General features: G+C 46.1%; 48 protein-coding genes, 4 tRNA genes, 3 rRNA genes and 1 pseudogene (1 of these 56 running past the window's edge). 10 read left to right on the top strand and 46 right to left on the bottom strand.

The window, feature by feature from the left end; all coding sequences use genetic code 11:
* Window positions 1-222 precede the first annotated feature (222 nt).
* The 19 genes from VEJY3_RS02875 to trmJ all read right to left on the bottom strand — a co-directional run bounded on the left by VEJY3_RS02875 (window position 223) and on the right by trmJ (window position 18,431).
* Window positions 223-1,104 (bottom strand): metal-dependent hydrolase, encoded by an 882-nt coding sequence (locus VEJY3_RS02875; protein WP_014230945.1) that lies wholly within the window; start codon window positions 1,102-1,104, stop codon window positions 223-225.
* Window positions 1,105-1,170: 66 nt separating this feature from the next.
* The gene (gene der, locus VEJY3_RS02870; RefSeq protein ID WP_014230944.1) at window positions 1,171-2,667 is read right to left on the bottom strand and encodes a ribosome biogenesis GTPase Der; all 1,497 of its coding nucleotides are present in this window, start codon (window positions 2,665-2,667) and stop codon (window positions 1,171-1,173) included.
* Between the two features lie 184 nt (window positions 2,668-2,851).
* Window positions 2,852-4,012: an outer membrane protein assembly factor BamB gene (bamB, locus tag VEJY3_RS02865; RefSeq protein ID WP_014230943.1), complete on the bottom strand. Its 1,161-nt coding sequence runs from the start codon at window positions 4,010-4,012 to the stop codon at window positions 2,852-2,854.
* A 12-nt stretch (window positions 4,013-4,024) separates the two neighbouring features.
* Window positions 4,025-4,639 carry a YfgM family protein gene (locus VEJY3_RS02860; RefSeq protein WP_014230942.1) on the bottom strand — a complete coding sequence of 205 codons (615 nt, stop codon included), beginning with the start codon at window positions 4,637-4,639 and terminating at the stop codon, window positions 4,025-4,027.
* Window positions 4,640-4,763: 124 nt separating this feature from the next.
* Window positions 4,764-6,032, bottom strand: a complete 1,269-nt coding sequence (gene hisS, locus VEJY3_RS02855) for a histidine--tRNA ligase (RefSeq protein WP_014230941.1) — start codon at window positions 6,030-6,032, stop codon at window positions 4,764-4,766.
* A gap of 26 nt (window positions 6,033-6,058) precedes the next feature.
* Complete coding sequence (gene ispG / locus VEJY3_RS02850; protein ID WP_014230940.1) at window positions 6,059-7,177, bottom strand: flavodoxin-dependent (E)-4-hydroxy-3-methylbut-2-enyl-diphosphate synthase; 1,119 nt, start codon at window positions 7,175-7,177, stop codon at window positions 6,059-6,061.
* Window positions 7,178-7,183: 6 nt separating this feature from the next.
* On the bottom strand, window positions 7,184-8,134 hold the full coding sequence (gene rodZ, locus VEJY3_RS02845) for a cytoskeleton protein RodZ (protein WP_014230939.1): 951 nt from the start codon (window positions 8,132-8,134) through the stop codon (window positions 7,184-7,186).
* A gap of 516 nt (window positions 8,135-8,650) precedes the next feature.
* On the bottom strand, window positions 8,651-9,778 hold the full coding sequence (locus VEJY3_RS02840) for a bifunctional tRNA (adenosine(37)-C2)-methyltransferase TrmG/ribosomal RNA large subunit methyltransferase RlmN (RefSeq protein WP_014230938.1): 1,128 nt from the start codon (window positions 9,776-9,778) through the stop codon (window positions 8,651-8,653).
* Between the two features lie 219 nt (window positions 9,779-9,997).
* Complete coding sequence (gene ndk / locus VEJY3_RS02835; protein WP_014230937.1) at window positions 9,998-10,423, bottom strand: nucleoside-diphosphate kinase; 426 nt, start codon at window positions 10,421-10,423, stop codon at window positions 9,998-10,000.
* 88 nt (window positions 10,424-10,511) lie between these two features.
* On the bottom strand, window positions 10,512-11,810 hold the full coding sequence (gene pepB, locus VEJY3_RS02830) for an aminopeptidase PepB (RefSeq protein ID WP_014230936.1): 1,299 nt from the start codon (window positions 11,808-11,810) through the stop codon (window positions 10,512-10,514).
* A 172-nt stretch (window positions 11,811-11,982) separates the two neighbouring features.
* A complete protein-coding gene (iscX, locus tag VEJY3_RS02825) occupies window positions 11,983-12,177 on the bottom strand; it encodes a Fe-S cluster assembly protein IscX (protein WP_005391546.1) in 195 nt (64 codons plus the stop codon).
* A gap of 43 nt (window positions 12,178-12,220) precedes the next feature.
* The gene (gene fdx, locus VEJY3_RS02820; RefSeq protein ID WP_014230934.1) at window positions 12,221-12,559 is read right to left on the bottom strand and encodes an ISC system 2Fe-2S type ferredoxin; all 339 of its coding nucleotides are present in this window, start codon (window positions 12,557-12,559) and stop codon (window positions 12,221-12,223) included.
* Between the two features lie 13 nt (window positions 12,560-12,572).
* Window positions 12,573-14,426 (bottom strand): Fe-S protein assembly chaperone HscA, encoded by a 1,854-nt coding sequence (gene hscA, locus VEJY3_RS02815; RefSeq protein ID WP_014230933.1) that lies wholly within the window; start codon window positions 14,424-14,426, stop codon window positions 12,573-12,575.
* A gap of 21 nt (window positions 14,427-14,447) precedes the next feature.
* Window positions 14,448-14,963 (bottom strand): co-chaperone HscB, encoded by a 516-nt coding sequence (gene hscB, locus VEJY3_RS02810; RefSeq protein ID WP_014230932.1) that lies wholly within the window; start codon window positions 14,961-14,963, stop codon window positions 14,448-14,450.
* Window positions 14,964-15,018: 55 nt separating this feature from the next.
* Window positions 15,019-15,345, bottom strand: a complete 327-nt coding sequence (iscA, locus tag VEJY3_RS02805) for an iron-sulfur cluster assembly protein IscA (protein ID WP_014230931.1) — start codon at window positions 15,343-15,345, stop codon at window positions 15,019-15,021.
* A 71-nt stretch (window positions 15,346-15,416) separates the two neighbouring features.
* Window positions 15,417-15,800, bottom strand: a complete 384-nt coding sequence (iscU, locus tag VEJY3_RS02800) for a Fe-S cluster assembly scaffold IscU (protein ID WP_014230930.1) — start codon at window positions 15,798-15,800, stop codon at window positions 15,417-15,419.
* 36 nt (window positions 15,801-15,836) lie between these two features.
* Window positions 15,837-17,051, bottom strand: coding sequence for an IscS subfamily cysteine desulfurase (locus VEJY3_RS02795; RefSeq protein ID WP_014230929.1), 1,215 nt, complete (start codon window positions 17,049-17,051; stop codon window positions 15,837-15,839).
* A gap of 28 nt (window positions 17,052-17,079) precedes the next feature.
* Window positions 17,080-17,586 (bottom strand): Fe-S cluster assembly transcriptional regulator IscR, encoded by a 507-nt coding sequence (iscR, locus tag VEJY3_RS02790; protein WP_014230928.1) that lies wholly within the window; start codon window positions 17,584-17,586, stop codon window positions 17,080-17,082.
* Between the two features lie 125 nt (window positions 17,587-17,711).
* Window positions 17,712-18,431, bottom strand: coding sequence for a tRNA (cytosine(32)/uridine(32)-2'-O)-methyltransferase TrmJ (gene trmJ / locus VEJY3_RS02785; RefSeq protein WP_014230927.1), 720 nt, complete (start codon window positions 18,429-18,431; stop codon window positions 17,712-17,714).
* Window positions 18,432-18,662: 231 nt separating this feature from the next.
* Here trmJ and suhB point away from each other — a divergent pair, with 231 nt between their 5' ends.
* The gene (suhB, locus tag VEJY3_RS02780) at window positions 18,663-19,466 is read left to right on the top strand and encodes an inositol-1-monophosphatase (RefSeq protein WP_014230926.1); all 804 of its coding nucleotides are present in this window, start codon (window positions 18,663-18,665) and stop codon (window positions 19,464-19,466) included.
* Window positions 19,467-19,658: 192 nt separating this feature from the next.
* Here suhB and secF read toward each other — a convergent pair whose 3' ends face one another.
* The 6 genes from secF to VEJY3_RS02750 all read right to left on the bottom strand — a co-directional run bounded on the left by secF (window position 19,659) and on the right by VEJY3_RS02750 (window position 26,707).
* The gene (secF, locus tag VEJY3_RS02775) at window positions 19,659-20,606 is read right to left on the bottom strand and encodes a protein translocase subunit SecF (protein WP_014230925.1); all 948 of its coding nucleotides are present in this window, start codon (window positions 20,604-20,606) and stop codon (window positions 19,659-19,661) included.
* Window positions 20,607-20,620: 14 nt separating this feature from the next.
* The gene (secD, locus tag VEJY3_RS02770; RefSeq protein WP_014230924.1) at window positions 20,621-22,477 is read right to left on the bottom strand and encodes a protein translocase subunit SecD; all 1,857 of its coding nucleotides are present in this window, start codon (window positions 22,475-22,477) and stop codon (window positions 20,621-20,623) included.
* Between the two features lie 21 nt (window positions 22,478-22,498).
* Window positions 22,499-22,828, bottom strand: a complete 330-nt coding sequence (yajC, locus tag VEJY3_RS02765; RefSeq protein WP_005424903.1) for a preprotein translocase subunit YajC — start codon at window positions 22,826-22,828, stop codon at window positions 22,499-22,501.
* 165 nt (window positions 22,829-22,993) lie between these two features.
* The gene (gene tgt / locus VEJY3_RS02760) at window positions 22,994-24,127 is read right to left on the bottom strand and encodes a tRNA guanosine(34) transglycosylase Tgt (RefSeq protein ID WP_014230923.1); all 1,134 of its coding nucleotides are present in this window, start codon (window positions 24,125-24,127) and stop codon (window positions 22,994-22,996) included.
* Between the two features lie 146 nt (window positions 24,128-24,273).
* The gene (queA, locus tag VEJY3_RS02755; RefSeq protein ID WP_014230922.1) at window positions 24,274-25,326 is read right to left on the bottom strand and encodes a tRNA preQ1(34) S-adenosylmethionine ribosyltransferase-isomerase QueA; all 1,053 of its coding nucleotides are present in this window, start codon (window positions 25,324-25,326) and stop codon (window positions 24,274-24,276) included.
* Between the two features lie 232 nt (window positions 25,327-25,558).
* Window positions 25,559-26,707 carry a trypsin-like serine protease gene (locus VEJY3_RS02750; RefSeq protein ID WP_014230921.1) on the bottom strand — a complete coding sequence of 383 codons (1,149 nt, stop codon included), beginning with the start codon at window positions 26,705-26,707 and terminating at the stop codon, window positions 25,559-25,561.
* 316 nt (window positions 26,708-27,023) lie between these two features.
* Here VEJY3_RS02750 and VEJY3_RS02745 point away from each other — a divergent pair, with 316 nt between their 5' ends.
* Window positions 27,024-27,482, top strand: coding sequence for a CBS domain-containing protein (locus VEJY3_RS02745; protein ID WP_014230920.1), 459 nt, complete (start codon window positions 27,024-27,026; stop codon window positions 27,480-27,482).
* Window positions 27,483-27,636: 154 nt separating this feature from the next.
* Here the strand turns inward: VEJY3_RS02745 and aceA are convergent, their stop codons facing one another.
* From aceA to VEJY3_RS02730, 3 genes are all read right to left on the bottom strand, one after another.
* A complete protein-coding gene (aceA, locus tag VEJY3_RS02740) occupies window positions 27,637-28,947 on the bottom strand; it encodes an isocitrate lyase (protein WP_014230919.1) in 1,311 nt (436 codons plus the stop codon).
* Window positions 28,948-29,078: 131 nt separating this feature from the next.
* Entirely contained in the window at window positions 29,079-30,707 is a 1,629-nt protein-coding gene (gene aceB / locus VEJY3_RS02735; protein ID WP_014230918.1) for a malate synthase A, read from the bottom strand.
* A gap of 606 nt (window positions 30,708-31,313) precedes the next feature.
* Window positions 31,314-32,219 (bottom strand): hydrogen peroxide-inducible genes activator, encoded by a 906-nt coding sequence (locus VEJY3_RS02730; protein WP_014230917.1) that lies wholly within the window; start codon window positions 32,217-32,219, stop codon window positions 31,314-31,316.
* 199 nt (window positions 32,220-32,418) lie between these two features.
* Here VEJY3_RS02730 and VEJY3_RS02725 point away from each other — a divergent pair, with 199 nt between their 5' ends.
* From VEJY3_RS02725 to ppk2, 3 genes are all read left to right on the top strand, one after another.
* Complete coding sequence (locus VEJY3_RS02725; RefSeq protein WP_014230916.1) at window positions 32,419-33,024, top strand: peroxiredoxin C; 606 nt, start codon at window positions 32,419-32,421, stop codon at window positions 33,022-33,024.
* Between the two features lie 269 nt (window positions 33,025-33,293).
* Complete coding sequence (locus tag VEJY3_RS02720; protein ID WP_014230915.1) at window positions 33,294-34,037, top strand: copper homeostasis protein CutC; 744 nt, start codon at window positions 33,294-33,296, stop codon at window positions 34,035-34,037.
* Window positions 34,038-34,106: 69 nt separating this feature from the next.
* Window positions 34,107-34,883: a polyphosphate kinase 2 gene (ppk2, locus tag VEJY3_RS02715; protein WP_014230914.1), complete on the top strand. Its 777-nt coding sequence runs from the start codon at window positions 34,107-34,109 to the stop codon at window positions 34,881-34,883.
* A gap of 61 nt (window positions 34,884-34,944) precedes the next feature.
* Here ppk2 and phoU read toward each other — a convergent pair whose 3' ends face one another.
* The 5 genes and pseudogenes from phoU to VEJY3_RS02695 all read right to left on the bottom strand — a co-directional run bounded on the left by phoU (window position 34,945) and on the right by VEJY3_RS02695 (window position 40,408).
* Window positions 34,945-35,643, bottom strand: coding sequence for a phosphate signaling complex protein PhoU (gene phoU, locus VEJY3_RS02710; RefSeq protein ID WP_014230913.1), 699 nt, complete (start codon window positions 35,641-35,643; stop codon window positions 34,945-34,947).
* 32 nt (window positions 35,644-35,675) lie between these two features.
* Window positions 35,676-36,494 (bottom strand): phosphate ABC transporter ATP-binding protein PstB, encoded by an 819-nt coding sequence (pstB, locus tag VEJY3_RS02705; RefSeq protein ID WP_014230912.1) that lies wholly within the window; start codon window positions 36,492-36,494, stop codon window positions 35,676-35,678.
* A 2-nt stretch (window positions 36,495-36,496) separates the two neighbouring features.
* On the bottom strand, window positions 36,497-37,351 hold the full coding sequence (gene pstA, locus VEJY3_RS26165; protein ID WP_372378656.1) for a phosphate ABC transporter permease PstA: 855 nt from the start codon (window positions 37,349-37,351) through the stop codon (window positions 36,497-36,499).
* 374 nt (window positions 37,352-37,725) lie between these two features.
* Window positions 37,726-38,170 (bottom strand): annotated as a pseudogene (locus VEJY3_RS26160) (phosphate ABC transporter, permease protein PstA); the annotation flags it as partial.
* A gap of 30 nt (window positions 38,171-38,200) precedes the next feature.
* The gene (locus tag VEJY3_RS02695; RefSeq protein ID WP_014230910.1) at window positions 38,201-40,408 is read right to left on the bottom strand and encodes an ABC transporter permease subunit; all 2,208 of its coding nucleotides are present in this window, start codon (window positions 40,406-40,408) and stop codon (window positions 38,201-38,203) included.
* 210 nt (window positions 40,409-40,618) lie between these two features.
* Here VEJY3_RS02695 and ppk1 point away from each other — a divergent pair, with 210 nt between their 5' ends.
* A complete protein-coding gene (gene ppk1, locus VEJY3_RS02690; protein WP_014230909.1) occupies window positions 40,619-42,709 on the top strand; it encodes a polyphosphate kinase 1 in 2,091 nt (696 codons plus the stop codon).
* Window positions 42,693-44,198 carry an exopolyphosphatase gene (ppx, locus tag VEJY3_RS02685; RefSeq protein WP_014230908.1) on the top strand — a complete coding sequence of 502 codons (1,506 nt, stop codon included), beginning with the start codon at window positions 42,693-42,695 and terminating at the stop codon, window positions 44,196-44,198. The genes ppk1 and ppx overlap by 17 nt, the downstream gene beginning before the upstream one ends.
* A gap of 30 nt (window positions 44,199-44,228) precedes the next feature.
* Here ppx and VEJY3_RS02680 read toward each other — a convergent pair whose 3' ends face one another.
* From VEJY3_RS02680 to phoB, 3 genes are read right to left on the bottom strand one after another with little or no spacing between them, the layout of a single operon-like run.
* Window positions 44,229-45,194: a PstS family phosphate ABC transporter substrate-binding protein gene (locus tag VEJY3_RS02680; RefSeq protein ID WP_014230907.1), complete on the bottom strand. Its 966-nt coding sequence runs from the start codon at window positions 45,192-45,194 to the stop codon at window positions 44,229-44,231.
* Window positions 45,194-46,492 carry a phosphate regulon sensor histidine kinase PhoR gene (gene phoR / locus VEJY3_RS02675; RefSeq protein WP_014230906.1) on the bottom strand — a complete coding sequence of 433 codons (1,299 nt, stop codon included), beginning with the start codon at window positions 46,490-46,492 and terminating at the stop codon, window positions 45,194-45,196. The genes VEJY3_RS02680 and phoR overlap by 1 nt, the downstream gene beginning before the upstream one ends.
* A 40-nt stretch (window positions 46,493-46,532) precedes the next feature.
* The gene (gene phoB / locus VEJY3_RS02670) at window positions 46,533-47,222 is read right to left on the bottom strand and encodes a phosphate regulon transcriptional regulator PhoB (RefSeq protein ID WP_014230905.1); all 690 of its coding nucleotides are present in this window, start codon (window positions 47,220-47,222) and stop codon (window positions 46,533-46,535) included.
* Between the two features lie 225 nt (window positions 47,223-47,447).
* Here phoB and rdgC point away from each other — a divergent pair, with 225 nt between their 5' ends.
* The 3 genes from rdgC to VEJY3_RS02650 all read left to right on the top strand — a co-directional run bounded on the left by rdgC (window position 47,448) and on the right by VEJY3_RS02650 (window position 50,185).
* Complete coding sequence (gene rdgC, locus VEJY3_RS02660) at window positions 47,448-48,362, top strand: recombination-associated protein RdgC (RefSeq protein WP_014230903.1); 915 nt, start codon at window positions 47,448-47,450, stop codon at window positions 48,360-48,362.
* Between the two features lie 165 nt (window positions 48,363-48,527).
* A complete protein-coding gene (gene yegQ, locus VEJY3_RS02655; protein WP_014230902.1) occupies window positions 48,528-49,928 on the top strand; it encodes a tRNA 5-hydroxyuridine modification protein YegQ in 1,401 nt (466 codons plus the stop codon).
* A 2-nt stretch (window positions 49,929-49,930) separates the two neighbouring features.
* Window positions 49,931-50,185, top strand: a complete 255-nt coding sequence (locus VEJY3_RS02650; protein WP_014230901.1) for a YfhL family 4Fe-4S dicluster ferredoxin — start codon at window positions 49,931-49,933, stop codon at window positions 50,183-50,185.
* Window positions 50,186-50,227: 42 nt separating this feature from the next.
* On the opposite strand, the gene VEJY3_RS02645 is transcribed toward VEJY3_RS02650, so the two are convergent.
* The 10 genes from VEJY3_RS02645 to VEJY3_RS02600 form a co-directional block, all read right to left on the bottom strand.
* Window positions 50,228-50,536 (bottom strand): hypothetical protein, encoded by a 309-nt coding sequence (locus VEJY3_RS02645; protein ID WP_014230900.1) that lies wholly within the window; start codon window positions 50,534-50,536, stop codon window positions 50,228-50,230.
* Window positions 50,537-50,854: 318 nt separating this feature from the next.
* Window positions 50,855-51,691 (bottom strand): penicillin-insensitive murein endopeptidase, encoded by an 837-nt coding sequence (mepA, locus tag VEJY3_RS02640; RefSeq protein WP_014230899.1) that lies wholly within the window; start codon window positions 51,689-51,691, stop codon window positions 50,855-50,857.
* A gap of 12 nt (window positions 51,692-51,703) precedes the next feature.
* Window positions 51,704-52,036 carry a DUF1904 domain-containing protein gene (locus VEJY3_RS02635; protein WP_014230898.1) on the bottom strand — a complete coding sequence of 111 codons (333 nt, stop codon included), beginning with the start codon at window positions 52,034-52,036 and terminating at the stop codon, window positions 51,704-51,706.
* A 709-nt stretch (window positions 52,037-52,745) separates the two neighbouring features.
* Window positions 52,746-52,822, bottom strand: a tRNA-Trp gene (locus VEJY3_RS02630).
* Window positions 52,823-52,857: 35 nt separating this feature from the next.
* Window positions 52,858-52,934: transfer RNA gene (locus VEJY3_RS02625), tRNA-Asp, on the bottom strand.
* A gap of 41 nt (window positions 52,935-52,975) precedes the next feature.
* Window positions 52,976-53,091, bottom strand: a 5S ribosomal RNA gene (gene rrf, locus VEJY3_RS02620).
* 92 nt (window positions 53,092-53,183) lie between these two features.
* Window positions 53,184-56,074 (bottom strand): 23S ribosomal RNA (locus VEJY3_RS02615).
* 302 nt (window positions 56,075-56,376) lie between these two features.
* A tRNA-Glu gene (locus tag VEJY3_RS02610) sits at window positions 56,377-56,452 on the bottom strand.
* A 12-nt stretch (window positions 56,453-56,464) separates the two neighbouring features.
* Window positions 56,465-56,540, bottom strand: a tRNA-Ala gene (locus tag VEJY3_RS02605).
* Between the two features lie 97 nt (window positions 56,541-56,637).
* Window positions 56,638-57,671, bottom strand: a 16S ribosomal RNA gene (locus VEJY3_RS02600); it runs 519 nt beyond the window's last position.
* The 16S, 23S and 5S rRNA genes sit together here with 4 tRNA genes alongside, the layout of an rRNA operon.

Here is a 57,671-nt window from a genome sequence, read left to right as displayed (position 1 = left end):
GCTTTTGAGATCTCGGATTGATGCGTCATTCGTTCGGGCATATAAAGATCTTATTCTGATCGTCGGATATTACCCACTTGATCAGCGATCACCCCCTAAAAGAATATTTATATAACCACACACCGAAAGCATAAGTTACATATTCTGCATTTCAATTTAAATCAGATAAAAACCCCAAACATAAGGTAAAAAGATAAAGTAGGCAGAATTTAATAAAAAGATCTAATTGTCTGAAAACGCTTTTACTTCGGTGTGCATTTCAATAGTTTGTGGGTCACATTCTATTAAGGTTACTTGTATTGAGGCAAACTCATTTAAGTGTCCGGCATGCGTTCCACCACAAGGGATCACAGCGATTTCCCCTTCTCCCAGATCGCACTTCCAATAGCGAGAATCGGTAAGATTATCACCATGACACTCTATAATGATCGTCTCTTTACGCTGAAGCCATTCTGACAACTGAGCATTGACCTTATGTTCTATGTCACTGAGGTCCGACAGCATATCTGCGCTGTTTAGCCCTCTTTTTCGGAGTGTTTTACCTAAACGATACGTATCCACGCACTTGTCCGGCGTAACGAAGCTTGTCTCCTGAGCATAGCTGTTAAAATCATAATAACCATGAGGGTCTTTACGGTCGGCGTCTTTACGCCAATAACCATCGGCCAGTACTTTATTTAATGCTAAGTAAGCAAGATGTCCGGCACTGTGACCACGACTCAGAGAAAGCTGATAGGGTTTATCCACTTGCAAAGCAATCATCATATCTGGCTCAAGTGACTCGACTCTCGGTAGCACATGCACGACAACAAACGTCCAGCCTGCTGTATCTCGTTTTACAGGAATTGCAGTTCCAACATACAGTGTGTTTGTGGCTTGCTCTACCGCACCAACCTGACAGTCGAGAACCGTGAATAGCGTTCCGTCTATCTCAATCGAGCCTTTATCAGCGGGGTGATCGGGCCAAATGTGGCTTACGGGATGAAAAGGAGTGGTCTCAGTCACCAGATAGCTTACATCATCGTTATGCTCGATGAGTTGAATTGGGGATTCTAGCTGCCATGTCTGATGACAGAAGCGAATTTTAGTCGCAGTAATCGTCATAGTTGTTGTTCTGTATTTTGAAGATAAAAAAATACCCAAGCAAAACTTGGGTATTTTTGAACTCGATTATTTATTACGGTTTTTAACCGCAGACATCATACGCTTGCGCTTACGTTCCTGAGAAAGCGTAAGTTTGTTGGTACGGTTCTCAAATGGGTTCTCACTGTTCTGGAAGTTAATACGGATTGGTGTACCCATGATTTCTAAAGACTTGCGGAAATAGTTCATCAGATAGCGCTTGTACGAATCTGGTAACTCACGAACCATATTACCGTGAATGACCACGATTGGTGGGTTATAACCACCAGCGTGCGCGTATTTCAATTTAATACGGCGACCGCGAATCATAGGTGGTTGGTGATCATCAACGGCCATTTTCATGATACGAGTCAGCACTGAAGTACCGACACGTGTCGTTGCCGATTTATAGGCTTCTTGAATTGACTCAAACAAGTGACCAACACCAGTACCGTGCAACGCTGAGATGAAGTGAATACGAGCGAAGTCTACAAAGCCCAGACGACGGTCTAGCTCTTTCTTCACGTTCTCTTTCACATCGTTATCCAGACCATCCCACTTGTTTACAGCAAGTACGATAGAACGACCCGCGTTCAGAGCAAAACCAAGCAGGCTCAAGTCTTGATCCGAAATGTTTTCACGCGCGTCGATAACCAGCAGAACCACGTTGGCATCTTCTACAGCTTTCAACGTTTTAACTACTGAGAATTTCTCAACCGTTTCATTGATACGACCACGACGACGTACGCCCGCTGTATCAATAAGTACGTATTCGCGACCATCACGTTCCATTGGAATGTAGATAGAGTCACGTGTAGTACCTGGCATGTCGTAAACAACAACACGCTCTTCACCCAAAATACGGTTGGTCAACGTTGATTTACCAACGTTTGGACGGCCAATGATTGCAAGCTTGATTGGCTGATCTTGCAAACGTTGAAACTCTTGTTCCGCTTCTTCTTCGCTGTACTCTTCTTCGAGGATTTCCGCATCTTCAAATTCAGTCAGATCTTCAATCTCGCCTTCTTCTGACTCGCTGCCCAGCAAGTCATCAAAGAACGGCGCAAGAGCACGCTCAAGAAGAGCAGTCACACCACGGCCATGAGCAGCAGCGATCTGGTACATGTCGTCGACACCCAACTGCCAGAAATCGGCACAAGCAGCATCGGCATCAATACCGTCAATTTTGTTTACTACCAGCATGGCTGGCTTTTCAATTTTACGCAGGTGCGCCGCAATCGCTTCATCAGAAGGCGTAAGACCAGCACGACCGTCAACTAGGAATAGCACAACGTCTGCTTCATCAATAGCCGCTAAAGACTGCTCGGCCATCTTTGTTTCAACGCCTTCTTCCGTACCATCAATACCACCGGTATCAATGACGATAAATTCGTGCTCTTCACCAAGTTTAGCTTGGCCATATTTACGGTCTCGCGTCAGGCCAGGAAAGTCCGCAACCAAAGCGTCACGAGTGCGTGTCAATCGGTTAAATAGTGTAGATTTACCTACATTCGGACGCCCGACTAGGGCCACAACAGGTACCATAACAACCTCTACAATAATCTTTCTTCTGTAGTTATAGGTAACGACTTGCCCAATGCCAAATCAAACCAGGTTTTACCTATAACCACGTCAGGAATAACTTTTAATAAATAAACAATAATTTCAAACAACAAAACGGCTCCTAACTGTCACCAGCCAGGAGCCGAATGTGAATTATATCACGATATTATTCGTTAATGGTTAGTTTCTTTACATCGCCGTTGCGAGTAGTAAGGACATAACCATCAGACAGCAACGTTGGACCAACAGCAAAACCACTGTCATCAATATATTGCTGTGCTACGAATTCACCAGTTGAGCGATCCATCCAGTGCAGGTAACCCAATGTGTCACCAACAACCAGATAGTTACCTATCACAACCGGCGCCGTCAGTTGACGGTGCTCTAGCAAGCTGTTTTCCCACAACTCAGTGCCACTTCGCGCATCAACGGCGACAACATGATCTTTTTCAGTAATGACAAACAGACGGCTACCATCCGTTGCCATGTCATTCGCCGATGAGTAATTACGCTTCCAAATCGGGTTTGCAGAGCGTAAGTCAACCGCAACTAGCTGGCCATTAAAACCGATGGTGAAAAGAGTGCCGCCAAGTACGATTGGTGAAGCGTCAACGTCAACCAAACGATCGATTTCCGTTGCACCTTTTGGCGTACCGATTGGTTGTTGCCAAATAAGCTGACCACGTTCCACAATCGCTGCTGCCAATCGGCCATTTGCCGTGCCCCAGAAAACACCACCACCAATCGCCACAGGTGTACTGTCACCACGTAGAGTCAGGTTAGGAACTTCAGTGCTCAATGCCCAGCGTTGCTCACCAGTGCTTTCGTTAAGAGCAACAAGTGTGCCTCGGCTGGTATTAATGATGATCAAACCAGAGTCAGCAACCGGTTTTGCGAGTACTTCTCCGCCGACCTTAACACGCCAGTTCACTTCACCAGTCTCTTGGGAAAGTGCAATAACATCACCGTTGTCAGAACCTATGTATAGGCTTCCGTAAGCGGCTGTTATACCTCCAGATAGACGAGCAACAACGCTCTCTTCTAGATCAACTTCCCAAAGCGGCTTGCCGTTTTCTGGATCCAGCGCTTTGACAACACCGTCACGACTTGCAACAAATAAAGTACCGTTGGCATAAACTGGAGACAGTTTAGAGAAGTAATGACCAACGCCATCACCCACCGACGTGCTCCATTCTGTATGAGTCGTAAACTCACTATCGACTTGAGGTAGCGGCGCCATAACAATGGTATCTTCTTCACTAGCACAACCTGCGAGGATGCCCATCGTTAACGCCCCTAACAAGGCTTTTTTAAAGACTCTTTTCATCCAATGCGGTCCTTATTTCGCCAGATCGTCCAATTTCATTTGCAGTGTCGGGCTTGCATCTGTCGCTTGCTGCGCTTCAGTATAAGCGGCATAAGCGGCATCTTCGTCACCTTGACGAAGCGCGATATCACCACGAAGCTCCGCAATACGACCATTCCATGCGGCATCGGTTACTTTGTTTAGTTCAGACGTTGCTGCATCAAAGTTACCCAGTTCCGCTTCAATACGAGCAATGCGGTAACTGATAAGTGGTGACAATGCTGCATCTTTAGTGCTGCTTTGTGCCCACTTTAGTTGCTCAAGCGCAGCAGAAAGATCCTGTGCTTCAACTTGTGATTTCGCGAGTTGCAGAGCGGCCAATACTGAATATTCTTTTACTTCGCTTGAATCGATGAATGCCTGAACTTCAGCCTGTGCATCAACACCTTTTTCTTGCAATGCACTAATCGCTGTTGTGTAGCTCTGTGAAGCTGCTTCACTCGCCTGAATCACTGAATCCTGGTAGTAACGCCAACCAAATAGACCACCTAAACCAACAACAGCACCGATGATGACGGCTTTACCGTTCTCTTTCCACCAGTCTTTAATGGCTTCAACTTGTTGTTCTTCAGTATCGTAAAGTTCCACTTCCTGTCCTCTTAAAACATGTAAATGGCAGCAAAGCTGCCATTGTTCCCATCTCGTTTAAAGGCTCCACATGTGGGAGCCTCAAATAACGAACCAGGATAAAATTACTAGCTTACTAAAAGACTTAAATCAGTGCTGCGATCTTTTCAGCAACTTCTGCTTGGTTGTAAGTGTGTTGCTCACCACCAGCCAAGTCTTTCAATACTACGGTGTTATCCGCAACTTCATTCTCACCCAGAACCAATGCTACTACAGCACCAACTTTATCTGCGCGTTTAAACTGTTTCTTGAAGTTACCGCCACCAAAGTGATTCATCACACGTACGCCAGGTACTTCTTCACGAAGCTGCTCGGCAAGTTTCATCCCTGCCATCATGGTACCTTCGCCCGCGGTCACAACGTATACGTCAACGCTACGACGTACTTCCGTCAACTCTAGTGTTTCCAGCATAAGCACTAGGCGCTCAAGGCCCATAGCAAAACCAACTGCTGGCGTTGCTTTACCACCTAGCTGTTCAACCAGACCGTCATAACGACCACCACCACATACTGTACCTTGTGCACCTAAGCTTTCAGTGATCCACTCGAAAACAGTACGGTTGTAGTAGTCCAGACCACGAACAAGACGTTCGTTAACAGTGTATTCGATGCCTGCAGCATCAAGAAGTTCACACAGACCTGCAAAATGTTGCTTAGATTCTTCGTCTAAGTGCTCAGAAAGACGAGGAGCGTCACCTAAAATAGCCTGAACATCAGGGTTTTTAGAATCAAGAACACGAAGAGGGTTAGTGTGCATACGACGTTTGCAATCGTCATCCAGTACATCGATATGTTGTTCCAGAAACGCCACTAAAGCTTCATTGTAGTTTGCACGAGCTTCAGGCGAACCAATAGAGTTCAGCTCAAGACGAACGTGCTTGTCGATGCTAAGTTCACGCCACAGACGAGCGGTCATCATAATAAGTTCAGCATCTACATCAGGACCATTCAGGCCAAATACTTCCACGCCACACTGGTGGAACTGACGGTAACGGCCTTTCTGAGGACGCTCGTGACGGAACATCGGGCCCATGTACCAAACGCGTTGTTCTTGGTTGTACAGTAGACCGTTTTCGATCCCAGCACGTACACAACCTGCAGTACCTTCCGGACGAAGCGTCAGGCTATCGCCATTGCGATCTTCGAACGTGTACATCTCTTTCGAAACCACGTCTGTCTCTTCGCCAACAGCGCGGCTGAATAGATGGGTCATCTCAACGATTGGCATGCGCATTTCGTTGTAACCGTACGCGCTAATTACATTTTTCACTGTGTTTTCTAGCTTTTGCCACAGCGGTGATTGAGTTGGGAGGCAGTCGTTCATGCCTCGAATTGCTTGAATTGTTTTTGCCACAATACTTACCGTAATTCTCGTTGAGATTAATCTTGTACTTTTACTTCGATGCGACTTTCGCTGTCCATCATAGACGCTTTCGCACGGATTTTAGCTTCTAGCTGATCCACAAGGTCGTTGTTATCAAAGCGCTCTTTCTGACGTTTACCATCTTCATAAAAAGCACTCTTCTTGTTACTACCCGCCAAGCCTAAATGAGAAACTTCCGCTTCACCTGGGCCATTGACGACACAACCGATAATCGAAACATCCATTGGGGTGATGATATCTTCTAAACGCTCTTCAAGTGCGTTCACAGTCCCGATAACATCAAATTCCTGACGAGAACAACTCGGACACGCAATGAAGTTGATTCCACGTGAGCGAATGCGTAGGGACTTCAGAATATCGAAACCAACTTTGATTTCTTCGACGGGATCTGCTGCAAGAGAGATACGCAAAGTATCGCCAATACCTTCAGCCAGCAGCATGCCCAAGCCTACAGAAGACTTCACGGCACCTGCTCGCGCACCACCGGCTTCGGTAATGCCTAAGTGCAGCGGCTGGTCAATTTTCTTAGCTAACAGACGGTATGAGTCTACCGCAAGGAAAACATCGGATGCTTTCACGCTCACTTTGAATTGATCAAAGTTTAGACGATCTAGGTGATCCACATGACGCATTGCCGACTCAACCAACGCTTCTGGGGTTGGTTCACCGTACTTCATCTGCAGATCTTTTTCTAAAGAACCACCGTTGACACCAATACGGATTGGAATGTTTTTGTCACGTGCACAATCAACTACAGAACGAATACGCTCTTCATTGCCAATGTTACCTGGGTTGATACGCAGACAGTCAACACCGTACTCTGCTACTTTAAGCGCAATACGATAATCGAAATGAATATCAGCAACCAACGGAACAGACACTTGCTGTTTGATCAGTTTGAAAGCTTCAGCTGCATCCATTGTAGGTACAGAAACACGGACGATGTCTGCGCCCACTTTTTCTAGTGCTCGGATTTGTGCGACTGTCGCTTCCACGTCAGTCGTGCGAGTGTTGGTCATTGACTGTACAGCAATTGGAGCACCATCACCAATTGGCACATCACCCACATAAATACGCGTCGATTTACGACGAATAATAGGAGATTCGTGTTGCATAATTTTTTATAACGGTAAAGTGAATCTAGCGACTTTGCCTGAAGTATACCCAGAAAGGTCGACAGGTTCACTCGCAAATGTCATTGTAACCCCTTCCGGTGCGCCCAAAATCACTTTAAATGGTGCTTTTCCGGTAAGTTCTACATCCTGACCTGGTTTATGGGTGCCGCTCACCAGCGTTTTGCCATTGGTATCTTTCACCTGAATCCAGCAGTCTGCTTTAAATGTCATAGTGAGAAGGCTCATTCCCTCCGGCACGATGATAGCTGGCTCTTCAACGACCTCAGCCTCTTCAATCACTGCTACAGGCTCTTCAATATCTGTACTTGCCAGTTGATCACTAGGCAATAAGTCCGTTTCTTCAGCAGAACTTAACTCTTCATCTGCTGCTACAGGCTGTTCAGCGGAAACTGTAATATCAGCGGGAGCGCTTGCGATTAATTCATCGGCACTCATCTGATCTATGTCCGCCAACTCTTGTGCGCTAGGCTCTGGCCCTTCTACACTGGAATCCGTCACAACCTGAGTCAGGCTATTATCTTGTTGGTTCTGCCACCACCAGGCAGCAGAGATCCCGGTAATCACGATGGCGATAACCCAGGTCAGGAACATAATGCGGCTGTTGTGCTTTTCATGCTTAGTTTTGCGAGAAAAGCTCTGCATTTCGATTTCTTGATCTTTCGGCTGGATATCGGCGGTTTGCTCTAGTGCTGTTAACACTACTTTTTCATCAAGACCAACCACTTTGGCATACGAGCGCAAGTAACCACGAGTAAAGGTCGCTACTTGTTGTGATTCAAATCGATTGTTTTCAATATCTTCAATAACAGAAACGCGAAGTCTCAGGCGATCAGCAACTTGCTTTTGTGTCATTCCTAAAGATTCGCGTTTGTTTTTCAATAGTGTGCCCGCTTCAATGGAAAGCGGTACTTCATTCGTGTTTTCGTGTTCTGTCATAATGATGGTTTTTAGTCTGTTTTAGTGGCTAACACTGTTATTTATTTTCGTTATTTTTCTTAAGACTCACTTAAAGATAGCCAGCCTAATCGTGTTAACCAAAGTAATAATTTTAAGAAATTCTCTGAGCTTTGAATGTGAATACTCGCCCTGCCGATATCTGCAAAACGTATGAGAGAATAAGCCGAGATTTCCCGATGCTGTCGTAAATGCTATACAACATGATAAGACAATGTATAACAAAGACAAAAACTCTTTCCACTCAAACTAACAGATTGCTCAAGCTTTTGTCCAAACTTTGACACTGTAATTGGAAATTATACGCAATTCCACTCTAAGCACAGGGTTATGATGCGAAACAACCTTCAGTAACCGCCTCAGCATCGTTATTTTCCCACTATTAATGTAGTTGAAAAAACTATGCATCACCTATCATGACAGCTATTTGCTTATCGCAATCTCTCTAAACAAAATAGCCAGAGCAAAAGGCTCTGGCTATTTTAAAATTCACACAACTTATACTGCTTTGACTTCAATGGTATCCGCGCCACGTGCCGCTTTTAACGCAGCGGTACGCTTGGTACGGTCAATAACGTCACCAACAAGCTGACCACATGCCGCATCGATATCGTCACCACGAGTCTTACGAATGGTAACAGTATGCTCGTACTGCATCAGAGTCTTTTGGAAGCGGTCAATACGAGAGTTGCTTGGCTTCTTATATGGTGAACCTGGGTACGGGTTAAACGGAATCAAGTTGATCTTACATGGAGTGTCTTTCATCAGTTCAGCAAGCTCACGCGCGTGGTCCATGTCGTCATTGACATGATCAAGCAATACGTATTCTACCGTCACTTTGCCACGGTTTGCGTTAGACGAAGCGATGTAACGACGCACAGAGGCTAAGAAATCTTGAATATCCCAACGATCGTTGATTGGCATGATTTCACTGCGCAACTTATCGTTCGGCGCGTGAAGAGAGATTGCCAATGCAACATCAATTTTACCTGTCATCTGATCAAGACCAGATACAACACCAGATGTCGATACCGTCACACGGCGCTTAGATAAACCGAAGCCTAAGTCATCCAACATGATTTCCAGCGCAGGGATCAAGTTCTTCATGTTCAGAAGAGGCTCGCCCATGCCCATCATTACCACGTTGGTAATTGGACGACGTCCTGTTTCCTTCTCAAGGCCAACTTCACGTGCAGCACGCCACACCTGACCAATGATTTCAGACACTTTAAGGTTACGGTTAAAGCCTTGTTGAGCCGTTGAACAGAACTTACATTCCAGTGCACAACCAACCTGAGAAGACACACACAATGTAGCGCGATCATCTTCAGGGATGTAAACCGTTTCTACGTCTTGATCGCCAACCTTCATCGCCCATTTAATAGTGCCATCAGAAGAGTGTTGCGCTTCAGCTACAGTCGGTGCTTTGATTTCACACTTGTGCTGCAGTTTTTCACGTAGTTTCTTGTTGATGTTCGTCATGTTGTCGAAGTCATCAACACCGAAATGGTAGATCCACTTCATAACCTGATCAGCACGAAACGCTTTCTCGCCTAGTTCTTCCGCGAAAAATTGACGCATGCCTTTGCGATCAAAGTCGAGTAGATTAATTTTTTCAGTAGTCATGTTGCCTCTCAATGACTGAAACAAGAATAAGGGCGCGAATTGTACAGCCTTTATGCAGCTACAACAAGGGGTCTAAAACCCTGAGTTTGCTAAGGCATTAAAATTATTCTGATTAAAATTTAAACAATTTTACTGTTAGAGCGAGTCTTCCTTCATAAACTAAAAAGCCCCGGAATTATCCGAGGCTTACTATCTTTACGAGCACAGGTTAATCCAAGATTAACGTGGGCAAATCTCCGATTCAGGGAAGAAGAACTCAATCTCACGAGCCGCCGACTCAGGGCTATCAGAGCCATGTACTGAGTTGTGGCGCATGCTTAGCGCGTAATCACAACGAAGTGTGCCAGCAGCCGCTTCTTCAGGGTTAGTTTTACCCATCAGTTCACGGTAACGTGCAATTGCATTTTCACCTTCTAGAACCTGAACCATAATAGGGCCAGAGGTCATAAACTCTTTTAGAGGAGGGAAAAATTCTTTGCCTTCATGTTCTGCGTAAAAACCGCTCGCCTGCTCTTCAGTCAGATGAACCATCTTTGCAGCCACAATACGCAGACCCGCTTTTTCAATACGATTGTAGATTTCACCGATTAGATTTCGTTCCACAGCGTCAGGCTTAACAATTGAAAACGTTCTTTCTAGAGCCATAAAGTTTCCTTTTTTGTACTTGTAATAATAGTTTTATATAAAAGTGACTGATTAATGCGGCACCGGTAAGCCCAATGCCGCACATTAATTACTTGTCAGCTTGCTCGTTAAGAAGGCGAGCCAGAGTGCGAACACCCATACCAGTTGCACCAGCAGCCCATTTTTCAGACGCTGATTTGCGGTACGTACCCGCACAGTCAAAGTGCAGCCAGCCTTTCTTGTAATCTTCAACAAAGTAAGACAGGAATGCCGCAGCGGTACTTGCGCCAGGTGAGTAATCACCAGAGCTAATGTTTGATAAATCCGCGAAGTTTGATGGCAGCATGCCACGGTGGAAATCAGCCAGAGGCAGTGGCCATAAGCCTTCTTTCTCTTGATTTGCCGCCGTCAGAGCTTGATGAGACAGCTCGTCATCGAAACTCATTAGCGCGTGGTAATCATTACCCAGTGCGTTTTTCGCCGCGCCAGTCAATGTTGCGCAGTCAATAATGAGTTCAGGGTTCTGCTCGCTTGCGTAGATGAGACCATCTGCCAATACCAAACGACCTTCCGCATCGGTATTCATGATCTCAACGGTTTTACCATTTTTGTAGGTAATGATGTCACCCAGTTTAAGGGCACGACCTGATACCATGTTTTCCGCACAGCAAAGGATCAGTTTCACACGTTTATTCAAACCACGCAGAATCGCGAGGCCTAAACCACCGGTGATGGTACCGGAGCCGCCCATATCCGCTTTCATTGCGCTCATAAAGTTAGATGGCTTCAGGCTGTAGCCGCCCGAATCAAAAGTGATGCCTTTACCAACTAAACATGCGAATACTGGTGCGTTTTCATCGCCAGTTGGGTTGTAGTCCAACTGTAGCATTGCAGAAGTGCGCTCAGAGCCACGGCCAACGGCATAAATACCTTCCCAACCTTCTGCTAGAAGATCTTTGTCTTTAACGATACGTGCCGTAACGGTGCCTTCTGGCGCGACAGATTTAATAAATTCCGCCGCCATGGTCGCAAGTTGACGAGGTGCAACCTCTTCGGCTGTTTTGTTGATGATATCGCGAGTGAAATCAGTAGCGGTAATACGCCCCTGAAGCTCAGCTTGATCGTCTTCAGATAAAGCAACCCACTCTAGAGAGCCGTGTTTTTTCGGGTTACGGTAGCCTTGATGGAAAGCCCAGATACTCTCCAGATCCCAGTTGTCACCAGAAAGTAGAATCGAATGAATTCCCTGACCATCGAGCTGACGAGCTGCGCGTTGAATTGCACCAAGATCATGGCCTTCACCTAAATGAATAGTCGCGCCAGTCTCGGCGAACGAAAGCAGGGCCTTTTCACCCCAATGTGGAGCTGCAGAATCTTGGCTTAAAAATACAGACATCTGTGTAGACATGGTTTCTCCTTGTCTTATAACGGCGTTGCCTACGCCGCTTGTTTTTTAGTAACTCACGGATGTTAGCATTATGTAGGGCAAAAATGTCAAAATGATAAAAAAACGGACCGAAGGGTCCGCTTTTTTTAGTAAAAATTGTTAACTCGGCTGCGTTTTACCGCCGAATTGAGCATCAGTCAGCTTCATCCATCCAGCACATAATAACGGCTTCCAGAATCTTTTCGTTGCAATGGTTTGGGTCATCCTCAAACTCATCCAGCTCCATGATCCATTGATGAAGGTCGGTAAAACGTACGGTTTGTGGGTCCACATCTGGAAACTTGTCACAAAGCTCAATCGCGATATCGCGAGAATCTGTCCATTTCATGCTCATCTTCCTTTTCTTTCCCTTATAACTTAAGGGATAGTTTTTAGTGATCTTCTGACGCGTGGTTTAGCGTGTATTTAGGAATCTCTACAACTAAGTCTTCATCCGCAATTCTCGCCTGGCAACCAAGACGAGATTCAGGCTCAAGACCCCATGCTTTATCTAGCATGTCATCTTCTAGCTCTTCACTCTCTTCAAGAGAATCAAAACCTTCACGAATGATCACGTGGCAAGTGGTACAAGCACAGGATTTTTCACACGCGTGTTCAATACCGATACCATTCTTTAACGCTACGTCTAGAACCGTTTCACCAGTATTAGCTTCCAGCACAGCACCCTCTGGGCACAAATCTTCGTGTGGTAATACAATAATCTTAGGCATAACTACTTATCTCTTATATATCGTCTACTGATTGACCTGACAACGCAGCTCGAATCGATTTATCCATACGACGCGATGCAAAGTCTTGGCTCGCTTTATCGGTATCTTTAATGCCCTGCTCTATCGCATCAGCACTATCACCATTGCGCAGCTCAATCAGTGCTTCAATGGCTTTTATTAGATCTTGTTTCTCTTGCTCTGATAGTAGTTCATCACCATCAGCTTGCATTGCAGCGATCAGACCTTCAATAACGCGGTCAGCTTCGACGCGCTGCTCTGCTAACGCACGTGCTTGCATGTCTTCTTTCGCATGACTCATTGAGTCTCGCAACATGTTAGCCACTTCTGTGTCGCTCAAGCCGTATGAAGGCTTCACTTGAATTTCAGATTGCACACCAGTGCTCTTTTCCATTGCCGTAACAGAAAGAAGGCCATCGGCGTCGACTTGGTAGGTTACACGAATGTGCGCCGCACCTGCCGCCATTGGTGGAATCCCTTTAAGCGAGAAACGAGCCAGTGAACGACAATCATCAACCATTTCACGCTCACCTTGCACAACATGCACACTCATTGCCGTTTGACCGTCTTTGAATGTGGTAAATTCTTGTGCGCGTGCAACAGGAATCGTGGTGTTGCGAGGAATGATTTTTTCAACCAAACCGCCCATGGTTTCAATGCCCAATGACAATGGAATCACGTCCAGCAGCAGCATTTCAGAATCTGGCTTGTTACCTGCCAAAATATCCGCTTGGATACCTGCGCCAATTGCGACTACTTCATCCGGGTTAATGCTTGTCAGAGGTGTACGGCCAAAGAATTCGCCAACCATATCGCGAACCAATAGGGTACGAGTTGAACCACCAACCATGACTACTTCAAGTACTTCGTCGGCATCAACGTCAGCATCTTTCAGTGCACGGCGGCAAGACATCAGTGTCTTCTTCACTAGCGGACGGATCAGCTCTTCGAACTGCTCACGAGTCACTGTGCCTTTCCAGCCAAATACATCAACTTCTACGCTGTCTTGCTCGGAAAATGCAATTTTAGTTGCGGTTGCGATGTTCAGCAGTGTGCGGTTTTTCTCTGCAGAAAGAGGCGCTTCAAGACCAGCTTGCTCCATTAGGAAGTCAGCAAACAGATGGTCAAAGTCATCACCGCCTAGCGCTGAATCACCACCAGTTGCCAATACTTCAAAGACACCTTTAGACAGACGCAGGATAGAGATATCAAAGGTACCACCACCCAAATCGTAAACCGCAATCACGCCTTCCTGACCCGAGTCGAGACCGTAGGCGATTGCCGCTGCGGTTGGTTCGTTAAGAAGACGAAGAACGTGCAGACCAGCCAATTTAGCGGCATCTTTGGTACCCGCGCGCTGCGCATCATCAAAGTATGCTGGCACTGTGATCACCACACCAGCAAGCTCACCGCCTAATGATTCTTCAGCACGTTTACCAAGAACTTTTAGGATATCAGCAGAGACTTCAATCGGGTTTTTATCACCTTGAGGCGTTTGTAGAACTGGTAGACCGTTATCGCTCTCTTTAAACTGGTAAGGTAACGACGGGTAACGAGATTGAATGTCTTTCAATGAACGGCCGATTAAACGTTTTACCGAGATAATGGTATTTTCTGGTTCAAACTCTGCCTTCGATTTTGCGTCATCACCTACGATGGTCGCTTCTGCTGAGTAGTTCACCACGGACGGCAGAATGCTGCGGCCCTGCTCATCCTGTAAAGTCGTTGCATCGCCACTGCGCACGGAAGCAACCAATGAGTTGGTCGTGCCTAAGTCGATACCTGCAGCTAACTTATGCTCATGAGGTGCCGAGCTTTGGCCCGGTTCTGCGATTTGAAGTAGTGCCATGATTGGTCCTTGTCACACTAACTAGCCGAGGAGTCTCTCTTCAGCCAGCTCAATTTCGTTCTTTAGTTTGGCAATGAATTTCAGCTTACGGACGCGGTCTGCGGCTTCTGCCCAAAGACCGTCATTGAGCTCTTGCTCGACGCTTGCCAAATGCTGTTTGTACATTTTGCTGACCTTAGAATCGAAGTCAAAGAGCGCTGATTCAGGATCAGAGCCGCCAGCAATATCTTCCAGTTCTTCACGCAGTTCCATTTGCTCCATTAAGAACATAGGATCTTGCATGGTTTGTTGTTCGCCACGAATTTCCGTACCCTGCTCAGCCAAGATGTACTCCGCTCGAGAGATTGGGTTTTTCAGGACTTGGTACGCATCGTTAATCTGCGCCGCTTTTTGCACGGCCATCAAGCGATCACGCTCAGACGCAGTAGCAAAGTTATCCGGGTGGAAACGTTTTTGTAGTTCTCGGAACTGAGAAGAAAGAAGGCTACCATCCAGCTTAAACTGACTTGGTAGCCCAAATAATTCAAAGTGATTCATTAAGTTCGGGTCCTAGTAAAGCCTTCCGGACTCGTTTGCCCAGAAGGACAATCAATTAGACGTTGAAGCTTTCACCACAACCACATTCACTTTTCGCGTTAGGGTTGTTGAACTCAAAACCTTCATTCAACCCTTCTTTCACGTAATCCAATTCGGTACCGTCTAGGTACACTAAGCTCTTTTTGTCGATGATGATCTTTACCCCTGAGAGGTCAAATACTTCATCTTCTTCAGCATTAAGCTCGTCAACAAACTCAAGCACATACGCCATACCGGAACAACCAGTCGTCTTCACTCCAAGACGTAAACCGATACCCTTACCTCGGTTATCCAGGAATGCTTTTACGCGACTTGCCGCTGTTTCTGTCATTGTGATGGCCATACTGCACCTTAGTCTGTCTAAATTTCGATTGGAATGGGAGCGTTAAAGGCTCCCATTATATTACGGAATAATTATTGTTGGTGTTTTTTCTTGTAGTCTGCAACCGCTGCTTTGATTGCATCTTCAGCAAGAATTGAACAGTGAACTTTCACAGGTGGAAGTTCTAGCTCTTCTGCAATTTCAGAGTTTTTGATTGCAGCTGCTTCATCAACAGACTTACCTTTAACCCATTCAGTTACTAGTGAGCTTGATGCGATTGCACTACCACAACCGTATGTTTTGAACTTCGCATCTTCAATGATACCTTCTGGTGTCACTTTGATTTGCAGTTTCATCACGTCACCACAAGCTGGAGCGCCAACCATGCCGCTACCTACTGATGGGTCTTCTTTGTCAAATGAACCAACGTTACGTGGGTTCTCGTAGTGATCAATTACTTTTTCGCTGTATGCCATGATAAATTACCTCGAATCCTCTATCTATCCCTGAGATTAATGGTGAGCCCATTCAACTGTGCTCAAATCAACCCCTTCCTTGTACATATCCCATAGAGGAGACATGTCGCGTAGCTTAGTCACTGCAACGCGGATCTGTTCAATTGCGTAATCAATTTCTTCTTCCGTCGTGAAACGACCGAATGAGAAACGAACCGAGCTGTGAGCCAATTCGTCGTCCATGCCCAGGGCACGTAGAACGTAAGATGGCTCTAGACTCGCAGAAGTACAAGCACTACCAGAAGATACCGCTAGATCTTTTAGCGACATAAGCAGTGATTCACCTTCTACGAAAGCAAAACTGATGTTCAGGTTTTGTGGTACGCGTTGCTCTAGGTCGCCGTTCACTGTCACAGCTTCTAGATCTTTCACACCATTCAGAAGACGGTTGCGAAGTGCAAGTGCGTGATCGTAGTCTTTCTGCATTTCTTCTTTTGCAATGCGGAAAGCTTCACCCATACCAACAATTTGGTGAGTCGCAAGTGTACCAGAGCGGAAACCACGCTCGTGACCACCACCGTGCATTTGCGCTTCAAGGCGAATACGTGGCTTACGACGTACGTAAAGCGCACCAATACCTTTAGGGCCGTAAATCTTGTGAGCTGATAGTGAAATCAAATCAACTTTCATTTCTTGAACGTCGATTGGCAATTTACCAGCAGATTGAGCCGCATCGACGTGGAATACGATTTTACGCTCACGACATAGCTCACCAATAGTTGTGATGTCTTGAATAACGCCGATTTCGTTGTTCACGTGCATGATAGAAACCAGTACGGTGTCATCACGCATTGCTGCTTTAAGTTTTTCTAGATCGATTAGGCCGTTTGATTCTGGCTCTAGGTAAGTCACTTCAAAACCTTCGCGCTCTAGTTGACGACATGGGTCAAGAACGGCTTTGTGTTCTGTTTTACAAGTGATTACGTGCTTACCCTTTTTAGAGTAAAAGTGAGCTGCACCTTTGATTGCAAGGTTGTCAGACTCAGTCGCACCAGATGTGAATACGATTTCGCGTGGATCTGCATTTAGAAGGTCAGCAATTTGCTCACGAGCAGTATCCACTGCTTCTTCTGCCTGCCAGCCGTAACGGTGCGAACGAGACGCTGGGTTGCCAAATGTGCCATCCATTGTCATGTACTGAACCATTTTTTCAGCAACACGTGGATCAACTGGACATGTAGCGGAATAATCAAGATAAATCGGCAGTTTCATTCTCTACTCCAATGTAAAATGCTGACCGCTAAGAGCGGACGTTGATACCGATGGGCGCGGTAGTTGTATTTTTGTTGGAAAGCCCATTAGTCACCGCCAGATCAATATCCTGACGATCAGAAATTTCTAGTACTTCGTTGTCTTTCATCAACTCGCCGAGCGTGATGTTATTCAAGAAGTCACTGATACGAGAGCTTAAGTCACGCCAAAGTGTATGAGTAAGGCAACGAGTACCGCCTTGGCAGTCTCCTTTACCTTGGCATTTAGTTGCATCGACTGACTCATCTACAGCTGCAATCACAGTACCAATTGCGATGTCGTTTGCGTCAGTACCAAGTCGATAACCACCACCAGGACCGCGAACACTGGCAACAAGGCCCGCTTTACGCAATTTCGAAAACAGCTGCTCTAAGTAAGAGAGCGAGATCCCCTGACGTTCTGAAATATCAGCAAGAGGTACAGGGTTTTGTTGCGAATGCAGTGCCACATCCAGCATGGCTGTCACCGCATATCTTCCTTTAGATGTAAGTTTCATACCACACCGTATCCACATGGTTTGTAATGATTATGATTTTTCCATACCTGAGTGTTTTAGTCAAGTATTTATCTGACCATTTTACTCAGGTATTTACCCTTACACTAAAGGTGGCTATTTTTTACTCAGCGCTTCTTCTCTATTGAGGTCAAGATGCCTCGAAGAATATTAAGCTCTTGAGCTTCAGGTCGAGCTCGATTGAACAAGCGACGCAGTTTATTCATCACCTGCCCCGGCTGTTCTTTACTAATAAACTGGGTTTCCACGATCACCTTTTCAAGGTGTTCAAAGAACATTTCTAGTTCTTTATGGCGTGGGTACTCTTCTTGCTCAACCGGAGAAAACTGACTTTTTTCCAGATTAAGATGAGCAACGCGAACTTCATAGCTGAGGGTTTGCACCGCCATAGCTAAGTTCAAGGAACTGTATTCCGGATTAGCTGGAATGCAAACATGATAGTGACATTTCTGTAACTCTTCGTTGGTCAAGCCTGTTCTCTCACGCCCAAATACCAGCGCTACTGGGTGCTTTTGACCTTCAACAGCGAACATCTCACCACACTCTCGCGGCTCCAACATTGGCCACTCTAAGGTACGTGAGCGCGCACTTGATCCTACGACCAGTCCACAATCCTGAACGGCTTCATCCAGCGAGCTAACAATCGTCGCATTTTGAGCGATATCACCGGCTCCGGCCGCTAACGCCAAAGCTTGTTCATCCACTTCACATTGCGGATCAACCAATACAAGCTGGCTTAACCCCATGACTTTCATTGCACGGGCTGCAGAGCCAATATTGCCTGAATGAGAGGTACCTACGAGTACGATTTTTACTTGATCCAACATCTGTGTTTGCTACCTAATTAAAAACCGCAGGATATTAACATAATTTTTTAACACACCCTAGGGCGAAGCCGTGCCCTATTCGCATTCTCGTTAATTGATGTCGTATACCAAACAATAACAACTCTTCCTTGTTGCTTTTTAGCGCAAAAAATAACCACTTCCTTTTTCGTTTATCTTTGGTATACTCGCCGCCGCTTTTATTCGTTCTTTAACATCCGTTGGGAAATTCGTATGCATCCAATGCTAAACATTGCTATTCGCGCTGCGCGAAAGGCAGGCAATCATATTGCTAAATCATTAGAAAACACAGATAAAGTAGAATCTACACTTAAAGGCACTAATGACTTTGTCACTAACGTAGACAAAGAAGCAGAATACATCATCATCGATACAATCAAGCAGTCTTACCCTGAGCACTGTATCGTTGCTGAAGAACAAGGTCTTATCGAAGGTAAAGATAAAGACGTACAATGGATCATCGACCCACTGGATGGCACTAATAACTTTGTAAAAGGTTACCCACACTTCGCTGTTTCTATTGCAGTTCGTATCAAAGGCAAAACTGAAGTTGCTTGTGTATACGATCCAATGCAAAACGAGCTATTCACGGCTCAACGTGGTGCTGGTGCACAGCTAAACAGCGCACGTATCCGTGTTACTCCGCTAAAAGACCTTCAAGGTACTGTTTTAGCAACTGGTTTCCCATTCAAGCAGAAGCAACACTCTGAGTCTTTCATCAAGATCATCGGCTCTCTATTCACTGAGTGTTCTGATTTCCGTCGTAGCGGCTCTGCTGCACTTGACCTATGTTACGTGGCTGCTGGCCGTGTTGATGGTTACTTCGAGCTAGGTCTAAAACCTTGGGATATGGCTGCTGGTGAGCTTATTGCTCGTGAAGCTGGTGCAATCCTAACTGACTTCTCTGGCGGTACTGACTACATGAAGTCTGGCAACATTGTTGCTTCTAGCGCTCGTGGCGTGAAATCTATCCTTAAGCACATTCGCGAAAACGGTAACAGCGCGATCCTTAAGTAATAGATTTTGAAGTCATACTAGCCCGTCACGCTGATGACTTTGAATAGCCCTGCTCTTTGAGCGGGGCTTTTTTATATCTGAATATCACTATTTAGGGCTGGCCATCTAAAAGCTTCCCCAATAGTTTTTCCTTTAAGTATAAAAAAACCGCTGATTGCTCAGCGGTTTTTAAACTTCGATTCTTAATCTGCCTTATGGCATTTCGTCGAACTCTGCACCTTCTTTTTCTACTTGAGGTGGCATTAAGTGCTCTTTCTGGATGCCCAGTTTTAGCGCTAGTGCCGATGCAACGTAGATAGAAGAATAAGTACCTACCGTGATACCAAGTAGCAATGCGGTTGCGAAGCCGTGAATCATAGCGCCGCCCTGAACGAACAGTGCGATAACTACGAACAACGTAGTACCAGAAGTAATCAATGTACGGCTCAATGTTTGGGTGATGGAAGCGTCCATGATGTCAGCTGGTTCACCCTTACGCATTTTGCGGAAGTTCTCACGAATACGGTCAAATACAACAATGGTATCGTTGAGCGAGTAACCGACAACCGTTAGTAGTGCTGCAACGATAGTCAGGTCAACCTCGATTTGCATGAACGAGAACACACCAAGCGTAATAATGATATCGTGCGCCAGTGCCAATACCGCACCCGCCGCAAGACGCCATTCAAAACGCATTGATACGTAGATCAGAATACAGATCAACGACACAAGTATTGCCAGACCACCAGCTTCTGTTAGCTCATCACCAACGTTTGGACCGACGAACTCAATTCGGCGCATCTCTACGCTTTCACCAGTACCATCTTTGATTGCACCAATGATTTGGTTACCCAGTGTTTCACCAGATACATCATCACGAGGACGAAGACGAACCATCACATCGCGTGCACTACCAAAGTTCTGTACTGTTGCGTCACCGAAACCTTGTGCATCCAAAGCCGTACGGATTTTTTCCAGATTAGCTGGCTTTTCAAAACCAACTTCAATCAGCGTACCGCCTGTGAAGTCCAGACCCCAGTTCAGCCATTTGGTTGACAACGTGAAGATAGAAGCAGCAATCATAAAGATTGAGAATACGAAGGCTACTTTCGACCAACGCATAAAGCCGATCGTCTTCTCTGCTTTTAGAATTTGAAACATATTAATTCCCAGCCTTAGATCGACAGTTTATCAACGCGTTTGCCACCATACAGTAGGTTCACGATACAACGTGTACCAATGATAGCGGTGAACATTGAAGTTAAGATACCGATGGATAGTGTTACCGCGAAACCTTTCACTGCACCTGTACCGACGGCAAACAAGATGATTGCAGTGATAAGTGTCGTGATGTTCGCATCGGCAATGGTACTGAACGCGTTCGCGTAACCTTGGTGAATCGCTTGCTGCGGATTGCGGCCATCGCGAATCTCTTCCCGGATACGTTCAAAGATCAGCACGTTTGCATCGACAGCCATACCAACGGTTAATACGATACCGGCGATACCTGGCAGCGTCATCGTTGCACCTGGAATCATCGACATCACACCGATAATTAGGACTAAGTTCGCCATCAGTGCGATGTTGGCAATCAGACCAAAACCACGGTAGTAAAGCAGAGTAAATAGCATTACCGCTACCATACCCCAGATACATGCCTGAATACCCATATCGATGTTTTGCTGACCCATTGATGGACCAATGGTGCGCTCTTCAACGATAGAAATAGGTGCGATTAGAGCACCTGCACGCAGTAGTAGCGCAAGGTTGTGAGCTTCTGCCGCAGAGTCGATACCGGTAATACGGAAGTTACGACCAAGCGCAGACTGAATCGTCGCTTGGTTGATGACTTCTTCGTGCTTAGTCAGGATCACTTTGCCTTCAGGCGTCTTACGGCCGCTATCTTTGTACTCAGCAAACACGGTAGCCATCAGCTTACCGATGTTCTTTTTCGAGAACGCAGACATCTTGTTACCACCTTCGCTGTCTAGCGAGATGTTAACTTGAGGACGACCATATTCATCAACACTTGAGCTTGCATCCGTGATGCTTGAACCACCCAGGATAACACGCTTTTTCAATACAACAGGACGACCATCGCGATCTTGTTTGATTTCGCTGCCAGCTGGCGCACGACCATTGGCTGCCGCTGATAAATCAGCTTTATCATCAACTTCGCGGAATTCCAGTGTTGCTGTCGCACCCAAGATTTCTTTCGCACGAGCGGTATCCTGAACACCAGGAAGCTCAACCACGATACGGCTTGCACCTTGACGTTGAACAAGTGGCTCCGCAACACCGAGTTCGTTTACACGGTTACGTAGAATAGTAATGTTTTGTTCTACTGCGTAGTTACGAATCTCTTGTAGACGTTGCTCGGTGAAAGTAGCGACAAGTGCAAAACGACCATTAGAATCAGAATCGACAAAGTTCATGTCAGGGTGATTCTTTTCTAATGTACTTTTCGCTTCAGCCAATTGCTCTTCATTACGAAGTAGTACTTCAACTGATTCATTTCCTGAAGGGCGAATAGCACGGTAACGAATCTTGGCATCGCGAAGTTCGCTACGAAACGCTTCTTCTTGCTGACCAACCAGTTTTTCCATAGCGGCATCCATATCCACTTCCATTAAGAAGTGAACACCACCACGCAGGTCAAGACCCAGTTTCAGTGGAGACGCGCCAATCGCTTCTAACCAGTCTGGAGTAGAAGGAGCAAGGTTAAGTGCAACAATTTTGTCTTTGTCAAGCGCTTCGCTGATGACATCACGGGCACTAATCTGAGTATCAGTGTCGGTAAAACGGACAAGAATTGATCCATTCTCTAGAGCAATGGATTTATGAGAGAGTTGCTCTTTATCAAGAGCAGTAGTGACAGCATCCAGCGTTGACATATCTACAGAGGCGCCACGCGCCCCTGTAACTTGAATAGCCGGATCTTCACCGTAGATATTTGGAAGTGCATATAATGCAGCGGTAATGATGGCAAAAAACACCATCAAATACTTCCATAATGGGTAACGGTTTAGCACAGCGAGGACCCTTTAGCTGTTTTATAGAGACTTAAGCGTACCTTTAGGCAGCACTGCAGTTACGAAGTCTTTTTTGATTACAACTTCATTGTTTGCATTAAGCTCGATTGAAATGAAATCATTGTCTTCAGCAATCTTAGTAATTTTACCTACTAGACCACCGCTTGTTAGGACTTCGTCACCTTTGCCCATTGAAGACATTAGGTTCTTGTGTTCTTTTACACGCTTGCTTTGTGGGCGGTAAATCATGAAGTAAAAGATCACTGCGAACATGCCAAGCATGATTAGCATTTCAAAACCGCCGCCTGCTGGTGCGCCTTCTGCTGCTGCGTGAGCCTGAGAAATAAACATTAATACATCCTCATTATATTTTATTGATAATCCAACAAATTGGGCTTTCGCAGTTAAGATTCAAGTCTGAATGTGACTAATAGAGATCACTCTCTCAAAAATAACGTGCGTTAGCCTACTTTATTAGCAAAAGCCTTTGGCGACATGCCAAAGGCTTTAATTCTTTTAAGCTTTGCTTAGTGGTGGAACTTCGCGGTCACGACGAGCGTAAAACTCTTCAACGAACTCTTCGAAACGATCTTCATCAATCGCCTTACGAATACTTTCCATCAAGCGCTGGTAGTAGCGCAGGTTGTGAATGGTATTCAGACGAGCACCCAGAATTTCATTACAACGCTCTAGGTGGTGAAGATACGACTTGCTGTAGTTTTGACAAGTGTAACAGTCACAGTGCGGATCTAGCGGTGTTGTATCCGTTTTATGTTTCGCATTACGGATCTTGATCACACCACCAGTCACAAACAGGTGACCATTACGCGCGTTACGCGTTGGCATTACACAGTCAAACATGTCGATACCGCGGCGTACACCTTCTACTAAATCTTCTGGTTTGCCAACACCCATTAAGTAACGAGGTTTGTCTTCTGGCAATTGTGGGCAGGTATGCTCAAGAATACGGTGCATGTCTTCTTTCGGCTCACCAACAGCAAGACCACCAACTGCATAACCATCAAAACCGATTTCTGTTAAGCCTTTTACAGAAACATCGCGCAAGTCTTCGTAAACACCACCCTGAACAATACCGAACAGGTTATTTGGGTTTTCTAGCTTATCGAAGTGGTCGCGTGAACGTTGAGCCCAACGAAGTGACATTTCCATCGATTTTTTCGCTTCGTCGTGTGTCGCTGGGTATGGCGTACACTCATCGAAGATCATCACGATATCAGAACCCAGGTCTTTTTGGATTTCCATCGACTTTTCTGCGTCCATGAAAATCTTGTCACCGTTTACGGGGTTACGAAAATGCACACCTTGTTCAGTGATGGTACGCATTTTACCCAAGCTGAATACCTGGAAACCGCCTGAATCAGTAAGAATAGGGCCATGCCAGTTCATGAAATCATGCAGGTCACCGTGCATTTTCATTACTTCTTGACCAGGACGTAGCCATAGGTGGAATGTGTTACCTAGCAGAATTTCTGCGCCTGTACCTTTTACTTCTTCAGGCGTCATACCTTTAACGGTACCGTATGTACCTACTGGCATAAACGCTGGAGTTTGCACAGTGCCACGTTCGAAAGTCAATTGACCACGACGAGCAGTGCCGTTTTTCTTTTTAAGATCGAATTTTAATTTCACGATGCCTCCGGATGTCAGAGAAACAGTCTGACGATATTTTCGGGGTAATCCCCACTAAGGAGCGGTCGCCTTTCCTTGCGAGAGACAAAGCCGATGTTCTGCTTTATTTCCTAGCCTACTGCTAGCACTCGTAAATCTATTTTTAACTACGCAGTTTTCTTCTTGATGAACATTGAGTCACCGTATGAGAAAAAGCGATATTTATTTTCTACCGCATGCTTATAGGCATTCATGGTGTTGTCATAGCCTGCAAACGCACTCACCAACATGATCAAGGTTGATTCTGGTAGGTGGAAGTTAGTGATCAGACAATCTACCAGCTGGTATTCGTAACCTGGGTAGATAAAGATCTCGGTATCACCAAAGAACGGAACCAATTCGGTACCCTTTTTCAGCGCATCTTGCGCCGCACTCTCTAGCGAGCGAACTGAAGTCGTACCCACTGCAATGATGCGACCGCCACGAGCCTTAGTTGCATGAATCGCATCCACAACTTCTTGTGGTACTTCTACATACTCGGCATGCATGTGGTGATCATTGATATTGTCGACTTTAACTGGCTGGAACGTACCAGCACCGACATGCAAGGTAACATACGCAAACTCGGCACCTTTTGCTTTGATTTTGTCTAAAAGCACATCATCAAAGTGTAGACCTGCTGTTGGCGCAGCTACTGCACCCGGCTTTTGGTTATAAACCGTTTGGTAGCGTTCTTTATCGGCGTCTTCATCTGGGCGGTCGATGTACGGTGGAAGCGGCATGTGGCCGATTTCTTCCAGAATCTCCAGAACCGTCTTATCAGAGTTAAACTTCAGCTCAAATAGTGCGTCGTGACGAGCCACCATTTCAGCAGCATATTCATCGTTCTCGCCAACAATAATGGTTGTGCCTGGCTTTGGTGACTTTGAGCAGCGAACATGCGCTAAGATGCTCTTTTCATCCAGCATACGCTCCACCAGCACCTCTAGCTTACCGCCAGACTCTTTACGGCCAAACATACGTGCAGGAATAACACGGGTATTATTGAAAACCACTAGGTCACCCGGTTGAACTTGATCCAACACATCGGTAAATGTGCCATCAACAATCTCACCAGTATTGCCGTCCATTTGTAGTAGTCGGCTGGCAGTACGCTCCGGCTGTGGGTAGCGAGCGATGAGTTCATCTGGAAGGTCGAAATGGAAATCTGATACTTGCATGTTACTTGTCTTATATATTGGTCAAATCACGTCTAATACGACGATAAAATTGCGACGAGTTTTTCGCAGCAGACTAGTATATGGTTAGATGCTGCAATAGCAAGTGAATCCCCAGAATATCGCTGTAAAAGCTGCCTTAAAGAGTGTAATAAACAGTGAAATTAGAAGGTATGCAGGCAATAAAAAAGCAGCGTTCATCGCTGCTTTTCTATTGAAGCTTGAAGAACAAGCTTTAGGTGTTTTGTTGTCTACGCCATGCTAGCAGTCCCAACAAGGATAAGAAGCCAAAGTTGAGACTACCACCGCCGTCACTCGTGTCTCTGAAGTTACAATTATTGGTCGCAATACCGTCGTTACAGTCATCGGTATTACCGTCTTCGATATCAGTAATAAACTCAGGTTCAATAATGTAACGGCTTGGTGGGCCATCAGCCGTAATGTATGACTGCACCCAGTCATAATACTGACTGACTTTGGTATAAAAGCTCGGAATAGTCAGTGAGCCACAGGTCGGCAAAATCAACGGCGCACCGCTCACAATGCCAATTTGTTTTCCAGTTGTAATATCCACAAGCGGACCGCCGCTATCCCCTTTACACGCCGAATTTCCATATTGAGTGCGGCTCTCCTCTTCCAGAACAGTGTTGAAAGTGGGCAGCGTACAGATTTTTGTAACGTTTTTGCGGGAGTTAATTGTCCCAGGGAAGCTGCTGCCAATTTCCAAACGTTCATAGCATTTATCCATTGGCAAAAAGCCAATCGCCGTCTTTTTCAATGTTATTGAAGCTTCATCTGCCATTGGCTTTGTCGCCCCCCAGCCAAAAACTTGCACATTAGCGGTTCGCTGATTGGTTTCATAGTTGTCGTTCCAATCCGCAGTAAGCCGAGCTTCTATGTCGACCATATCTTCTTTGGTCGCGAGGTTCGCAAAGGTGGCGTTGTTAACGGGGCGAGTCAGATACAACAACGCAATATCGCTGTCTAATGCGGTCTGAATAGGTTTGGCGTCACCGTCACTGTCTATTTCAGCTTTCGCTATACGAGTGTATTTGGGATGCACGACTACGTGAGAAACCGAGTAATAGTTATCGATACTGGTGTCGTTTAGATCATAGACCTTCGCGGTAACGGCGAGTTCTCCTGGTTGAGTAACGTAGTAGCTCGCTTCGTCGGCTCCCTCCCCTATCACCACGCAGTGCGCTGCAGTCAACACCCATTGCTCGGTTAACAGGGTGCCACCACAAATCGGAAACTCAGCCATATTGCTGGCTCGAATTGACACTCGATCAGCCGGATTGGTTTCCTCTTGCCCCAGAATAATGGCATGCGCCGATTGCACACTTAGTGCAGTAGCCACTATCGCTAATAGTTTTTTGTACATAGTCGTCTTCAATTTAGTAAGCCTGAGCTTATCTTCTTCGACAGACCTAACAGGGAACATCGGACAAATAAAAATGTGCGATTCAATTCATTGGATTACATTTTCCGCACATTCAATATCAGGTAGAAATGCAAACTCGGTCGCACAGAAATCAACCAACGGCAAGTGACAAAATTATAGATAATTCATTCATTGCTTAGCCAAAATATGATGTTATTTCATCGTTCTATTTAATTGATAAAAAACGGGGTGGCTCTCAGATATACAGCAAAATATTCTCTATATTTAAGTAAGGACAATGCTGCTGGAGGTTTCTATGATCAAGGTTGAAGACATGATGACTCGCCACCCTCATACCCTGTCGAAAGCGCATACCTTGCGTGACGCAAAAGAGATGATGGAGGCGCTTGATATTCGACACATTCCGGTTGTTGATGCCAATACACATTTACAAGGCTTGGTAACTCAACGCGATATTCTTGCGGCTCAAGAATCTAGTTTACACCCGGATCAGGCTGAACAATCTTTTACCCTCGATACGCCTCTCGAAAAAATGATGCACACCAATATCATGACTGCTGAACCGCGTGCCGGTTTAAAAGAGAGTGCCATCTATATGCAAAAGCACAAAGTTGGCTGTTTACCTGTTGTGAATAAAGGGCAATTAGTCGGCATTATCACAGACAGTGATTTTGTGACCATTGCAATTAATTTGCTCGAACTTCAAGAAGAAGTTGAACCAGAAGAAATCGAGCCAGACGAAGAAACACAATAACACCTGCATTGTGTCTAAGTTGGTTTGGTTGGGGCTGAGAATCGATCCGCTCATAAGATAAAAAAAGAGCGGCAATAATGCCGCTCAATATGCCACTACTGGCGTCGTTTTGGGAAATCGAAATTTTGCCTAAGTAAGAAATTTGCCTAACTAATTAAAATTGGTCTTCTTCAGTCGAACCCGTTAGTGCCGTAACTGATGAGTTACCACCTTGGATCGTATTGGTCATTCTGTCGAAGTAACCTGTACCAACTTCTTGCTGGTGAGCTACGAATGTGTAACCTTTTTCTGCAGCCTGGAACTCTGGGCGCTGTACTTTCTCAACGTAGTGACGCATACCTTCACCTTGAGCATAAGCATGTGCCAGTTCAAACATGTTGAACCACATGTTGTGAATTCCCGCTAGAGTAATGAACTGGTACTTGTAGCCCATGTCTGCAAGCTCTTGCTGGAATTTAGCAATTGTCTCTGCATCCAGGTTTTTCTCCCAGTTGAACGATGGAGAACAGTTGTAAGCTAGCAGCTGTTCTGGGTACTCTGCGTGAATCGCTTCTGCAAACTTACGCGCTTCTTCCAGACAAGGCGTTGCTGTTTCACACCAGATCAAATCTGCGTATGGTGCGTAAGCAAGACCACGAGAGATTGCTTGGTCAATGCCAGCACGTACACGGTAGAAACCTTCTTGAGTACGCTCACCTTCGATAAAGTCTTTATCGTATGGGTCGCAATCTGACGTTAGTAGGTCTGCTGCGTTCGCATCAGTACGAGCGATAACGAGTGTTGTTGTACCTGCTACGTCTGCAGCCAGACGAGCCGCAACCAGTTTTTGTACCGCTTCTTGAGTCGGAACCAGAACTTTACCGCCCATGTGACCACACTTCTTCACTGAAGCAAGTTGGTCTTCGAAGTGAACGCCCGCCGCACCTGCTTCAATCATAGATTTCATCAGTTCGTAAGCATTTAGTACACCACCAAAGCCCGCTTCAGCATCCGCTACGATAGGTAGGAAGTAATCGATACCACCTTCGTCTTCTGGAGACTTGCCGCCAGCCCACTGAATTTGGTCAGCACGACGGAAAGAGTTGTTGATACGCTTAACAACAGAAGGTACTGAATCTACTGGGTATAGCGATTGGTCTGGGTACATTGTTGATGCAGTGTTGTTATCTGCAGCAACCTGCCAACCAGAAAGGTAAATCGCTTCGATACCTGCTTTTGCTTGTTGAACCGCTTGGCCGCCAGTTAGCGCGCCCAGACAGTTAACGTAGCCCTTTTTCGCGCTACCGTTGACCAGTGACCACAATTTGTCTGCACCACGCTGTGCAATTGTGTTTGCAGGAACCATAGAGCCACGAAGTTCAACAACTTCTTCAGCAGTGTAAGTACGTTTCACGTTTTTCCAGCGTGGATTCGTTGCCCAGTCTTTTTCTAGAGCTTCAATTTGTTGGCGGCGAGTTAATGTCATTGGTCTATCCCTCTTTATAATTTGCACTTTTCGTATGTGCGTTGAGTTCTCGTTCTCAGGCAGTACATCCTTATCTGCCGTCAAATTTCTTCACGTTATTGGTTTTGTATTGTTTTCTGGTATTCGTATTCTTAGTCCAAGTAGTCATAACCTGGAATGGTTAAGAAGTTCGTTAGCTCATCGCTGGTTGTCAGCTTCGCCATCAATTGCGCAGCTTCCTCAAAGCGACCGGCTTGATAACGCTCTTCTCCGATTTCTTGTTTCACAACTTCTACTTCTTCTTTCAGGTAGGATTCGAACAGCTCTTTTGTGACTTGTTGGCCGTTATCCAGCGACTTACCATGTTGAATCCACTGCCAGATCGAAGCGCGAGAAATCTCTGCGGTAGCGGCATCTTCCATCAAGCCGTAGATTGGCACACAACCATTGCCTGAAATCCAAGCTTCAATGTATTGCAGCGCAACACGAATGTTATGACGCATGCCCTGTTCTGTACGCTCGCCTTCACAAGGCTCAAGCAATTCAGCAGCGGTAATAGGCGCGTCTTCAGAGCGGCTGACTTCCAGCTGATTTGAACGCTCGCCAAGGATATTGCTGAATACTTCCATTGCAGTATCTGCCAGGCCTGGGTGAGCAACCCAAGTTCCGTCGTGGCCATTGTTCGCTTCCAATGACTTATCGTTATGAATCTTATCCAGAACCTTCTGGTTCTCTTCCTGGTCTTTTGCAGGAATGAAAGCTGCCATGCCGCCCATCGCAAACGCACCGCGTTTATGACAAGTACGTACCAGTAGTCGTGAGTAGGCATTTAGGAACGGCTTATCCATCGTCACAACCTGACGGTCAGGTAGTACGCGGTCTGGGTGGTTCTTTAATGTTTTGATGTAGCTGAAAATGTAATCCCAGCGGCCACAGTTCAGACCTACGATATGCTCTTTAAGCGAAAACAGAATCTCATCCATTTCAAACACAGCAGGCAGAGTCTCGATAAGCACCGTCGCTTTGATAGTGCCAGTTTCTAGACCAAAGTATTCTTCGGTGAAATGGAACACTTCACTCCACCACTTCGCTTCGTGGTGAGATTGCAGCTTAGGAATGTAGAAGTAAGGGCCGCTGCCTTTTTGTAGTAGCGTTTTGTAGTTGTTGTAGAAGTACAACGCGAAATCAAACAGTGCGCCTGGAATGATCTGACCGTGCCACGTAACGTGTTTTTCTTTTAAATGAAGGCCGCGTACACGGCAGATCAACACCGCTGGGTCGTCTGCCAGCTGATAATGCTTACCGTTGCCAGGATTGGTGTAACTGATGGTGCCATTTACGGCATCACGCAGGTTCACCTGACCATCCAATACCTTGGTCCAAGCTGGAGACATCGAGTCTTCGAAGTCTGCCATAAATACTTTTACGTTCGCATTCAGAGCGTTAATCACCATTTTACGATCCGTTGGACCTGTGATTTCTACTCGGCGATCTTGCAGATCTTGCGGAATCCCTAAGATCTTCCAGCTTCCTTCACGAATGTCTTGTGTTTCTGGCAAAAAGTCTGGCAGTTCACCCGCATCGATGCGTGCTTGTTTTTCTTCTCGAGCTTGCAGCAGTTGTTCTACACGTCCGGCATATTTTTCACAAAGCAGTGATAAGAAGGTTTGGGCCTCTGAAGGGAAAATTGCCTGATGTTCCGGAGCAAGTGCACCAGTAACCTCAAGCATGCCTTGGGTCTGCTTCGTTGGTTGTGTTTTTTGTTCTGTCTGAGCAAGCATAATCATTCATCCTTAACGTGCTTTATCAATCTTGGGCAGTCAGCGAAAAGCTACATTTGTAAGTTACGAACAACAAACTACATCCTGAATATTTGTGTTCATCTCTTGAGGCCGTGTCTAGAGATTGCGTAAAAATGAGTGCGTTTGCAATCTAGACATAAGTCTTACCGGCCGTTAATTAAGCTATATCAACAAAGGGTTTAGAGGAACCCCCAAGATAAACAAAAGTTGAAATTCGAAGTTTTATTCGGCGCGGATCAAACGGTTGATTTTTGATGGTGTTTTGTAAGTTATTACGTAATTAAATTACATGATTTTTTTGATACAAATGTCACTTCAAACAGGTGTATGAATAGTTTGGTAGGGAGGAGATCCTTGTATTCACAAGGGTGGGCGCTAAGAATTCAAACAAAGATTAAACACTATGCATAAGTAGATGTGTAAAATTAACATTGTAAAATTTCACTATTTTATGAAATCTTCATCAAAGAAAAGCTGTAAAATTTTACAAGTCAAAGTTTACGAACAGCATAAAATGCTAAAAAGCACACCATTTACAGTGTGCTTTTGGAAGGATATCAGGACAGATTAGGCTAATACTAATAGCTAAAGCAGTTCAGAAACGACATCTGCAAGCTGATTAAAGGTGTTCGTACGTGACGAACTTGGACGCCAGACCAAACCAATTTCTCGATAGGCTTGTGTACCTGGTGGGTCGATAACCACTAAATTTTGGTTATGTAGCAGTCCGTGCTCAATGGCCATCTGAGGAATAAAAGTCGTCCCCAGACCGTTAGCCACCATTTGTACCAAGGTATGTAGACTTGTCGCCGTGAATGGATTGATTTTTTCTTTGTCCGTTAATTTACACGCAGAGACCGCATGTTCCGTGAGACAGTGTTCTTTCTCTAGAAGAAATACCGACTCATCTGGCAGATCCGCATAACGAATAGGTACCGGTACTGATGACGCTTGGCTTGCACTGATCACCATGCGGAATGGGTCTTTACCGACCACTCGGCTTTCCATTCCCTCAATTTCTACTGGTAACGCCAATATCAGCACATCCAACTCTCCATGCCTGAGGGCCTGTAACAAGTTGCTTGTCGTATCTTCTCTCAGTAGCAGGTTGAGTTGTGGGAAACGATAATTAACTTCCTGAACCAGATCACTCAGCAAAAAAGGAGCAATGGTTGGGATGCAACCGACTTTTAGCTGCCCCTGCATATCATCGCCCTGGCACATCCGTCCTAGCTCAACTAAGTCCTGTCCTTTCGCCAGCAGTTCACGACCGCGCTTCACGACCATTTCACCAGTTTGAGTGAAAACCAACGGGCTTTTTTTATCTTTCTTTTCATATAAAGGACAGCCAATCAAATCTTCTAGATTCTGAATGCCTTTACTGAGGGTAGACTGGCTGACAAAACAACGAACAGCCGCATCGCTAAAATGGCGTGTTTCATGTAATGTCACCAGATAATACAGCTGCTTTAAACTAGGCCACTTATTCATAATTTTATTACTACCTACCACTACGGAAGTGATCAAGTTAAGAGTTTTGTGATTATCGCTTTTTTCGATTAACTCAATCTATTTAATTCGCTTTTTTCAATACTACAATCTGTACTATAGTTTGTCTCGATTTAATACGGACCAGGACGGCATAACTCTATTCGTCTTGGAACAAACCATACTTTTTAGGAGCAAAAAAATGGTACTAGTAGGTCGTCAAGCCCCTGATTTTACTGCTGCAGCTGTTCTAGGTAACGGTGAAATCGTTGATAACTTCAACTTTGCAGAATTCACTAAAGGTAAGAAAGCCGTTGTGTTCTTCTACCCACTAGATTTCACTTTCGTTTGCCCATCTGAGCTAATCGCATTCGACAACCGTCTAGCTGATTTCCAAGCTAAAGGCGTTGAAGTAATCGGCGTTTCTATCGATTCTCAGTTCTCTCACAACGCATGGCGTAACACTGCAATCGCAGATGGCGGTATCGGTCAAGTTAAGTACCCACTAGTTGCTGACGTTAAGCACGAAATCTGTAAAGCTTACGACGTTGAGCACCCAGAAGCAGGCGTTGCTTTCCGTGGTTCTTTCCTAATCGACGAAGAAGGTACTGTACGTCACCAAGTAGTTAACGACCTACCACTAGGCCGTAACATCGACGAAATGCTACGTATGGTTGACGCTCTTAACTTCCACCAGAAGCACGGCGAAGTATGTCCTGCACAGTGGGAAGAAGGTAAAGCAGGTATGGACGCATCTCCAAAAGGTGTTGCAGCGTTCCTATCTGAGTACGCTGGTGACCTAGCGTAATCAACTAGACCTCACCCAAGCTCAACGGGTGAAATGGTTGGATATATATAAAGCAAAAGCTATAGCGGAAAACCGCAAACGCCAATCAGTCTAAGTAAAGTCTTATAAAAGCCCAGGGCATCTGCTCTGGGCTTTCTTTTTTCACTTTATAAACACAAACGAGGTAATGCCCTAGCGCTAACTTTACCTCTATTTCCCGAAGCGACCGTACAGATTCTCGCTCTTGTCCTTGTTACTATTTATCTAGAACATGCATTTGAGAAAACCACATGATTACTCAATTAGAAGTCTGTATCGACAACATTGAATCTCTCCACCATGCCATTTCTGGTGGTGCTACGCGTATTGAACTCTGCTCCTCACTTGCTTTAGGCGGACTAACCCCGAGTTGCGGTTTTATGCAGCAAGCAGCAAAGCTTTCCACGGTTCCCGTCTACGCCATGATTCGCCCACGTCAGGGAGACTTTCTCTATAACCAACAAGAAATCGAAATGATGCGTTGGGATATCGAAGCGGCATACCAGGCAGGCTTAAACGGGGTGGTTCTCGGCGTACTGACTCAAGACGGTGATATTCATATTCAGTATGCGACAGCTTTGTGTGAATTTGCGCTGGCGCTCGGATTAGGCGTTACATTCCACCGAGCTTTTGATCAGTGCCGTAACGCAGAGCAAGCTCTGGAGGATGTCATAAGCTTAGGTTGTGAGCGTATATTGACATCTGGGCTGGCACCATCAGCGCCTGCAGGCAGCGAAGTGATTAAATCATTAGTACGACAAGCGAATGGACGCATTCATATCATGGCTGGCGCTGGCATTAATGCTGATAACGTACGCGCTTTAGTAGAGAGGACTCTCGTACAAGAAGTGCACCTTTCAGGCAATAGTACACGCCCAAGTGAGATGAACTTTATCGCCGAACAGAGCAAAATGGGCGCATCCGATGTTGATGATTTTGCGATTCCTGTTACCAGTACAGGCGCCATTGCCAGCGTGGTCTCAGCTCTCAAATAAAAGCCTAGATACTCCGCCACCTGCAATTGAATGCTAACATATTGATAATCAAGGATTGAGGAATGAAGTATGTCTAAGCTGAAAAACAAGGAATACGAAAAAGAGCTCAAAAAGCTGCAAATCGAACTGGTTAAGCTTCAGGAATGGGTTAAACACAAAGGATTAAAAGTCGTTGTCCTGTTCGAAGGTCGAGATGCAGCGGGAAAAGGTGGAGTCATCAAGCGAATTACCGAGAAGCTCAACCCGCGTGTATGTCGCGTCGTCGCTCTACCTGCTCCAACAGAGAAAGAAAAAACACAGTGGTATTTTCAACGTTATGTCACGCATTTGCCTTGCGCCGGGGAGATAGTCTTGTTTGACCGCAGTTGGTATAACCGCGCTGGCGTTGAAAAAGTAATGGGCTTTTGCTCTGCGGATGAATACGAAGAATTCCTGCGTTCTTGTCCTGAATTTGAGCGTATGCTGCAGCGCTCAGGCATCATCTTGATCAAATATTGGTTCTCCGTCTCAGATGAAGAGCAGGAGAAGCGATTCCTTGGGCGTATTAACACGCCGATAAAACGCTGGAAGTTCAGCCCGATGGATTTAGAATCCCGCCACCGCTGGGCCGAATACTCAGAAGCGAAAGATAAGATGTTTGCCTATACCGACACCAAAAACTGTCCTTGGTGGGTTGTGCCATCGGATTCTAAAAAGAAAGCTCGGCTAAATTGCATCAGCCATCTTTTGAGTCAGATTGATTACAAATCACTTGAATATCCACCCGTTGAGCTTCCTGAGCTCAACAAAGAAGGTTACGTCAGAGCGCCAATCGACGATCAAACCTTTGTGCCAGATAAGTATTAGTCTTTCAGTTAAGATAAAAAAGACCAGCTCTATGCTGGTCTTTTTGTTGATTCGATTTCATTTACTTCAAGACATCATCGATGCTCTGATCACCAAGGTGTCTCACATCTTTACCTTTTACGAAGTAGATGATGTATTCACAGATGTTCTGACAGCGGTCTCCCACTCGCTCGATAGCTCGTGCTGACCACATCACCTGCAGAATATGTGGAATGTTTTTTGGATCTTCCATCATATAAGTCATTAACTGACGGATTACCGCTTCATATTCCGCATCGAGTTTATCATCCTGCTTGTGTACTTCGGCAGCGGCTTCCACATCCATACGTGCAAACGCATCAAGTACCTGATGCAGCATTTGAATCGCCTGACGGCAAAGTGGCTCTAACGACACCTGGAACTGGCGTTCTTTAGATGAAGGGCTTTCTATTGCGACATAAGCAATGCGCGTTGCTACATCTCCAATGCGCTCTAAATCGGTGATCGTTTTGATGATGGCCATGATTAAGCGCAAGTCTTTCGCTGTCGGCTGACGTTTGGCGATAATACGAGTACACGCATCATCGATAGACACTTCCATCGCATTCACTTTGTGGTCATCACGCACAACCTTTCGCGCAAGCTCGATATCTTCTTTATTTAAGGCTTGAATAGCATACGACAGCTGCTGCTCAACCAAACCACCCATAGTTAAAACATGAGTACGAATCGATTCTAGCTCTACGTTAAATTGTCCTGAAATATGACGTCCAAAGTGCATAATTGTCCTTCTGTTTAATCTCGTCGCAGGCCTTAGCCGTAACGACCGGTAATGTAATCTTCAGTCTGAGTCTTGACCGGTGACGTGAAGATTGAGTCGGCATCGGAATACTCTATTAGCTTACCCATGTGAATGAATGCCGTATGGTCGCTAACTCGCGCCGCTTGCTGCATGTTGTGGGTAACAATAACCACAGTATATTGAGTTTTTAGCTCATTGATAAGCTCCTCAATAGTCAAAGTGGAGATTGGATCAAGTGCTGATGTCGGTTCATCCAATAAAAGGACTTCTGGCTCAATCGCGATTGCACGAGCGATGACCAAACGTTGCTGCTGACCGCCTGACAAACCAAATGCGTTCTCATGCAAACGGTCTTTCACTTCATCCCACAAAGCCGCTGAACGCAAAGAACGTTCAACCGCGTCATCCAAAGAGCGGCTATTCTTCACTCCTTGTAAGCGAAGTCCATAGACCACATTTTCGTAGATCGATTTAGGAAATGGATTTGGTCGCTGGAAGACCATACCAACGCGGCGTCTGAGCGTTGCTACATCAACATTAGGATGATAGACATTCTTGCCATGCAGACGCACTTCTCCAGTGACCTTACAACCTTCAACTAAATCGTTCATGCGGTTAATACAACGCAACAGAGTCGATTTACCACAGCCTGATGGTCCGATAAACGCCGTTACTCTGCCTTTAGGAATGCGCATTGAGATATCATGTAACGCCTGCGTTTGTCCGTAGAAAAGATTAAGGTTCTCTATTGAGATGGCTGTCTGTTCATCCGTCAGGTTATACACGTCTAACGGTGGCTCATAACCCAATGTATTATCAAAATTAAACATACTTAATCTTGTCCTAACGTTCTGTATTTTTCACGCAAGTCATTACGAATACTGATTGCTGTTAAGTTTAGTCCGACAATCACAGTAATGAGCAGGAAAGAGGTGGCGTACACCAGCGGACGCGCTGCTTCAATATTGGAGGTCTGGAAGCCGACATCATAAATATGGAAGCCCAAGTGCATGAACTTTCGGTCTAAGTGTACATACGGAAACTGTCCATCAACGGGTAAGCTCGACGCTAACTTCACGACTCCCACCAGCATCAATGGTGCTACCTCACCCGCTGCACGAGCGATTGCCAGTATGAGTCCGGTAATAATCGCCGGCGTCGCCATCGGTAAAATCACACGCCAAAGCGTTTCAAATTGGGTTGCTCCTAGCGCTAATGAACCATGACGAACAGAGCTTGGAATCCGAGTTAATCCTTCTTCTGTCGTCACAATAACGACTGGAAGCGTTAACACGGCTAAGGTTAACGCAGACCACAACAAGCCTGGCGTACCAAAGGTCGGTGCTGGTAACTTCTCGCTATAGAACAGGTTATCGATCGAACCACCGATGGTGTAAACGAAAAATCCTAAACCAAAGACGCCATAAACAATCGACGGAACACCAGCCAGGTTAATAACCGCAATCCGAATTACTCGTGTCAACGCATTGTTCTTGGCGTATTCATGCAGGTAGATCGCCGCAATCACGCCCAACGGCATGACGATGATCGACATAATGAGCACTAAGAAAACCGTGCCAAAAATTGCAGGGAAAACACCGCCTTCCGAATTAGACTCGCGCGGATCGTCCGATAAAAACTTCCAGACCTGCTTGCCCCAGTGCGCAACTTTTCCTGGCAGCGACATTTGGTTTGGATACCAGTAGTCCAGAATATCTTCGAGTGGAATCGAGACTTGTTCACCAGTCATGTCTTCGACAATCAGAGCATAGCCAGATAGCTGTAAACGAAGACCATCAAGCTGCAAGTCCAGACTCGCCAACTCTTGCTCTATTTGTTCCTTTTGCTTCTGGTTATCCGCTAAAAACGCATCGGTAATAGAGTTGTTCAGTTCATGTTTGCGCTTGTTCAGGCGCAATTGTTCCAACTGCCAGCCGAGATCCTGGAGTTGATTGACCACCAGCGAATCGATCTCATGACGCAATGTTTCCGCGTCATCTATCTTTTCGTCAAGTATCGTCCGAATATCTTTGTCATATCGCTTGTCTCCATCCTGGAAGGCAAGCATTTTGCCAAAGAAATATCCCCCGCTGCTGCGTTCGATAACCGCTAACTCTTCAGGTGTGGTCGGTTCATCCAACTGCATTTGTAACACTGAAATGAAGTCCGCTGGATAAAGCTCTCGGTTGGCAATTTTAATACTCAAACGAGTGGCAAAATCCTCATCTTCATCGAGTTTCTGCGCGGCCTCTTCTGGTAGGTAACTTTTGGGAACAAAGCTTCGCTCGTAAACCTGACCAATGAGTTTACTGTTTTCCTGCAGCACTTCACCCTGCACAGGTGTCAGCGCCGCCACATTCCATTGATACAAGGGTGCAGGCCAGAAAAAGGTTAACCCTTTCCAGCCTATAAGCAGGAGCAAACCTAAAACGGAGAGCAAACTGATACTCACCGCTCCGCCCGTTAGCCATATCCAAGGTGCGCCTGAACGAATCCAATTTAACACGCGATTACTCGCTCTTTGCTCAAACTACTATTACAACGCACGGTACTTATCTCTCAATCTTTGACGGACAAACTCGGCAAGCGCATTCACCGCAAAAGTAAATAAAAACAATATTAATGCAGCAAGGAACAGCAGGCGGAAATGCGTACTGCCTACTTCTGATTCTGGCAACTCAACCGCAATCGTTGCCGACAAGCTGCGCATTCCCTCTAAGATGTTCCAATCCATTAGTGGTGTGTTGCCCGTCGCCATTAGCACGATCATGGTTTCACCTACAGCACGCCCTAACCCCATCATAATGGCAGAGAAAATACCAGGACTCGCTGTCAGCAGAACCACATAAATCAGGGTCTGCCATGGTGTCGCTCCCAAGGCTAAAGAGCCATCCGACAAGTGCTTTGGCACCGAGAAAATCGCATCCTCAGCAATAGTGAAAATCGTTGGTATAACCGCAAACCCCATCGCAAGCCCGACGACCAATGCATTACGCTGATCAAAACCAATACCATGTTCCGTCAAGAACAAGCGCATATCACCACCGAAGAAACTCTGCTCGATAGTTGGAGATAGCCATACACCCAATACAATCAGCACCAACAATACCGGCATCAGTACTAAAGCATGCCAACCATTTGGCAGCCTATTTCTTAGCGACTGCGGGAGTAAAGCCCAAAGCCCACCCATGATCATAGTACTCAGCGGCAATATAAAGAGCATCACCACAACCGTAATCAAATGGTCTTCGACAATTGGAGCAAACCAGAGTCCGGCAAGGAAACCGATGATCACGGTCGGAAGCGCTTCCATTAGTTCTATCGACGGCTTAACCACTCTTCGCATGCGCGGTGACATAAAGTAAGCGGTATAAATTGCCCCTAATACCGCCAGCGGCACTGAGAACAACATGGCAAACATCGCAGCCTTAATTGTACCAAACGCGATTGGCACCAGGCTGAACTTCGCTTCAAAGTCATCACTTGCCGACGTCGATTGCCAGACAAATTCCGGTTCGGGATACCCTTCATACCACACCTCTTGCCACAGAGAAGAGAGCGACACTTCCGGATATGGGTTGTCTACAACGGCAATATCAAGCTCATCATCTTGCCAAGTAATTAAGTAACGTTCATTACTCGACATCGCGGCTAAAGCGGGCGCTTGCTGATAGGCGCGCTTAAATAACACCAATTTTTCACTGGTGGTGTAATGACTTTGCACGGTGCCATTGGTGTAAAAGCTATAGAACCCTTTGCGGTGAGAGTCTGGTAACAAATACTTGAGCTCTGAAGCCAGCTTAAAACTACGAATGTAAGTCAGCGTTCGATTGTCTCCCTGAAGCGTATCGAACCATTGAGAAACCGTGCCATCATTATGGGTGACAAGCAGAGAATAGGCGCCAGATAACAAATCGATATTTCGTACCGAATGCTTGCTATCGCCTTGTGTCAGGTCAATGACCTCACGTACTACAAACGTGAACTTTTCTTTCTTCAAAATGATCAGCTCTGAACCATCTCGCAGATACAGCGTCTCCCCTCCTGGGGTTAGCAAGATTTGATCGGGAGAGTTGAAGCCGGCAGAAAAGGTAAAATCAATCGTAGTTGGCTCGTCACCCAACAAAGAAGATGAGAACTGCCAACGCGCGTGAACCTGACCACTTTGAGTTTGCCAGACAATCGTTGGTGCTTGTTCGGAAGCACTGAAAGCAAACTGAACCACAGGATCGGAGGCGTCGGTTAAAGCCAGATTCATACTGGTGTGGAACGCGACGATCTCTGGTGGACGCGCATTCTCTTTTAAAGTCGCATTAAACTCAGGTTTGAATATATGTACTTGCCCTTCTTCATCGACCAGACCGTACCAACCTCGGCCCGGCGCTGATTGAGAAAAAGAATTAGGATGAGTGACGAGTTTCTTCGAGTACACTGGAGACGATGCAGTCTCATCCATCGAGAGGAATTGAGCCACACCATCATCGGAAAGAACAAAAGCCAGTTGGGCATAATCATCAACAGAAATCGCTAACGGCTTACCTACCTGAACGCTTCTGGACGCTTGATTTGTCTCTATTTTCGCATCCGAAAACAGAGGAATAATAACCATAGCGAGATAAACAAAAATCAAAATCAGCGCAGCCAGTACGCCCACTCCACCTGTCGTCACTGCAAGCCTGACCAAACGATCTTTAATCAGTCGCTTCTTATCTTTTTCCTGCAATGAAAACTCGGCTTGTGCCATTTATCTCTCTACCTTTTTTTACTCAGTACCAGAATATGTCTTTTAGATGACAATTATATTACAGATCACATTAACCAACTGAAAAGAAAACAACTCTGGAACCCAACAAGCATGCTGAAATAAAACTGTAACAAAAATCTCATAATGTTCTCATTCAACTATATTTTCCTTGATGAATATGCAAATTTCACCTTTTGGCTAGGTAAGATAATGAGCACTGAAAAACTATATGTAGAAAAAGAGCTTAGTTGGTTGTCTTTTAATGAACGAGTATTGCAAGAAGCCGCAGACAAAACGGTTCCATTGATCGAGCGAATTCGATTTCTGGGGATCTTTTCCAACAACCTTGATGAATTCTATAAAGTCCGTTTTGCGGACGTAAAACGCAGAATCTTAATCAATCAGGAGCGTGGAGGAAATGACAGTTCCAAACGCCTGCTGTCAAGGATGCAAGCGAAAGCCTTCAAGCTTAACGAAAAATTCGACGAACTTTACAGTGAATTAATACGAGAAATGGCTCGACGTCGCATTTTCTTGGTGAACGAACAGCAACTTGATGAAGTGCAACAAAAGTGGATAACCAAATACTTCCGTAACGAAGTTATGCCACATATTACGCCGCTTCTGATGAAAGACGAAATCGACGTCCTGCAATTCCTCAAGGACGAATACGCTTATATCGCCGTAGAGTTGCGCAAAGAACAACACTCACAGTACGCACTGATCGAAATTCCAACCGATCACTTGCCTCGCTTCGTGATGGTTCCTGAGCAAAAAGGCAAACGCCGTAAGACCATCATTTTACTCGATAACATTATTCGCTACTGCTTAGACGAACTGTTTAAGGGCTTCTTCGACTATGACGAGTTGAGTGGCTATGCCATGAAGATGACACGGGATGCGGAGTATGACTTACGTAATGAGATCGAATACAGCTTGCTGGAACAGATGTCAGAAGGTGTGAATCAGCGCCTTACTGCAATGCCGGTGCGTTTTGTCTATGAGCGGGAAATGCCGCAGAATATGCTCGACTTTTTGTGCAGTAAGATGAGAATTTCGAGTTACGATAACCTCATTCCTGGCAGCCGTTACCAGAACTTCAAAGACTTTATATCCTTCCCTAACGTTGGACGTGACTACTTAGAAAACAAACCCATGCCGCCAATGAAGTGTGCTGATTTCGAAGGTTATCCCAACAGTTTCGAGGCGATTAAAGCCAAAGATATTCTGCTTTACTACCCGTATCATACTTTCGACCACATCACGGAACTGGTTCGCCAAGCATCGTTCGATCCGAAAGTCATTGGTATCAAAATCAATGTGTATCGTGTCGCTAAAGATTCACGATTAATGAACTCATTGATCGATGCCGTACATAACGGAAAGAACGTCACCGTGGTTGTTGAACTGCAAGCTCGCTTTGATGAAGAAGCGAATATTGAATGGTCTAAAGTGCTCACAGAAGCAGGCGTGCACGTTATCTTTGGCGCTCCGGGCCTGAAGATACACTCTAAGTTACTACTCATCAGCCGTCGTGAAGATGACGACATCGTTCGCTATGCACACATCGGTACGGGTAACTTCCACGAAAAAACGGCGCGAATTTATACCGACTTCGCTCTACTTACCGCTGACCAAGAACTCACCACAGAAGTTCGTAATGTCTTTGGTTATATAGAGAACCCGTATCGTCCGGTAAAATTCAATCATCTGATGGTGTCTCCACGAAACTCGCGTTCACAAATTTATCGTCTCATCGATGGTGAAATCGCCAATGCAAAAGCAGGGAAAAAATCCAGCCTGACGATCAAAATTAACAACCTAGTCGACAAGGGCATCGTCACCCGACTTTATGCGGCAAGTAATGCTGGCGTAAAAATAAATATGATCATTCGTGGCATGTGTTCTCTGGTACCGGGGCTCGAAGGAGTGAGTGAGAATATCCGTATCATCAGTATCGTGGACCGCTTTCTGGAACACCCAAGGGTGATCATCGCCCACAACGATGGCGATCCTCAGGTTTACATCTCGTCGGCAGACTGGATGACTCGTAACATCGATCACCGCATCGAGGTCACGACCCCAATCCGCGATCCTCGCTTGAAGCAAAGAATTATTGATATAATTAACATTCACTTTACTGATACCGTAAAGGCACGCTTGATAGATAAAGAGATGAGCAATAGCTACGTACCTCGCGGTAACCGCAAAAAAGTTCGCTCACAAGTTGCCATCTATGACTATCTTAAAAATATAGAAAAGCAAACCAGAAGACAAAGGCCAGATGTCTCAGATACTTGAACAAGATGAACGTTATATTGCCGCGATTGATCTCGGCTCGAATAGTTTCCACATGGTGGTGGCAAAAGTTGTCGGTACTGACCTGCAATTAGTCAGCCGTCACAAACAACGAGTTCGTATGGCTTCGGGCCTGGACAATGAGCTGAACTTAAGCCATGCATCGATGGAGCGCGCTCTTGAGTGCCTGGCTATGTTTGCCGAACGTCTGCAAGGCTTTGACGAGTCTAACGTGCGCATTGCCGCGACGCATACGCTTAGAAGAGCCAAAAACGCACACTTGTTTATCAACCGCGCCAAAGAGGTGATGCCATTCCCGATTGAAATCATCCCGGGAGAGGAAGAAGCACGCCTGATTTATTTAGGCGTGGCACATACTCAGGTCGAGTCAAATTCTAAACTCGTTGTTGATATCGGTGGCGGCAGTACCGAGATGATCATCGGTCAGGGCTTTGAACCTGAGCTGCTCAACAGTAAACAAATGGGCTGTGTCAGCTTTACTGAACAGTTCTTCAAAAACGGTAAGTTATCGGGGAAAAACTTTAGCAAAGCCATGCTGGCTGCTGAACAAAAGCTCGAATCTATCGCGAGTAAGTATCGCAAAAAAGGCTGGGACATTGCGCTTGGTTCATCGGGGACGATAAAAGCCATTCAAGAAGTATTGATTGGTCTGGGCTATGAAGACGGACTAATTACGTTAAAACGCCTCAACAAGCTTATTGAGGCTTTATGCGCCTTTTCCTCCATTGACGACATTGAACTCACCGGATTAACTGACGAGCGTAAGCCCGTTTTTGCAGCTGGTGTCGCGATTCTTACCGCCATTTTCCAGGCATTAAAAATAGAACAAATGTTCTTTTCCGATGGGGCACTAAGAGAAGGATTGTTGTATGAGATGGAAGAACGCTTTGCCCGCTCTGACATTCGCATGCGCACCACTGAAAACTTAGCTCAGAAACATCGAGTCGACCTTGAACATGCGGCACGCGTTAAAGGCCATGCCAGAGACATGTTAGAGCACGTTCATTCCGAGCTGGGTATTAAGAAGAAAAGCGATCTGTTTGACTTATTAGAGTGGGCAGCACTGCTACACGAAGTCGGCCTGAGTATTAACCTACGCAGTTTTCATCGCCATTCATTCTATATCCTCTTGCACTCAACACTGCAGGGCTTCAACCGAGAGCAGCAGTTGGTGTTAGCAACGCTGGCTCGCTTTCAGCGCAAAGCTTTAAAACTCAATGAATTGCCTGAGTTTAATCTTTACAAACAAAGTGATGTGCTTAGCTTGATTAAAATCCTGCGGATTTCGATCGTGCTAAATGGCCAGCGCAACGACGAGCCACTGCCCGACATCACTCTGTCGATCAAAGATGATGTCTGGACGTTAACCTGTACGGATGAAGAGTGGCTGGAGAACAACAAGTTGCTTCATGCAGACTTACAGGAAGAGCAGCAGCGTTGGGAAAACGCGAAGTGGGTACTCACCTTTTAAAACAAAAAAGTTCATCACTAAAAAGTCGGCTTATAAGCCGACTTTTTTTAACTCTTCTTTTGCAAAATCAGCCGTGATTGGCACGTAACCATCTTTCTCAACTAACGCCTGCCCTTGAGCAGAGAAGATAAACCGGATGAATTCTGCTTCGATAGGTGAGAGCGGGAAATCCGGATGCTTGTTTACGTAGACATAGAGAAAGCGCGAAAGTGGGTACTTACCCGTCACGATGTTATCCCGAGTTGGACTGATGTAGTCTGTGCCCGTTTTAGCGATAGGTATCAGGCGTACTCCCGATACACGGTAGCCAACACCAGAATAACCGACACCACTTATTGTGGATGCCACAGACTGCACTACAGAAGCAGAGCCTGGCTGCTCATTAACACGGGTTTTAAAATCACCACCACACAAGGCGTTACTTTTAAAGTAGCCATAAGTACCCGACACCGAGTTACGACCAAATAATTGCACATTACGCTTGGCCCATTCGGCCTGTACTCCGAGTTGTTGCCAGTTAGTGATGAATTGGCTTTCACCACAACGCAACGTTGCTGAAAACATCGCATCCAGCTGCTTAAAGTTCAGCCCCGATATTGGGTTATCCTGATGGACAAAGATACCAATAGCGTCAATCGCAACACGCAAAGCCGTCGGCTTGTAACCGTGCCCACTTTCAAACGCTTCGATTTCTCTTAAGCGCATGGGACGACTCATCGGTCCGAACTGAGCGGTTTGTTCTGCTAATGCGGGGGGCGCAGTTGACGATCCTGAAGCTTGAACCTGGGCATTAATGTTTGGATAAATGGACTTGAACTCTTCGACCCATAGCGTCGTCATGCCCGCTAACGTATCGGATCCAACAGACAGCAAATTGCCGACAATACCCGTTGTTTTCTGGTAACTAGGCAACGGCTTATCTTTTGCTAAAGACGCACCTGAGCTCATCAATGCAATTAGCGCTACAAGTACTGATTTACTCACTCGGTATACCATTACTTCGCCACCAAACGGCCAGGAAGTACAAACGAGAATTTACTCCCTACGCCGACCTCACTCTGGATTTCTAAATGAGAGTCATGATGGCTGAGAGCGTGCTTCACAATCGCCAAGCCCAGACCACTACCACCCGTATCACGCGATCGAGCCTTGTCTACCCGATAAAAACGTTCCGTCAGTCGGTGTAAGTGTTGAGGCTCGATACCATCACCACTGTCTTCCACTTCCAGACAGGCTCCTTGAGCATTCTGATACCAACGCACATTAATATTGGCGCCTGGCGGGGTATATTTCACGGCGTTATACACTAGGTTAGAAATAGCACTACGAAGCTGGTCGTCATCCCCGAATACGCGCAGGCTTTCGTCTACATCGAACTTCAGTTTATGATGATCGTCGCCACTCAGGCTTGCCGCTTCTTTTTCCAGTACTTCGAGCATTGCAGGAACATTGACGATATCTTCGAGTTCATGCATCGGTGCTGCTTCGATTTTCGATAACGTTAGTAATTGATTAACCAATGCGTTCATGCGGTTAAGCTGTTCGGTCATAACACCGTGAGCTTTGGTCCACATTGGACCTACGATCATATCTGGATCTTCCGTCATCTCCAGATAACCTTGCAGAACCGTCATTGGCGTGCGCAGTTCATGAGAAACATTGGCAAAAAAGTTGCGGCGCATGCCTTCCAGTTGTTTTAACTGACTGACGTCACGCACAACCATCAGGTGCTCGCCTTCAGTGTAAGGTACGATACGCAGCTCTAACATACGCTCCACATTGATAGGTGAACGCATTTCTAGAGGATCAGAGAAATCTTGTTTATTGAGGTACTTAATGAAGTCGGGCGTGCGAATCAGGTTTGAAATCGGTTGACCGGAGTCTTCTGGCCAGTGAAAACCCAAGAGGTGCTGTGCAAGTTTGTTACACCAGACAATATTGCCTTCCGCACGGAATACCACCACAGCATCCGGCAGTGATTCTGCACCATTTCTAAAACGACGAATGAGGTTAGTTAGCTCTTTGCGCTTACGGCGTTGACGTTGTTGCAAACGGTATAAGCCATTAAAGAGCGACTCCCAATTGCCACTACCAGAAGGAGGCGTAAGACGCTTTTCGTCCCATAACCAAGAGGACAACCGAACTTGATTATGTAAATGCCACACAAGCTGCAACGCCGTCGCTGCTAATAGCAACCACGGCATATAACCGAATATCCAACCTACTATCACCCAGGGGGTGTAAAAAAAAGCCAGCTCCCAGGCCAGCTTTTTCCACGTTAATCTTTCAACCACTCATTACTCCAAAAATGGGACCGTTCAGCTGACTACCAACTTATGCCTTAGTCGAGAAACGGTAACCCGCACCACGAACCGTTTGAATCAATTTATCATGGCCTGCGGCTTCTAAAGCTTTACGTAGACGACGGATGTGCACGTCAACCGTACGATCTTCAACATACACGTTAGTGCCCCATACGTTGTTCAGTAACTGCTCACGACTGTAAACACGCTCTTGGTGTGTCATGAAGAAGTGCAACATTTTGAATTCAGTCGGACCCATATCAACAGCACCGTCATTAGCAGTCACACGGTGTGATACAGGATCAAGCTTCAAGCCTTGTACGTCAATTACGTCTTCTAGTGCAGTGGGAGTGACACGGCGGATGACAGCTTTCAAACGAGCGACCAGCTCTTTGGGCGAGAAAGGCTTAGTGATGTAATCATCTGCGCCCACTTCTAAACCACGAACCTTGTCTTCTTCTTCGCCACGCGCCGTCAGCATGACTACAGGAATATTGCGCGTCAGCTCTTCACGTTTCATGTGCTTGATAAAGTTAATACCGCTACCGCCTGGTAGCATCCAATCCAGTAAAACTAAATCAGGGAAGGGTTCAGCCAGTTTGGTTACTGCAGTGTCGTAATCTTCTGCTTCCACCGCTTGGTAACCTTTCTGTTCAAGTACGAAGCAGAGCATTTCACGAATCGGAGCTTCGTCTTCAACAACCAGAATCCTTCTAGACATAATTGAATAACCTTATGTTTGTTGAGCTAATGAATTTTAAGAGACAAAGCGCCCCTCGATGCATAAGCATTATCACTACCAATTATGACACTTTTGTGACCTTTGAAAACAAATTTTCATATAACTTTCTTTTGGGGTTCATCCTGATATTTTTCATTTCTATTAAGACATCAGCAAAAAAATTCCCTATGATTAGTCCCTTGTCATCAAGCCTAGAGAAGATTTATGTGGTTTAAAAACTGTCTGGTATACCGCGTTAACCGCGAGATTAACTTCAATGCAGATCAACTAGAAACTCAACTTGCTGAGTTTCAATTCACCCCTTGTGGCAGCCAGGATAAGCAGAAGTTTGGCTGGGTCAGCGCAATGGGTAGACATGGCGACATGATGACTCACGTATCAGAAAACCGCATTCTGATTTGCGCCAAGAAAGAAGAAAAGATGCTGCCAGCATCCGTGATCAAAGATTCTCTAAATGCGAAAGTAGAGGCGATGGAAGCGCAAGAAGGTCGCCCGCTAAAGAAAAAAGAGAAAGACAACCTCAAAGATGACATCGTGATGGATTTGCTGCCTCGTGCATTCAGCCGCAGCAGCCATACCTATGTGTTAATAATGCCTAAAGAAGGCTTTATTCTGGTCGATGCAAGTAGCTACAAGAAAGCAGAGGATGTTCTTGCACTGCTACGTAAAACCATGGGCAGCTTGCCAGTTGTTCCTGCTATTCCAGAAGTAGCAATTGAAACAACATTGACTGAATGGGTGAAAACCGGTGATACGCCACAAGGCATCACTATGATGGACGAGGCTGAACTAAAATCCGTATTAGAAGAAGGCGGCGTGATCCGTTGTAAGAAACAAGAGCTAACCACGGATGAAATCCGTAATCACATCGCAGCAGACAAAGTTGTTACTAAGCTTGCACTTAACTGGCAAGATCGAATCGAATTCATCATGGCAGAAGATTCGGGCATCAAACGTCTGAAGTTCTCTGATGAGTTGAAAGACCAAAATGATGACATCCCACGTGAAGATCAAGCCGCTCGATTCGATGCCGACTTTTCACTGATGTGCGGTGAATTCAGTGCGTTCCTACCAAGTCTGTATGACGCATTAGGCGGGCTACCAAACCCGAACGCCTAAAATAACCCTACTTTTCACTCGCTACGCCCCTACTTTTTATGGGGCGTTTGTTCACCAAAAGCACAATTCCCCTAGTCACAGTTCACATTTTGACGTAAAATTTGCGCCCCATTTCCATAAGGTGGAATTGGCCTGACTTGTGATCAGATATAAGAGAATTGAGCAATGACAACTGAGAAAGCATTCGTACCCGAGCTACTGTCTCCTGCGGGCAGCCTTAAAAACATGCGTTACGCGTTCGCCTATGGCGCTGATGCTGTATACGCTGGCCAACCTCGCTACAGCCTTCGTGTACGTAATAACGAGTTTAACCACGACAACCTAAAAATCGGTATTGATGAAGCGCATGCCCTAGGCAAAAAGCTTTACGTGGTATGTAACATTCAGCCGCACAACTCGAAGCTAAAAACTTTCATTCGCGATCTAAAACCAGTCGTAGAAATGGGCCCAGATGCACTCATCATGTCTGATCCTGGTCTAATTATGATGGTTCGTGAAGCTTTCCCAGAAATGCCAATTCACCTTTCAGTTCAGGCTAACGCAGTTAACTGGGCAACGGTTAAGTTTTGGGCAGCAAACGGCGTAGAGCGCGTAATTGTATCTCGTGAGCTTTCTCTGGAAGAAATCGAAGAAATTCGTGAGCACTGCCCTGAAACTGAACTCGAAGTATTCGTGCACGGCGCGCTATGTATGGCTTACTCTGGCCGTTGTCTACTTTCTGGTTACATCAACAAACGTGACCCGAACCAAGGCACTTGCACTAATGCATGTCGTTGGGAGTACAAAGTTGAAGAAGGCAAAGAAAACGACACTGGCGATATCGTTGAGAAATTTGATCCGTCTGAAGCACAGCCTGTAGAAGTTCAAGACGAACGCCCTGAAACCACGATCGGTCGTGGTAAACCAACTGACGAAGTGGTTCTTCTTTCTGAAGCTCACCGCCCAGAAGAAAAAATGGCCGCTTACGAAGACGAGCACGGCACTTACATAATGAACTCTAAAGACCTTCGTGCCATCCAGCACGTTGAGCGTCTGACTAAGATGGGAGTTCATTCTCTTAAGATTGAAGGCCGTACTAAATCGTTCTACTACTGCGCTCGTACCGCTCAGGTTTACCGCAAAGCCATTGATGATGCTGTTGCAGGCAAACCATTCGATGAAAGCCTAATGGGCACGCTAGAAAGCCTGGCTCACCGCGGCTACACAGAAGGCTTCCTTCGCCGTCATACTCATGACACATACCAAAACTACGACTACGGCTACTCAGTGTCTGATGCTCAGCAGTTCGTTGGTGAGTTTACAGGTAAGCGTCGTGGCGACATGGCTGAAGTAGAAGTGAAGAACAAGTTCCTTGTTGGTGATAGCCTTGAGCTAATGACGCCAAAAGGTAACGTTGTTTTCACTCTGGAAGCAATGGAAAACCGTAAGTCACAATCAATCGAAGACGCAAAAGGTAACGGCCACTTTGTATTTATCCCAGTACCAGAAGATATGGACTTAGAATACGGCCTGTTAATGCGTAACCTAAACTCTGGTCAGGATACCCGTAACCCAACTGGTAAGTAATCATGGCATTACTCATTACAGATAAATGCATTAACTGTGACATGTGTGATCCAGAATGCCCAAACGGCGCGATCAGCATGGGAGACAGCATCTTCGAAATCGACCCGGATTTATGCACTGAGTGTAAGGGTCATTATGATAAGCCGACGTGTCAGTCCGTTTGTCCTATAACAAAATGCATTATCACCGATCCGAATCACGTTGAAACAGAAGAGCAATTGCTAGAGAAGTTCGTGATTATCCAAGGGTTGGCATAAATCAATAAGGTTCAACTTTGCTCTCAAAGTTGAACCTTAATTTTAGCCCGATTTTTCTATGGGATAGATATTGCAGAATAACTCTTTCTCAAAATGATACTCTAGCCTCTCACGCCAGTTTTCCGCTTGAGATACCGGAACTAAATAGAAATTCTCTCGGCTCGTATCGGTAACGAAAGCCATCCCGTATTGCATCAGTTCGTAATGCACATCATTAACAAACCCCGGATCAAGACGCTGACGCCCTGTCAGGTGATTCAAATCCTCTCGAGTCAAGAAGACTCCCTTGGTCTCACTGCTAAATCTGTGTCTTAACCACTCTGCAAACTCTTTTGCACAAATCATAGTCATGGTTTTATCCTTGATTAACTCTATTGGTGGGTAACACCACTAGGCCCACCTCAATACAATTGTCTGCGTTGCTATTTTTCGTTTTACCAGCGACAGACATATTGAACAGAAATCAGAGTATCGCGACAAAAGAACTTAAAAAAACAGAGGTACTAGTAAAAGCCATAACCCTTTGTTTATTTGAGATTCCTATAACATGCCACCCAAACTAATTAGGTTAATTTTTGTATTCGTATTATTCACTGTAGACAAAAGTATGATGTTTCTCCAGTTTCATAACGGAGATTCGCTCAAGGTCATAAGAAGCTAAACAGTCTTTTAATTAGTGCGAATAAGTGGCTGACATTGCGATGGAATCACTTTCTCACGTTTTGGCTTTACCACCACATTTTTAGCCGAAGGTTTTGCAGGCACTACCGCTTTAGGTTTCCAGCTCGCTAACTCATAGCCACAACCATCGCCAGCTGGCGGAGGAGCTTGGTCAACGCAGTTTCGACTGGAGTCCGGGCAAGATAATCTGACATGAAAGTGATAGTGGTGCCCCCACCAAGGGCGAACCTTGCGCAGCCAAGAGCGATCTTTACCCTCTTCCTGCGAACATAGTTGCTCTTTAATGACAGGGTGTACAAAGATACGCGCAACGCCTTTACTCTGAGCCGCATAACGAATAAGTTCAAAATGTCGTTCATCCCAGCGATGATCAAGTATCGAGTACCCTTGAAGGTCTACCACACTCATTGGCTTGGGAAGTTGTAATTCATTATAAGAAAGCGGCTGGTCGGCTAAACGAAGCCATATATCAATATCTAAACCAGTTTGATGGCTAGAGTGACCAGAAGAGAAGCGCCCTCCTCGAGGTAACGATAAATCACCGATCAACAAATTAGTGCTTAACTCTTTATTCGCTTTCAAGGCAAGGCTTTCAATAAATGAGATCGTGTTAGGATGACCATAGTAGCGGTTCGTTCTACTGCGCAGGACTTGATACCCGGTTCCCTCTAGAGGTAAGGGATAGGCACCATCCAAACAGCCATTAGCATAGCTGCCTATAGCAGAAGAGGAATTATGCGTGGGAGTCGACACCCGCTCCCACGGAGTTGCATATAGTGATGCTGAGAAAATCAAACTCAAACAGGAAAAAACTCTCAGCTTCATGAAACTCACTCCTTAATAGTGCTCACCATTATCATAGTAAGCCTTAGGAGAGAGTGCTGTGAAGATCACTGCGACATCAATATCTTCACCCACGATACCTCTGACTTGCTGAGTAATGGTTTTAGCAACTTTATCCTGAACATTCTGGCCACGATCAAACCAAAGCACTTCTACAAAAGGGTATGCCGCGCTAACTTCTCCCTCACTAAAAAACGTCGTATAGATGTATTCAAAAGTAAAGTCCTCACGTGGACATTCCATCAGAGGTTGCAGTTCATCAGTGAGTGGTTTTGATAGAGCCTGAACCGTTTGAGGCTCTACAGCACGAAATCGAAAATGTGGCATAAACGTACTTTCCATTATTAGAATTAAGCCGTGATCATAACAAGAAGTCCGTTTTTTATCACCCGGCACACACTATGGTCTCATTCAAGCTCCAAGTAGAGCAAAGAATAGACTAAGTTTAGAACTATTTAGGTAAAGGGGAAATGAAACCACCGCGGTATCGATAGTATGGCGAAGAACAAAAAGAAGAAAGGTTGAGATTAAACCGCTAGGACACGATCGGTAATATCTGGTTCAGCTAGTCGGGAAATAGTGCTCTGACAATAGCTATATTCGACATCCCCCTAAGTGACTCTACAACCCCCAACCTACAAACGTAAAAAAGCCCCAGACTTTCGTCGGGGATGCCCAGCCAGAGGCTCTTAATAATGGCAGTGAGGGAGATTCGATGGGACTTGCCTCCAAGCTCCCAACACGCGCTGATCTTTTGGTATTAGCGGAATCCGCTGCTCTGCCAATTAGAGCGACTCTACGATCTCCAAACTACAGATGCAAAAAAGCCCCGTTCTTTCGACGGGAGCGCCTAGTCTGAGGATTCTTAATAATGGCAGGGGGGGAGAGATTCGATGGGACTTGCCTCCAAGCTCCCAACACGCGCTGATCTTTTGGTATTAGCGGAATCCGTTGCTCTGCCAATTGGAGCGACTCTACAATCTCCAAACTACAGATGCAAAAAAGCCCCGTTCTTTCGAACGAGGCTTCTTAATAATGGCAGGGGTGGAGAGATTCGAACTCCCAACACGCGGATTTGGAATCCGCTGCTCTGCCAATTGGAGCTACACCCCTGCAGTTCGTGTTTAATGAGACGACTCTCAAATAAGTGGCGGAGTGGACGGGACTCGAACCCGCGACCCCCGGCGTGACAGGCCGGTATTCTAACCAACTGAACTACCACTCCGCAGTGGTATCACTCGCTATCGCAAGTGTCCAAAATTTAAAGCCTGGCGATGTCCTACTCTCACATGGGGAAACCCCACACTACCATCGGCGCTATTTCGTTTCACTTCTGAGTTCGGAATGGAATCAGGTGGGTCCAAAACGCTATGGTCGCCAAGCAAATTCTTTAATCTGGAAAGCTGTTTTTAATTCTCGTTATTACACATTCAATGTTCTTACATTGAGTCCATCAAAACCCCTTGGGTGTTGTATGGTTAAGCCTCACGGGCAATTAGTACAGGTTAGCTCAACGCCTCACAACGCTTACACACCCTGCCTATCAACGTCGTAGTCTACGACAACCCTTTAGGATACTTAAAGTATCAGGGAGAACTCATCTCAAGGCTCGCTTCCCGCTTAGATGCTTTCAGCGGTTATCGATCCCGAACTTAGCTACCGGGCAATGCGTCTGGCGACACAACCCGAACACCAGAGGTTCGTCCACTCCGGTCCTCTCGTACTAGGAGCAGCCCCTTTCAATTCTCCAACGCCCACGGCAGATAGGGACCGAACTGTCTCACGACGTTCTAAACCCAGCTCGCGTACCACTTTAAATGGCGAACAGCCATACCCTTGGGACCGACTTCAGCCCCAGGATGTGATGAGCCGACATCGAGGTGCCAAACACCGCCGTCGATATGAACTCTTGGGCGGTATCAGCCTGTTATCCCCGGAGTACCTTTTATCCGTTGAGCGATGGCCCTTCCATTCAGAACCACCGGATCACTATGACCTGCTTTCGCACCTGCTCGAATTGTCATTCTCGCAGTCAAGCGGGCTTATGCCATTGCACTAACCTCACGATGTCCAACCGTGATTAGCCCACCTTCGTGCTCCTCCGTTACGCTTTGGGAGGAGACCGCCCCAGTCAAACTACCCACCAGGCACTGTCCGCAACCCCGATAAGGGGTCAACGTTAGAACATCAACACTACAAGGGTGGTATTTCAAGGACGGCTCCACAGATACTGGCGTACCTGTTTCAAAGCCTCCCACCTATCCTACACATGTAGGGTCAATGTTCAGTGCCAAGCTGTAGTAAAGGTTCACGGGGTCTTTCCGTCTAGCCGCGGGTACACTGCATCTTCACAGCGATTTCAATTTCACTGAGTCTCGGGTGGAGACAGCGTGGCCATCATTACGCCATTCGTGCAGGTCGGAACTTACCCGACAAGGAATTTCGCTACCTTAGGACCGTTATAGTTACGGCCGCCGTTTACCGGGGCTTCGATCAAGAGCTTCGACCGAAGTCTAACCCCATCAATTAACCTTCCGGCACCGGGCAGGCGTCACACCGTATACGTCATCTTACGATTTTGCACAGTGCTGTGTTTTTAATAAACAGTTGCAGCCACCTGGTATCTGCGACTCTCAATAGCTCCATCCGCAAGGGACTTCACCGTCGAGAGCGTACCTTCTCCCGAAGTTACGGTACCATTTTGCCTAGTTCCTTCACCCGAGTTCTCTCAAGCGCCTTGGTATTCTCTACCCGACCACCTGTGTCGGTTTGGGGTACGATTCCTTACAATCTGAAGCTTAGAGGCTTTTCCTGGAAGCATGGCATCAATGACTTCACTACCGTAGTAGCTCGACGTCGTGTCTCAGCCTTAAAGAGAGCCGGATTTACCTAACTCTCAAGCCTACGCACTTGAACCTGGACAACCGTCGCCAGGCCCACCTAGCCTTCTCCGTCCCCCCATCGCAATTGTAAGAAGTACGGGAATATTAACCCGTTTCCCATCGACTACGCCTTTCGGCCTCGCCTTAGGGGTCGACTTACCCTGCCCCGATTAACGTTGGACAGGAACCCTTGGTCTTCCGGCGAGGAGGTTTTTCACCCCCTTTATCGTTACTCATGTCAGCATTCGCACTTCTGATACGTCCAGCATGCGTTACCACACACCTTCAACCGCTTACAGAACGCTCCCCTACCCAATGCACAAAAGTGCATTGCCGCAGCTTCGGTTTACTACTTAGCCCCGTTACATCTTCCGCGCAGGCCGACTCGACCAGTGAGCTATTACGCTTTCTTTAAATGATGGCTGCTTCTAAGCCAACATCCTGGCTGTCTGAGCCTTCCCACATCGTTTCCCACTTAGTAGTAATTTGGGACCTTAGCTGGCGGTCTGGGTTGTTTCCCTCTCCACGACGGACGTTAGCACCCGCCGTGTGTCTCCCGGATAGTACTTACTGGTATTCGGAGTTTGCAAAGGGTTGGTAAGTCGGGATGACCCCCTAGCCTTAACAGTGCTCTACCCCCAGTAGTATTCGTCCGAGGCGCTACCTAAATAGCTTTCGGGGAGAACCAGCTATCTCCAGGTTTGATTGGCCTTTCACCCCTAGCCACAAGTCATCCGCTAATTTTTCAACATTAGTCGGTTCGGTCCTCCAGTTGATGTTACTCAACCTTCAACCTGCCCATGGCTAGATCACCTGGTTTCGGGTCTATATCCAGAGACTGAACGCCCAGTTAAGACTCGGTTTCCCTACGGCTCCCCTAGATGGTTAACCTTGCCACTGAATATAAGTCGCTGACCCATTATACAAAAGGTACGCAGTCACAGGACAAAGCCTGCTCCTACTGCTTGTACGTACACGGTTTCAGGTTCTATTTCACTCCCCTCACAGGGGTTCTTTTCGCCTTTCCCTCACGGTACTGGTTCACTATCGGTCAGTCAGTAGTATTTAGCCTTGGAGGATGGTCCCCCCATATTCAGACAGGATATCACGTGTCCCGCCCTACTCGATTTCACTGAACACACATCGTCAACTACGGGACTATCACCCTGTATCGTCGGCCTTTCCAGGCCGTTCGTCTAACGTGTGTAAAGCTTAAGGGCTAGTCCAATTTCGCTCGCCGCTACTTTCGGAATCTCGGTTGATTTCTTTTCCTCGGGGTACTTAGATGTTTCAGTTCCCCCGGTTCGCCTCCTGTTGCTATGTATTCACAACAGGATACTTACTTATGTAAGTGGGTTTCCCCATTCGGAAATCCCAGACTCAAGTGGCTTTTACTGCCTAATCTGGGCTTATCGCAAGTTAATACGTCCTTCATCGCCTCTGACTGCCAAGGCATCCACCGTGTACGCTTAGTCACTTAACCATACAACCCGAAGGAGTTTCGAATTGATGTTAAACAACCAAAGTTGTCTCTCATTATTTGAATGAGCGAGAGACATTCGATTTTGCCGGACTCAAATATCTTTTTATTTTACTTTTTTATAAAAAGTGAAAACAAAAAGCCAAGAACACTTGAATGTGTTTTTAGTTGTATTCCATTAGGAATACTTTGAGAACTTTACAAGTAATCTTAAAGATTACTTTGTCAGCTTTCCAAATTGTTAAAGAGCTAGATTTTCTGATGAAAACCATTTTTAAAAGCACTATCACTAATGCGCTTAAAGATGGTATCCCGTAGGGGAGTCGAACCCCTGTTACCGCCGTGAAAGGGCGGTGTCCTAGGCCTCTAGACGAACGGGACACAGAAAGTCAGTGGTGGAGCTAATCGGGATCGAACCGATGACCTCTTCGCTGCCAGCGAAGCGCTCTCCCAGCTGAGCTATAGCCCCACATAAAATTGCTTTGCATTTTATGCAGAACCAATTTTTTGCTCTGAATTAAAACCATATCAATCTGTGTGGACACTCATCGTGAATAATCATCGTATAAGGAGGTGATCCAGCGCCAGGTTCCCCTAGCGCTACCTTGTTACGACTTCACCCCAGTCATGAACCACAAAGTGGTAAGCGTCCCCCCGAAGGTTAAACTACCTACTTCTTTTGCAGCCCACTCCCATGGTGTGACGGGCGGTGTGTACAAGGCCCGGGAACGTATTCACCGTGGCATTCTGATCCACGATTACTAGCGATTCCGACTTCATGGAGTCGAGTTGCAGACTCCAATCCGGACTACGACGCACTTTTTGGGATTCGCTCACTTTCGCAAGTTGGCCGCCCTCTGTATGCGCCATTGTAGCACGTGTGTAGCCCTACTCGTAAGGGCCATGATGACTTGACGTCGTCCCCACCTTCCTCCGGTTTATCACCGGCAGTCTCCCTGGAGTTCCCGACATTACTCGCTGGCAAACAAGGATAAGGGTTGCGCTCGTTGCGGGACTTAACCCAACATTTCACAACACGAGCTGACGACAGCCATGCAGCACCTGTCTCAGAGTTCCCGAAGGCACCAATCCATCTCTGGAAAGTTCTCTGGATGTCAAGAGTAGGTAAGGTTCTTCGCGTTGCATCGAATTAAACCACATGCTCCACCGCTTGTGCGGGCCCCCGTCAATTCATTTGAGTTTTAATCTTGCGACCGTACTCCCCAGGCGGTCTACTTAACGCGTTAGCTCCGAAAGCCACGGCTCAAGGCCACAACCTCCAAGTAGACATCGTTTACGGCGTGGACTACCAGGGTATCTAATCCTGTTTGCTCCCCACGCTTTCGCATCTGAGTGTCAGTATCTGTCCAGGGGGCCGCCTTCGCCACCGGTATTCCTTCAGATCTCTACGCATTTCACCGCTACACCTGAAATTCTACCCCCCTCTACAGTACTCTAGTCTGCCAGTTTCAAATGCTATTCCGAGGTTGAGCCCCGGGCTTTCACATCTGACTTAACAAACCACCTGCATGCGCTTTACGCCCAGTAATTCCGATTAACGCTCGCACCCTCCGTATTACCGCGGCTGCTGGCACGGAGT

The sequence above is a fragment of the Vibrio sp. EJY3 genome, assembly GCF_000241385.1.
In the GTDB taxonomy this organism is placed as follows: domain Bacteria; phylum Pseudomonadota; class Gammaproteobacteria; order Enterobacterales; family Vibrionaceae; genus Vibrio; species Vibrio natriegens.
The sequence above is the reverse complement of the archived record's forward strand: the minus strand, read 5'-3'. Positions and strand labels throughout refer to the sequence as shown.

What these genes read in the sequence shown, in the direction of transcription:
- fdx (WP_014230934.1), bottom strand. Translation starts at nt 12,559, where the DNA reads ATGCCTAAGATTATTGTATTACCACACGAAGATTTGTGCCCAGAGGGT.
- VEJY3_RS02750 (WP_014230921.1), bottom strand. Translation starts at nt 26,707, where the DNA reads ATGTACAAAAAACTATTAGCGATAGTGGCTACTGCACTAAGTGTGCAA.
- iscX (WP_005391546.1), bottom strand. Translation starts at nt 12,177, where the DNA reads ATGAAATGGACAGATTCTCGCGATATCGCGATTGAGCTTTGTGACAAG.
- VEJY3_RS02875 (WP_014230945.1), bottom strand. Translation starts at nt 1,104, where the DNA reads ATGACGATTACTGCGACTAAAATTCGCTTCTGTCATCAGACATGGCAG.
- pstB (WP_014230912.1), bottom strand. Translation starts at nt 36,494, where the DNA reads ATGTTTAATTTTGATAATACATTGGGTTATGAGCCACCGTTAGACGTG.
- VEJY3_RS02680 (WP_014230907.1), bottom strand. Translation starts at nt 45,194, where the DNA reads ATGGTATACCGAGTGAGTAAATCAGTACTTGTAGCGCTAATTGCATTG.
- hscB (WP_014230932.1), bottom strand. Translation starts at nt 14,963, where the DNA reads ATGAATCACTTTGAATTATTTGGGCTACCAAGTCAGTTTAAGCTGGAT.
- rodZ (WP_014230939.1), bottom strand. Translation starts at nt 8,134, where the DNA reads ATGACAGAACACGAAAACACGAATGAAGTACCGCTTTCCATTGAAGCG.
- ndk (WP_014230937.1), bottom strand. Translation starts at nt 10,423, where the DNA reads ATGGCTCTAGAAAGAACGTTTTCAATTGTTAAGCCTGACGCTGTGGAA.
- suhB (WP_014230926.1), top strand. Translation starts at nt 18,663, where the DNA reads ATGCATCCAATGCTAAACATTGCTATTCGCGCTGCGCGAAAGGCAGGC.
- VEJY3_RS02635 (WP_014230898.1), bottom strand. Translation starts at nt 52,036, where the DNA reads ATGCCACATTTTCGATTTCGTGCTGTAGAGCCTCAAACGGTTCAGGCT.
- VEJY3_RS02645 (WP_014230900.1), bottom strand. Translation starts at nt 50,536, where the DNA reads ATGACTATGATTTGTGCAAAAGAGTTTGCAGAGTGGTTAAGACACAGA.
- phoB (WP_014230905.1), bottom strand. Translation starts at nt 47,222, where the DNA reads ATGTCTAGAAGGATTCTGGTTGTTGAAGACGAAGCTCCGATTCGTGAA.
- aceA (WP_014230919.1), bottom strand. Translation starts at nt 28,947, where the DNA reads ATGACATTAACTCGCCGCCAACAAATTGAAGCTCTAGAAAAAGACTGG.
- ppk2 (WP_014230914.1), top strand. Translation starts at nt 34,107, where the DNA reads ATGTCTAAGCTGAAAAACAAGGAATACGAAAAAGAGCTCAAAAAGCTG.
- iscU (WP_014230930.1), bottom strand. Translation starts at nt 15,800, where the DNA reads ATGGCATACAGCGAAAAAGTAATTGATCACTACGAGAACCCACGTAAC.
- rdgC (WP_014230903.1), top strand. Translation starts at nt 47,448, where the DNA reads ATGTGGTTTAAAAACTGTCTGGTATACCGCGTTAACCGCGAGATTAAC.
- VEJY3_RS02695 (WP_014230910.1), bottom strand. Translation starts at nt 40,408, where the DNA reads ATGGCACAAGCCGAGTTTTCATTGCAGGAAAAAGATAAGAAGCGACTG.
- yajC (WP_005424903.1), bottom strand. Translation starts at nt 22,828, where the DNA reads ATGTTTATTTCTCAGGCTCACGCAGCAGCAGAAGGCGCACCAGCAGGC.
- iscR (WP_014230928.1), bottom strand. Translation starts at nt 17,586, where the DNA reads ATGAAACTTACATCTAAAGGAAGATATGCGGTGACAGCCATGCTGGAT.
- der (WP_014230944.1), bottom strand. Translation starts at nt 2,667, where the DNA reads ATGGTACCTGTTGTGGCCCTAGTCGGGCGTCCGAATGTAGGTAAATCT.
- VEJY3_RS02725 (WP_014230916.1), top strand. Translation starts at nt 32,419, where the DNA reads ATGGTACTAGTAGGTCGTCAAGCCCCTGATTTTACTGCTGCAGCTGTT.
- phoU (WP_014230913.1), bottom strand. Translation starts at nt 35,643, where the DNA reads ATGCACTTTGGACGTCATATTTCAGGACAATTTAACGTAGAGCTAGAA.
- VEJY3_RS02720 (WP_014230915.1), top strand. Translation starts at nt 33,294, where the DNA reads ATGATTACTCAATTAGAAGTCTGTATCGACAACATTGAATCTCTCCAC.
- yegQ (WP_014230902.1), top strand. Translation starts at nt 48,528, where the DNA reads ATGACAACTGAGAAAGCATTCGTACCCGAGCTACTGTCTCCTGCGGGC.
- VEJY3_RS02745 (WP_014230920.1), top strand. Translation starts at nt 27,024, where the DNA reads ATGATCAAGGTTGAAGACATGATGACTCGCCACCCTCATACCCTGTCG.
- VEJY3_RS02730 (WP_014230917.1), bottom strand. Translation starts at nt 32,219, where the DNA reads ATGAATAAGTGGCCTAGTTTAAAGCAGCTGTATTATCTGGTGACATTA.
- ppk1 (WP_014230909.1), top strand. Translation starts at nt 40,619, where the DNA reads ATGAGCACTGAAAAACTATATGTAGAAAAAGAGCTTAGTTGGTTGTCT.
- aceB (WP_014230918.1), bottom strand. Translation starts at nt 30,707, where the DNA reads ATGCTTGCTCAGACAGAACAAAAAACACAACCAACGAAGCAGACCCAA.
- pepB (WP_014230936.1), bottom strand. Translation starts at nt 11,810, where the DNA reads ATGTCTACACAGATGTCTGTATTTTTAAGCCAAGATTCTGCAGCTCCA.
- hscA (WP_014230933.1), bottom strand. Translation starts at nt 14,426, where the DNA reads ATGGCACTACTTCAAATCGCAGAACCGGGCCAAAGCTCGGCACCTCAT.
- pstA (WP_372378656.1), bottom strand. Translation starts at nt 37,351, where the DNA reads ATGTCGCTGCCAGGAAAAGTTGCGCACTGGGGCAAGCAGGTCTGGAAG.
- trmJ (WP_014230927.1), bottom strand. Translation starts at nt 18,431, where the DNA reads ATGTTGGATCAAGTAAAAATCGTACTCGTAGGTACCTCTCATTCAGGC.
- ispG (WP_014230940.1), bottom strand. Translation starts at nt 7,177, where the DNA reads ATGCAACACGAATCTCCTATTATTCGTCGTAAATCGACGCGTATTTAT.
- bamB (WP_014230943.1), bottom strand. Translation starts at nt 4,012, where the DNA reads ATGAAAAGAGTCTTTAAAAAAGCCTTGTTAGGGGCGTTAACGATGGGC.
- iscA (WP_014230931.1), bottom strand. Translation starts at nt 15,345, where the DNA reads ATGGCCATCACAATGACAGAAACAGCGGCAAGTCGCGTAAAAGCATTC.
- secF (WP_014230925.1), bottom strand. Translation starts at nt 20,606, where the DNA reads ATGTTTCAAATTCTAAAAGCAGAGAAGACGATCGGCTTTATGCGTTGG.
- VEJY3_RS02650 (WP_014230901.1), top strand. Translation starts at nt 49,931, where the DNA reads ATGGCATTACTCATTACAGATAAATGCATTAACTGTGACATGTGTGAT.
- ppx (WP_014230908.1), top strand. Translation starts at nt 42,693, where the DNA reads ATGTCTCAGATACTTGAACAAGATGAACGTTATATTGCCGCGATTGAT.
- VEJY3_RS02840 (WP_014230938.1), bottom strand. Translation starts at nt 9,778, where the DNA reads ATGACTACTGAAAAAATTAATCTACTCGACTTTGATCGCAAAGGCATG.
- queA (WP_014230922.1), bottom strand. Translation starts at nt 25,326, where the DNA reads ATGCAAGTATCAGATTTCCATTTCGACCTTCCAGATGAACTCATCGCT.
- mepA (WP_014230899.1), bottom strand. Translation starts at nt 51,691, where the DNA reads ATGAAGCTGAGAGTTTTTTCCTGTTTGAGTTTGATTTTCTCAGCATCA.
- VEJY3_RS02795 (WP_014230929.1), bottom strand. Translation starts at nt 17,051, where the DNA reads ATGAAACTGCCGATTTATCTTGATTATTCCGCTACATGTCCAGTTGAT.